Origin of the sequence: Sorangium sp. So ce381 (assembly GCF_051473845.1) — a bacterium.
Classification (GTDB): domain Bacteria; phylum Myxococcota_A; class Polyangia; order Polyangiales; family Polyangiaceae; genus Sorangium; species Sorangium atrum.
The window spans coordinates 7,193,212-7,250,882 of the sequence record NZ_CP150336.1; the positions used below are offsets into that span (position 1 = coordinate 7,193,212).

43 protein-coding genes, 1 tRNA gene and 1 pseudogene (1 of these 45 running past the window's edge) are annotated in these 57,671 nt (G+C 70.4%); 18 read left to right on the forward strand and 27 right to left on the reverse strand.

Annotation, left to right across the window (positions count from 1 at the left end; translation table 11 throughout):
- Positions 1–292 precede the first annotated feature (292 nt).
- On the forward strand, positions 293–1,951 hold the full coding sequence (locus tag WMF29_RS26780; RefSeq protein WP_437322979.1) for a hypothetical protein: 1,659 nt from the start codon (positions 293–295) through the stop codon (positions 1,949–1,951).
- A 130-nt stretch (positions 1,952–2,081) separates the two neighbouring features.
- Here the strand turns inward: WMF29_RS26780 and WMF29_RS26785 are convergent.
- From WMF29_RS26785 to WMF29_RS26795, 3 genes and pseudogenes are all read right to left on the reverse strand, one after another.
- A pseudogene (locus WMF29_RS26785) lies at positions 2,082–2,243 on the reverse strand (chlorite dismutase family protein); the annotation flags it as partial.
- A complete protein-coding gene (locus tag WMF29_RS26790; RefSeq protein ID WP_437322980.1) occupies positions 2,204–3,259 on the reverse strand; it encodes an S-adenosylmethionine:tRNA ribosyltransferase-isomerase in 1,056 nt (351 codons plus the stop codon). The pseudogene WMF29_RS26785 and the gene WMF29_RS26790, both read right to left, overlap by 40 nt.
- Positions 3,256–4,068, reverse strand: coding sequence for an SDR family NAD(P)-dependent oxidoreductase (locus tag WMF29_RS26795; protein WP_437322981.1), 813 nt, complete (start codon positions 4,066–4,068; stop codon positions 3,256–3,258). The genes WMF29_RS26790 and WMF29_RS26795 overlap by 4 nt, the downstream gene beginning before the upstream one ends.
- 90 nt (positions 4,069–4,158) lie before the next feature.
- Here WMF29_RS26795 and WMF29_RS26800 point away from each other — a divergent pair, with 90 nt between their 5' ends.
- Positions 4,159–4,719, forward strand: coding sequence for a helix-turn-helix domain-containing protein (locus WMF29_RS26800; RefSeq protein ID WP_437322982.1), 561 nt, complete (start codon positions 4,159–4,161; stop codon positions 4,717–4,719).
- Positions 4,720–4,837: 118 nt separating this feature from the next.
- Here WMF29_RS26800 and WMF29_RS26805 read toward each other — a convergent pair whose 3' ends face one another.
- From WMF29_RS26805 to WMF29_RS26875, 15 genes are all read right to left on the reverse strand, one after another.
- A complete protein-coding gene (locus WMF29_RS26805; protein WP_437322983.1) occupies positions 4,838–7,015 on the reverse strand; it encodes a family 1 glycosylhydrolase in 2,178 nt (725 codons plus the stop codon).
- Between the two features lie 92 nt (positions 7,016–7,107).
- The gene (locus WMF29_RS26810; protein ID WP_437322984.1) at positions 7,108–9,036 is read right to left on the reverse strand and encodes a glycoside hydrolase family 2 protein; all 1,929 of its coding nucleotides are present in this window, start codon (positions 9,034–9,036) and stop codon (positions 7,108–7,110) included.
- A gap of 8 nt (positions 9,037–9,044) precedes the next feature.
- On the reverse strand, positions 9,045–10,169 hold the full coding sequence (glf, locus tag WMF29_RS26815) for a UDP-galactopyranose mutase (protein ID WP_437322985.1): 1,125 nt from the start codon (positions 10,167–10,169) through the stop codon (positions 9,045–9,047).
- Entirely contained in the window at positions 10,154–11,308 is a 1,155-nt protein-coding gene (locus WMF29_RS26820) for a glycosyltransferase family 1 protein (protein WP_437322986.1), read from the reverse strand. The genes glf and WMF29_RS26820 overlap by 16 nt, the downstream gene beginning before the upstream one ends.
- Before the next feature lie 699 nt (positions 11,309–12,007).
- Positions 12,008–12,598 carry a TIGR00730 family Rossman fold protein gene (locus WMF29_RS26825; RefSeq protein WP_272093884.1) on the reverse strand — a complete coding sequence of 197 codons (591 nt, stop codon included), beginning with the start codon at positions 12,596–12,598 and terminating at the stop codon, positions 12,008–12,010.
- A gap of 154 nt (positions 12,599–12,752) precedes the next feature.
- Positions 12,753–14,237: a type VI secretion system contractile sheath large subunit gene (tssC, locus tag WMF29_RS26830; protein WP_437322987.1), complete on the reverse strand. Its 1,485-nt coding sequence runs from the start codon at positions 14,235–14,237 to the stop codon at positions 12,753–12,755.
- A gap of 3 nt (positions 14,238–14,240) precedes the next feature.
- The gene (gene tssB / locus WMF29_RS26835; RefSeq protein ID WP_012237614.1) at positions 14,241–14,732 is read right to left on the reverse strand and encodes a type VI secretion system contractile sheath small subunit; all 492 of its coding nucleotides are present in this window, start codon (positions 14,730–14,732) and stop codon (positions 14,241–14,243) included.
- Positions 14,733–14,874: 142 nt separating this feature from the next.
- Entirely contained in the window at positions 14,875–16,554 is a 1,680-nt protein-coding gene (gene tssA / locus WMF29_RS26840) for a type VI secretion system protein TssA (protein WP_437322988.1), read from the reverse strand.
- 142 nt (positions 16,555–16,696) lie between these two features.
- Positions 16,697–17,671 (reverse strand): type VI secretion system-associated protein TagF, encoded by a 975-nt coding sequence (gene tagF, locus WMF29_RS26845; RefSeq protein WP_437322989.1) that lies wholly within the window; start codon positions 17,669–17,671, stop codon positions 16,697–16,699.
- Positions 17,672–18,201: 530 nt separating this feature from the next.
- Positions 18,202–21,918, reverse strand: a complete 3,717-nt coding sequence (gene tssM, locus WMF29_RS26850; protein WP_437322990.1) for a type VI secretion system membrane subunit TssM — start codon at positions 21,916–21,918, stop codon at positions 18,202–18,204.
- Positions 21,919–21,959: 41 nt separating this feature from the next.
- The gene (locus WMF29_RS26855; protein ID WP_272093890.1) at positions 21,960–22,637 is read right to left on the reverse strand and encodes a DotU family type IV/VI secretion system protein; all 678 of its coding nucleotides are present in this window, start codon (positions 22,635–22,637) and stop codon (positions 21,960–21,962) included.
- Positions 22,638–22,671: 34 nt separating this feature from the next.
- Positions 22,672–24,033, reverse strand: coding sequence for a type VI secretion system baseplate subunit TssK (gene tssK / locus WMF29_RS26860; protein ID WP_437322991.1), 1,362 nt, complete (start codon positions 24,031–24,033; stop codon positions 22,672–22,674).
- A gap of 181 nt (positions 24,034–24,214) precedes the next feature.
- A complete protein-coding gene (tssJ, locus tag WMF29_RS26865) occupies positions 24,215–24,973 on the reverse strand; it encodes a type VI secretion system lipoprotein TssJ (protein ID WP_437322992.1) in 759 nt (252 codons plus the stop codon).
- 116 nt (positions 24,974–25,089) lie between these two features.
- Positions 25,090–27,795, reverse strand: coding sequence for a type VI secretion system ATPase TssH (tssH, locus tag WMF29_RS26870; RefSeq protein ID WP_437322993.1), 2,706 nt, complete (start codon positions 27,793–27,795; stop codon positions 25,090–25,092).
- Between the two features lie 36 nt (positions 27,796–27,831).
- Positions 27,832–29,730 (reverse strand): transglycosylase SLT domain-containing protein, encoded by a 1,899-nt coding sequence (locus WMF29_RS26875; protein WP_437322994.1) that lies wholly within the window; start codon positions 29,728–29,730, stop codon positions 27,832–27,834.
- A 211-nt stretch (positions 29,731–29,941) separates the two neighbouring features.
- Here WMF29_RS26875 and WMF29_RS26880 point away from each other — a divergent pair, with 211 nt between their 5' ends.
- The gene (locus tag WMF29_RS26880; protein ID WP_437322995.1) at positions 29,942–31,234 is read left to right on the forward strand and encodes a type VI secretion system-associated FHA domain protein; all 1,293 of its coding nucleotides are present in this window, start codon (positions 29,942–29,944) and stop codon (positions 31,232–31,234) included.
- Between the two features lie 90 nt (positions 31,235–31,324).
- On the forward strand, positions 31,325–32,017 hold the full coding sequence (locus WMF29_RS26885; RefSeq protein WP_437322996.1) for a hypothetical protein: 693 nt from the start codon (positions 31,325–31,327) through the stop codon (positions 32,015–32,017).
- Positions 32,018–32,424: 407 nt separating this feature from the next.
- On the opposite strand, the gene WMF29_RS26890 is transcribed toward WMF29_RS26885, so the two are convergent.
- Positions 32,425–33,342 (reverse strand): hypothetical protein, encoded by a 918-nt coding sequence (locus WMF29_RS26890; RefSeq protein ID WP_272093897.1) that lies wholly within the window; start codon positions 33,340–33,342, stop codon positions 32,425–32,427.
- A gap of 556 nt (positions 33,343–33,898) precedes the next feature.
- Here WMF29_RS26890 and WMF29_RS26895 point away from each other — a divergent pair.
- From WMF29_RS26895 to tssG, 5 genes are all read left to right on the forward strand, one after another.
- Positions 33,899–34,411 (forward strand): Hcp family type VI secretion system effector, encoded by a 513-nt coding sequence (locus tag WMF29_RS26895; RefSeq protein ID WP_437322997.1) that lies wholly within the window; start codon positions 33,899–33,901, stop codon positions 34,409–34,411.
- 266 nt (positions 34,412–34,677) lie between these two features.
- On the forward strand, positions 34,678–35,163 hold the full coding sequence (gene tssD, locus WMF29_RS26900; protein WP_437322998.1) for a type VI secretion system tube protein TssD: 486 nt from the start codon (positions 34,678–34,680) through the stop codon (positions 35,161–35,163).
- A 46-nt stretch (positions 35,164–35,209) separates the two neighbouring features.
- The gene (tssE, locus tag WMF29_RS26905) at positions 35,210–35,629 is read left to right on the forward strand and encodes a type VI secretion system baseplate subunit TssE (RefSeq protein WP_437322999.1); all 420 of its coding nucleotides are present in this window, start codon (positions 35,210–35,212) and stop codon (positions 35,627–35,629) included.
- Between the two features lie 73 nt (positions 35,630–35,702).
- Positions 35,703–37,472 (forward strand): type VI secretion system baseplate subunit TssF, encoded by a 1,770-nt coding sequence (gene tssF / locus WMF29_RS26910; protein ID WP_437323000.1) that lies wholly within the window; start codon positions 35,703–35,705, stop codon positions 37,470–37,472.
- On the forward strand, positions 37,436–38,569 hold the full coding sequence (tssG, locus tag WMF29_RS26915; protein WP_437323001.1) for a type VI secretion system baseplate subunit TssG: 1,134 nt from the start codon (positions 37,436–37,438) through the stop codon (positions 38,567–38,569). The genes tssF and tssG overlap by 37 nt, the downstream gene beginning before the upstream one ends.
- A gap of 74 nt (positions 38,570–38,643) precedes the next feature.
- On the opposite strand, the gene WMF29_RS26920 is transcribed toward tssG, so the two are convergent.
- Positions 38,644–39,351: a hypothetical protein gene (locus WMF29_RS26920; protein WP_437323002.1), complete on the reverse strand. Its 708-nt coding sequence runs from the start codon at positions 39,349–39,351 to the stop codon at positions 38,644–38,646.
- 146 nt (positions 39,352–39,497) lie between these two features.
- Here WMF29_RS26920 and WMF29_RS26925 point away from each other — a divergent pair, with 146 nt between their 5' ends.
- Both WMF29_RS26925 and WMF29_RS26930 read left to right on the forward strand, forming a co-directional pair.
- Positions 39,498–40,208 carry a hypothetical protein gene (locus WMF29_RS26925; protein WP_437323003.1) on the forward strand — a complete coding sequence of 237 codons (711 nt, stop codon included), beginning with the start codon at positions 39,498–39,500 and terminating at the stop codon, positions 40,206–40,208.
- 104 nt (positions 40,209–40,312) lie between these two features.
- Entirely contained in the window at positions 40,313–41,467 is a 1,155-nt protein-coding gene (locus WMF29_RS26930; protein ID WP_437323004.1) for a hypothetical protein, read from the forward strand.
- A gap of 13 nt (positions 41,468–41,480) precedes the next feature.
- Here the strand turns inward: WMF29_RS26930 and WMF29_RS26935 are convergent, their stop codons facing one another.
- Together WMF29_RS26935 and lon are read right to left on the reverse strand one after the other, a co-directional pair.
- Positions 41,481–42,689: an FHA domain-containing protein gene (locus WMF29_RS26935; RefSeq protein WP_437323005.1), complete on the reverse strand. Its 1,209-nt coding sequence runs from the start codon at positions 42,687–42,689 to the stop codon at positions 41,481–41,483.
- A 284-nt stretch (positions 42,690–42,973) separates the two neighbouring features.
- Positions 42,974–45,427 carry an endopeptidase La gene (gene lon / locus WMF29_RS26940; RefSeq protein WP_437323006.1) on the reverse strand — a complete coding sequence of 818 codons (2,454 nt, stop codon included), beginning with the start codon at positions 45,425–45,427 and terminating at the stop codon, positions 42,974–42,976.
- Positions 45,428–45,826: 399 nt separating this feature from the next.
- Here lon and WMF29_RS26945 point away from each other — a divergent pair, with 399 nt between their 5' ends.
- On the forward strand, positions 45,827–46,660 hold the full coding sequence (locus tag WMF29_RS26945; protein WP_437323007.1) for a formylglycine-generating enzyme family protein: 834 nt from the start codon (positions 45,827–45,829) through the stop codon (positions 46,658–46,660).
- Between the two features lie 78 nt (positions 46,661–46,738).
- Positions 46,739–47,674 (forward strand): methionyl-tRNA formyltransferase, encoded by a 936-nt coding sequence (fmt, locus tag WMF29_RS26950; RefSeq protein WP_437323008.1) that lies wholly within the window; start codon positions 46,739–46,741, stop codon positions 47,672–47,674.
- Between the two features lie 48 nt (positions 47,675–47,722).
- Here the strand turns inward: fmt and WMF29_RS26955 are convergent, their stop codons facing one another.
- The 3 genes from WMF29_RS26955 to deoC all read right to left on the reverse strand — a co-directional run bounded on the left by WMF29_RS26955 (position 47,723) and on the right by deoC (position 51,264).
- On the reverse strand, positions 47,723–48,562 hold the full coding sequence (locus WMF29_RS26955) for an aldehyde dehydrogenase family protein (RefSeq protein WP_437331172.1): 840 nt from the start codon (positions 48,560–48,562) through the stop codon (positions 47,723–47,725).
- Positions 48,563–48,693: 131 nt separating this feature from the next.
- On the reverse strand, positions 48,694–50,247 hold the full coding sequence (locus tag WMF29_RS26960) for an aldehyde dehydrogenase family protein (protein ID WP_437323009.1): 1,554 nt from the start codon (positions 50,245–50,247) through the stop codon (positions 48,694–48,696).
- Between the two features lie 63 nt (positions 50,248–50,310).
- The gene (deoC, locus tag WMF29_RS26965; protein WP_437323010.1) at positions 50,311–51,264 is read right to left on the reverse strand and encodes a deoxyribose-phosphate aldolase; all 954 of its coding nucleotides are present in this window, start codon (positions 51,262–51,264) and stop codon (positions 50,311–50,313) included.
- 78 nt (positions 51,265–51,342) lie between these two features.
- Between deoC and WMF29_RS26970 the strand changes: the two genes are divergently transcribed.
- The 5 genes from WMF29_RS26970 (at position 51,343) to WMF29_RS26990 (ending at position 55,467) form a co-directional block, all read left to right on the forward strand.
- The gene (locus tag WMF29_RS26970; RefSeq protein ID WP_437323011.1) at positions 51,343–52,107 is read left to right on the forward strand and encodes a peroxiredoxin; all 765 of its coding nucleotides are present in this window, start codon (positions 51,343–51,345) and stop codon (positions 52,105–52,107) included.
- A 102-nt stretch (positions 52,108–52,209) separates the two neighbouring features.
- A complete protein-coding gene (locus WMF29_RS26975; RefSeq protein WP_437323012.1) occupies positions 52,210–53,115 on the forward strand; it encodes an alpha/beta fold hydrolase in 906 nt (301 codons plus the stop codon).
- Positions 53,116–53,163: 48 nt separating this feature from the next.
- Positions 53,164–53,235 (forward strand) — tRNA-Thr (locus WMF29_RS26980).
- A 685-nt stretch (positions 53,236–53,920) separates the two neighbouring features.
- Positions 53,921–54,871, forward strand: a complete 951-nt coding sequence (locus tag WMF29_RS26985) for a nucleotidyltransferase domain-containing protein (protein ID WP_437323013.1) — start codon at positions 53,921–53,923, stop codon at positions 54,869–54,871.
- A complete protein-coding gene (locus WMF29_RS26990; protein WP_437323014.1) occupies positions 54,868–55,467 on the forward strand; it encodes a hypothetical protein in 600 nt (199 codons plus the stop codon). The genes WMF29_RS26985 and WMF29_RS26990 overlap by 4 nt, the downstream gene beginning before the upstream one ends.
- A gap of 2 nt (positions 55,468–55,469) precedes the next feature.
- Here WMF29_RS26990 and WMF29_RS26995 read toward each other — a convergent pair whose 3' ends face one another.
- On the reverse strand, positions 55,470–56,732 hold the full coding sequence (locus WMF29_RS26995) for a sigma 54-interacting transcriptional regulator (RefSeq protein ID WP_437323015.1): 1,263 nt from the start codon (positions 56,730–56,732) through the stop codon (positions 55,470–55,472).
- A gap of 3 nt (positions 56,733–56,735) precedes the next feature.
- On the reverse strand, positions 56,736–57,671 hold the end of the coding sequence (locus tag WMF29_RS27000) for a protein kinase domain-containing protein (protein ID WP_437323016.1). It continues 936 nt past the right edge of the window; only the last 936 of its 1,872 coding nucleotides appear in the window; its start codon lies beyond the right edge, outside the window; its stop codon occupies positions 56,736–56,738.

Below are 57,671 nucleotides of genomic sequence, written 5' to 3' on the forward strand. Positions count from 1 at the left end.
CGCCCGGCGCGAGCTCTTCCATCTCGGCCTCGGCGGTCGAGCCCGCGTTGGGTCCATGCCTCCCGGACGGCTGGGTCCTCTTCCGCTGTGGCCCGATGTGGGCTCGACCGGCCGCCTCCAGCACGGCGCACCGGACGCGGAGCTCGGCGCCGCGGACAACGCGCGATCGAGCGGCGAGCGGCGCCAGACTTCACCGATTCGACTCGTCAGAGAAAACCGGCGATTCCGTGGGCCTCTTGCTGTAGGCTCGGCCCCAGGTCAGGTCTGGCCCCTGGCCAGTGTGCTTGTTGGCATGAACCAGAAAACGACATTCCTCCCTGCGTTGGTGCTCGCTGCGGGCACGCTCACGATGAACCTGACAGGCTGCGAGCTCATCGTCGCCGTCGATCGCAGCCGGATCTCCGACACGGGCGGCGCTGGCGGCGCCGGCGGGACCGGTGGCTCCGGAGGCGGCACGACGACGAGCAGCAGCGCCAGTTCGTCGTCAGGCACCGGCGGCTCGGACGGCACCGGCGGCTCGGATGGCACCGGCGGCTCGGATGGCACCGGCGGCTCAGGCGGCACCGGCGGCTCGGACGGCACCGGCGGCTCGGACGGCACCGGCGGCTCGGACGGCACCGGCGGCGCAATGGCATGCCCCGGCGGCGCGACATCGTGCGACACGATCGGCGATTGCCCGGCCCCGGCCACGGAGTGCGTGAAGGCCACGTGCGAAGCGGGGTGCTGCGGCACGACCAACGTGCCCGACGGCACCGTCACGATGGCGGGCCAGGCGGCGGGTGACTGCAAGCAGCAGGTCTGCGACGGCAGAGGCGGCACGACGTCGATCCGCGACGACACCGACAAGCCGGCCGACGACGAATGCAACGTCGGCACGTGCCCGGGCGGTACTCCGGGTAGCTCACCGAAGACCGCTGGCACGAGGTGCACCACCGGCGGCAAGGTCTGCGACGGTAGCGGAGCCTGCGTCGGCTGCCTCTCGGGCACCGACTGCACCGCGCCCCAGGTCTGCGATCCGAGGGGCACGCACACGTGCGTGGACGTGTCTTGCACCGACGGCGCGCTGAACGGCAGCGAGACCGACGTCGACTGCGGCGGCATCGACGACGGCTCCGGCTGCACGCCCTGCGCCGACGACCTGGAGTGCGCGCTCGGTTCGGACTGCGCGAGCGGCTACTGCAACACGGCCGGCAGGTGCGCGACGCCCGGCTGCATGGACACCGACCAGAACGGCAACGAGACCGACGTCGACTGCGGCGGCGCCTCCTTCCAGGGCGCTCCGGCCTGCGACAAGTGCGGTGTCGGGAAGAAGTGCGGCGTCGCGGACGACTGCACCACGGGCTTCTGCAGCGGCGGCACCTGCGAGGCCAAGCCGGACGGCGCGCCCTGCGGGACCAACGCCGAGTGCTCCAGCGCGCGCTGCGTCGACTCCGTCTGCTGCGACACGGCGTGCACCGGCGCCTGCCAGGCGTGCTCCGCGGCCAAGAAGCTCCACGGCGTCGACGGCGCCTGCGGCTACATCGCGGCCGGCGGCGATCCGGACGACGAGTGCCCGGACACGGGCGCGGCGTCGTGCGGGACCAACGGGTCCTGCGACGGTACAGGCGCCTGTCAGCGCTACGCAGCGGGCACGGAGGTGCCGTCCGGGCAGACGCCGGGCGATTGCCAGCAGCGCGTGTGCAACGGCGCCGGCGGCACCACGACGGACGAAGACGTCACCGATGTCCCGGTGTCATCGACCGTCTGCTTGACGGACGCCGCGTGCACTGGAACGCCGGCCATGCCGAGCTTCGCGACGGCGCCGGCGGGCACCGACTGCACCGCCGACGGCCTGCCCGGCAAGACGGTGTGCGGCGGCGGGCTCGCGGCTGGCACGTGCGTCGAGTGCAACGACGACTCGAGCTGCACCTCGCCCGCCAGGTGCAACACGACGACGAACGCCTGCGAGTGATCGCGACAGCGTGGAGGGCGCCCGGGGCGACCTGGGCGCCTTCTTCGTTTTGTCGGCGTGCTCGGGTTCAGCAGATCTCGGGGCGAGAACGATCGCAAAGACGGGTCGGTCGGCGCGAGCCGACTCCATACTATGCGCGCGACAGGCGCGCTTCGACTTCCCGCTCCACGTAGGACCGCTCCTCCGTCTCACGCAGCCTGCCCACGAGCTCGTCGAAGCCCCCGGCGTCGCCCTCGGCGAACTCGAACCAGGTCAGGAAGTCGAACGGATCGCTGAGAGCCCGGCGGTGGAACTGAGGACAAGATAGGAGTCGCCGAACTCGTGACAGAGATACCCTGCCTGCTCCGCGTGGGCGTTCGCGCGGTGGAGCAGCGAGGCCGGCGCGAAGGCCTCGAGGAGCCGGAAGTGGCTCTCGGTCGGATCGTGCACGCCGGTCAGGAGCCCGTCGACCACCCTCGGCCGGAAGCCGTGGTGAAGGATCAGATCGGTGATCCCCGGCCCGGCCCGCAGCTCACCCCCGTGCTGGGCGGCGCAGCCCTCGAGCGCGCGCGTCACCGTCGTGCCGACCGCGATGACGCGGCGCCCGCGCGCCTTGGCCTCACGCACCGCAACCACCGTCTCTTCCGGGATGTCGAAGCGCTCCGGCAGCGGGAGCAAGGCGTCGAGCGCCGGATCGCCGGTCGACGAGATCCCTGCGGCGTGGGTGAGCGAGGCGATCCGGACGCCGCGGCGGATCAGCTCGAGCAGGAGCCCCCAGACGAGCGGCCGCCCGGCCGACGGGAGCTCGGCGCAGAGAGGCCGGCTCGCATAACGCGTCTGCGCATGCCAGATCTCGAGCGGGCCCGCGACGTACGCATACTGGATCGGGCGCCCCCTCCGGTAGAGCGCCGACCAGAGCGCGGCGCCCCGCTCCCGAAAGGCGATCTCCACGAGGCGCGCCGCGGTCCTCCGCTCGATCACGGCCGACAGATCGTCTCCGAACGTCACCGTGTCCCCCGCGTCGAGGGCGGGCGGCGCCGGGCGATCCTCGGTGCGCGTGTGCCAGTCGCCGGCGCCGAACAGCAGGGCCGAATAGCGCCCCTCGGACAGCTCGCCGATGAGGCGGACCTCCACCTCCTCACCGCGCTCGGTCGCGCCGTGGAGCGAGGCCGGCAGCGTGGCGCCGTCGTTGACGACCAGGAGATCGCCCGGCTCGAGGAGCGCGGGCAGATCCGCGATGCGCGCGTCGCGCAGGCGCCCCTCTCGCGGGTCCACGTGGAGGAGCCGCTCCTCCAGCGGGCTCTCGCGGGGCCACGTGGCGGGGCTCATGGCGCCTCCGGGAGCCGCGCGGCCTCGACGCGCGCGCCGCTCGGCACCTCGCCGGCGCGGCCGACGAGCCCGACGACGCGCCTCGCCACGTCCGCAGGATCGGCCAGCGTGCTCGGGTCGGCGTCGGGGATGGCCTCGGCGTGCATCCGCGTGTTCATCTCGCCCGGGTCCACCGCGTAGAACGAGACGCCCGTGCCCTCGAGCTCGGCGGCCCAGGTGCGGCTCAGGTGATCGAGCGCCGCCTTCGAGGCGCCGTAGGCGCCCCACCGCGGATAGGCGTTCACCGATGCGTCCGAGCTGATGTGGACGACGACCCCCCGCCGCCGCAACGCCATCGCGCCGGCGATCACCTTCGTCAGGCGGAACGGGCCGACCACGTTGACCTCGAGCACGCGCCCGAGATCCTCGCACTCGGTGTCGAGCAGGATCGGCAGCGGCGTCTTGCCGAGCGTGCTCGCGTTGTGGATGAGCAGGTCGATCGGCCCGACCAGCGCCGCCGCCGCGCCGGCGATCGCGTGCGTCTGGCCCTTGTCCCCGATGTCCGCCGCGAGCGCGTGCGCCTCCCCGCCCTGCGCGGCGATCTCGGCCGCGACGGCCTCGAGCGCCGCGCGCTCGCGCGCCACCAGGACCACCTTCGCGCCCTGCCGCGCGAGCTCCCGGGCGAGCGCGGCGCCGAGCCCGCGGCTCGCCCCGGTGACCAGCGCCGCCCGCGGCGCGAACCGCTCGCCCCGCGCGGCGCGGGGGAGCGGCGGGCGGGAGCTCGCTCCGGCCTGGATCAGCGCCTCGCTTCCGGTCGATTCGTCGTTCATGGTGCCTTCCTCCTCGACACCAGCCTAATCCGCGCCGGTCCTCTTGTTGGAGCGCTCTCCAATGTCTTGGAAGAGTGCTAATCTCCGGTCATGGACCAGGACACGGAGCTCTCGGGGCGGCTCGCGAAGAACATCAAGCAGCTGCGCGAGGCGCGCGGGCTGACGCAGCAGCAGCTGGCCAAGCTCGCCGGCGTGCCCCGGGCGACCTGGGCGCACCTCGAGTCCGGCGCGGCGAACCCGACGCTCGGCGTGCTGCACAGGGCCGCCGCCGCGCTCCAGGTCTCCATCGAGGAGATGCTCTCCGCCCCCCGCGCCACGTGCCAGCTCTACGCGCGCGACACGCTCCCCACGCGCTCTCCCGGGCAGGCGTTCGTCCGCAAGCTCCTGCCGGACCCGATCCCGGGCATGGAGATGGATCGCATCGAGATCCCCCCGGGCGGGCGGATGACGGGCGTCCCGCACACCCCGGGCACCCGCGAGTACCTGACGTGCGAGTCGGGGGGGCTGCTGCTCGTGGTCGGGGGCGAGCGGTTCACGCTCGGCGCGGGCGACGTCGCCGTGTTCCGCGGCGATCAGCGCCACTCGTACAACAACCCCGGCAAGCAGCCGGCGGTCGGCTACTCGGTCGTGGTCCTCGCGCGCGTGCTCTGACGGGGGCGCTCGACGTCGGCGCTTCTTCGCCTGGAGAGCGCCGCGCGCGCGAGCAGCGCGTACGCCGCCCCTCCGCCGCCCCTCTGCCGCCCCTCCGATTGCGCCTCGCGGGCCAGCGCTATCCGGCCGCCAGCATCGGTCCCGCCCGGTGGCGGGCATAGTGCTCGATGGCCTCGGGCAGGGACGGCAATGCGGCGCGGCGGCGGCTGTGGAGCCCTCCCTGGCGAGGCAGGTTGGCCCGGAGCCCGAGGGTGCGCGCGGGGCAGGCGTGCACCGCGCGCGACGGCAAGCCGAGCGCGTCGCACATCATCCTCGCCCAGGAGGCGAAGCTCAGGACCCCGTCGTTCGCCACGTGCCATACGCCCTCGGCCTGGTCGATCGCGAGATCCAGGCACGCGTGCGCCAGGTGCGGCAGGTAGGTGGGCGACACGAAGAGATCGTCCGCCGCGCGGAAGAGCTCCCCGCGCTGCACGATCGACAGCGCGAGCGCGGCGAAGCTGCGCGCCTCGAGCGGCCCGAACAGGCTGCCCGTGCGGACGACCAGCGCGCCCGGCAGCGCGTCGAGCGCGCCCCTCTCTCCCAGCGCCTGCGCCTCGCCGTACGCGTTGACGGGCGCGACCGGGTCATCCTCGATGTACGGCTCGGCCTTGCTCCCGTCGAACACGAAGGCCGACGAGAACATCAGCAGCCGCGCGCCGCGGCGCCGGCACGCCTCCGCCAGCAGGGTCGGCCCGACCACGTTGGCGCGGCGGCACGCCTCGATCTCGTCCTCGGCCTCGTGCACGCGCGTGTAGCCCGCCGCGTTGATCACGAGCCACGGGCCGACCTCAACGAGCGCGCGATCCACGGCCGACGCGTCGGCGATGTCGAGGTCGCTGCGCGCCATGGCCCGGACATGGATGCCGCGCTCCTCGCACGCGCGCATCAGCGCCGCGCCGCGCGCCCCGCCCGCGCCCGCGATCAGGATCGGGCGCTCGCGCGGCCTGCAGACGCCCCGCGCGGCGGAGCGCGGCACCCCGTAGAGCAGCCGCTCGTCGCGGCCCCACCAGCCCGGAGCCCCGGCGAGCGGGTGCTCGCTCCGGCCGGTGGACGCGAGCTCCTTCGCGACCACCGCGAGCGCCGTGGGGCGCGGCGCGGGCCCCCGCACATCGAAGGCCCCCGGCTCGTAATGGCCGCGCGCCTGGGTGACCAGGCTGTCCCAGTCGTACGCCCCGAAGGACGACCACAGCGTCACCGCCCGCACGTCGGCGCCCTCCGCGCGGGCCGCGTGCGCGCCCTCCCAGGCCTCGACCAGCCAGCGGATCTGCTCCTCCGGCGTGCACCCGAGGTGGACCTCGGTGATCGCGACGGGCGTCATGTACCGCTGCCACACCTCGCGCAGCGCGTCGCGGTGCCCGAGGATCCCCTCCCGCACGCGCACCGCCTCCACATCGGCGTACGCATCGCGCCCGTTCCCGCCGTGCGTCCAGGAGGGGTAAAGCTCGAGGCGGTGATCGAGGAACCGTTCGCTCGTCAGGTAATAGTTCACGCCGATCACGTCCGGCGGGCACGGCTCCGCCGCGAGCTGCGCGAGCTCCTCCTCGGTCGCGCCGCAGTCGCGGAGGTGCCGGTGGAGCGGGTGCGCGGCGCCCACGCGCCCGAACAGGAGATCGAGGCTCAGCCAGCGCCGGTGGTTCTCGAACGCGGCCTGGTACGCGAGCCTGGGCGTGCTGGCGGTCGCGCCGAAATCCTCCGTCTGCACGAGCCGCGCGTCCGGGCGCGCGCGCCGGATCGCGCGCATCGCGGCCGCGGTGGCGCGCGTCTCCACGAGCAGCGCGCGCAGGAACGAGGCCGAGTCCCGGCGGTGCGGGTACCAGTGTCCGTAGAGCGCGCTGAAGCGCGCGGTCGTGAGCGGCTCGTTGACCGGCGTGAAATCGCGCACCCACGGGTAGCGCTCCGCCACCGCGCCGGCGAACTCCGCGAGGCCGCTCGCGAAGCTGTCCTCCATCAGGCTCGTCCACGGCGGCCCGCTGCCGTGGTGCACGAGCCCGACGATCACGTCGACGCCGAGCTCCCTCAGCCGGTGGAGCCGCTCGTCTGCCCAGGAAAAATCGGCGCTCCGCAGGCCGCTCGGCGCCGTGCGCTCCCAGAGGATCGGATACCGGACGGCCCGCATGCCGAGCCCCGCGAGCAGGTCGAGATCGGCGATGCGCTCGTGGTGGCCCGTGCGCTCCAGCTGGTCGAAGTACCTGTCGCCGACGCGGTTGATCGTGCACTCGACGCCGCCCCAGAGCGCGATCCCGGCGCCATCTCTCATGAGGCGAGCCCCCCCGCCAGCACCGTCGCCCGTCGGTCCTGCGCGCGCCCCTGGGCCTCCACGACGGCCCGCCCCACCCTGCCCGCGCGCCGTCATCGCGGCGCGCCCATGTCCGCGAACCCGGGCATGTCCGCCAGCGCCGGCATGTCCGCCAGCCCCCCGTCGATCGACGCCGAGGGCGCCTCGTTCGGGCCGAGGAGCGAGATCCCCTGCGTCGCCGCCGCGATGCTGTGCAGCGGGAACTTCGGCGTGCGGTCGGCGTACAGGAGGCCATTCGCTTCCTGGTACGTGTCGGCGAACTGCGTGTAACAGAAGCCGGCTAGGAGCTCGAGGGAGTTGATCACCTTCATGAGCGCCGTGTAGCGCTCGGCGAGCTCCTCCGGGGTCCTGCACGCCGAGTACCCCCACGTGCCGCTCTCGCCGCTCACGGGCGCGACAGCGATCCCGCCGAACTCCGACAGCACGATCGCGGTCTCGTGGCTGACGGACGGATCGAGCACGAGGGCGCGGCCCCCGGGCCTCTCCCGCTTCAGCAGCTTGGGCACCACGTCGTGCGCAAAGTAGCGGCCAGCGATGCGCTCGGGCGACGGATCGTAGTCGTGGATCCCGATGATGTCGGTCGCCACGCTCTCCCACCCGTCGTTGCCGATGACCGGCCTCGTGTAGTCCATCGATCTCGTCAGGTGATAGAGCGCCTGCACGTAGTGCCTCTCGTTCGCGTTGTCGGGCAGGTTCGGGACGCCCCACGACTCGTTGATCGGCACCCACGCGACGATGCACGGGTGGCTGAGATCCCGCCGGATCGCCTCCAGCCACTGCCGCGCGAGCCGCTCGATCGACCTGCGCGTGTGGCGGTAGGCGCTCGGCATCTCCTCCCAGACGAGCAGGCCGAGCTTGTCGGCCCAGTACAGGTACCGCGGATCCTCGATCTTCTGGTGCTTCCTTGCGCCGTTGAAGCCCATCTGCTTCGTGAGCTCGACGTCGCGGCGCAGCGCCTCGTCGTCGGGGGCGGTCATCCCCGTCCCGTCCCAGTAGCCCTGGTCGAGCACCATCCGGAGCAGGTACGCCCGCCCGTTCAGGAGGAAGCGGTCGCCGCGGACGGCCACCGAGCGCAGCGCCGTGTAGCTCTTCACGCGGTCGATCGTCATGCCGGCCTGATCGTAGAGGACGATGTCGGCGTCGATCAGCGTCGGGCGCTCGGGGCACCACAGGAGCTCGTTGCGGAAGTCGTCGATGCCCGGATCGGAGAGCGTGATGCGCCGGTGAACCTCCCCGGCCACGACCGTGTACTGATCGTTCGCGATCGTCATGTCGCCGATCCGCAGCCGCACCCCGACGCGCGCGCCCTCCACCGGCGCGTTGGCCACGTGGACCTCGACCGCGATCTCCCAGCGCTCGAGGTTCGGGGTCCACCTGAGGTAATCGACGTGCATGCGCGGCACGCGCTCGAGCCACACCGTCTGCCAGATCCCCGTCGTCCGCGGGTACCAGATGGAGTGAGGCTCGAGCTTCCAGTCCTGCTTGCCGCGAGGCTTCGCGAGCTCGTTCGGATCGTCGTACGCCTGCACCACGATCGTGACGCTCTCGCGCCCCTTGGCGTGCGCGGTGATGTCGATCTCGAACGGCGTATAACCGCCCTCGTGGTCGCCGGCGAAGCTGCCGTCGATCCACACCCTGGCCAGGTAGTCCACGGCGCCGAAGTGCAGGATGAGCCGCTCGGATGCGTCCAGCTCCGGCACCTTGACCCGCCGTCGATACCAGCAAGCCTTGAAGAAGCCGGCGTTGCCGATCCCGCTCCGCGGCGTCTCCGGGGCGAACGGCACCTCGATCGTCCGGTCGAAGCGCGCGTCGGCCGGGGAGGACCACTCCGCCCGGGGGTCGAGGGCGAACTCCCACGGCCCGTTCAGCGAGGCCCAGTCTTCTCTCCGGAGCAGAGGGCGCGGGTAACCTTGGCCGCCGCTGTCGGCCGTCGGCGGCACCGAACCTGGAATACCGATCTGTGCGAGGTGCTGTCGAGACATGGGTCTGTTCAGGCAGCGACGGTCACCGCCGCGCCGTCGAGCGTGGCTTCGCGGATCTGGTCGAAGGTGGCGAGCGCCTGACCGACGACCTGGTCCATGTTGTAGTACCGGTAGGTCGCGAGCCTCCCGACGAAGCGGACGTTCGGCGTGGCCTCGGCGAGGGCCTTGTACTTCCGGTACAGCTCCCCGTTCTCGGGCCGCGGCACCGGGTAATAGGGGTCGCCCTCGCCTCTCGGGAACTCGTACACGACGCTCGTCTTCGGGTGCTCTTGCCCCGTGAGGTACTTGAACTCCGTGATGCGGGTGTAATCGTGCTCATTCGGGTAGTTGATGACCGCGTTCGGCTGGAAGACCTCCCTGTCGTGCGTATCGAACTTGAATTCGATTGATCGGTAGGGGAGCTTCCCGTAGCGGAAGTCGAAGAACGCGTCCACAGGCCCGGTATAGATCATCTCCCTGAAGCTCACCTCGTTCATGAACTCGCGATAATCGGTGTTCAGGAGCACACGGATATTCTTGTGGTCCAGCATGTTCTCGAACATCCGCGTGTAGCCGCGCAGCGGCATCGCCTGGAACTCGTCCGTGAAGTACCGGGAATCGTGGTTCGTGCGCGCCGGCACGCGCGAGGCGACCGCGGCGTCGAGCTCCGACGGGTCGAGGCCCCACTGCTTCCGCGTGTAGTTGCGAAAGAACTTCTCATAGAGCTCCCGGCCCACCTTGCTGACGACCGCGTCCTCGGAGGTGCGGCAGTGCTTGATCGGCTCGGCGACGCGCGCGAAGAACGCCTCGACCTCGGCGGGCGAGTAGCTGGTTCCGTAGAGGGCGTTGACCGTATCCACGTTGATCGGGAACGGGACGAGCTTGCCGTCGACGTGCGCGAGCACGTGGTGCTCGTACGGGCGCCAGCCGGTGAACTGCGACAGGTAGCGGAAGATGCGCGGCGACGCCGTGTGGAAGATGTGGGGACCGTACTTGTGGATGAGGATCCCGGCGTCGTCGTAGCAGTCGTACGCGTTGCCGCCGATGTGAGGCCGCTTGTCGCACAGGAGGACCGACCGGTTCATCTGCGAGGCGAGGCGCTCCGCGAGCACGCTGCCGGCAAACCCGGCGCCGACGATCAGGTAGTCGAACACGGTACGTCCCCTCCCGTCCGGGCGGCCGATGGACGCTTGGATTGGAGTGTGTCGGCGACGAGCATCGACATCGATCGCCATGTCCTGTCCCATGACGTCGCGCTCACCATCTCGTCCGCGATCGCGACGTGCTCCTCCCGGGGCCCAGCGAGCGCCGCCTCGACCGCGGCCGCGAAGGTGGAGGCGTCGGCGATGTGGACCGCCCTCTTGTCGCCATACGGCGTGACCACGTCACGGATGGCGGTGGAGACGACCGGCTTCCCCGCGGCGAGGTACTCGAGCGTCTTCGTCGGGCTGATGAACCGGGTCGCCTCGTTGAGCGCGAACGGCATGATGGCGACGTCCCAGCCGCGGAGATAGGCCGGGAGATCCTGATAGGGTCTCTGGCCGAGCCAGTGGATGTTCGGCCGCCGGGGCAGCGTGGCGGGGTCGATCTTCACGACCGGCCCGAGCATCACGAGCTGGAAGGCAGGCCGCTCCTTGGCCACGCGGGCGACGAGATCCATGTCGAGCCGCTCGTCGATGACGCCGAAGAACCCGAGGCGCGGCCTCGGGACGCCGCGCTGGTCGTCCGGCTCCGAGGTCTGCCCGCGCGCCTTCGCGAAGTGGGCCGCGTCGACGCTGCTCGGGAAGGCGTACACCGACGGGTGGTGGGCGCGCTTCGCCTCGTAGAGGCTCTGGCCGCCGGTGAACACGAGATCGGCGCGCGCGAACAGCTCGCGCTCCCGATCCCGGAGCAGCGGCGGGGCGCCCCGGAAGGCGGAAAGTTCATCCATGCAGTCGTAAACGACGAGCGATGGCTCCACGTCGGCGGCGATGGGCAGCGACATCGGCGTGTACAACCACAGGATCGGCTGCCGGATATCCTGCTCCCGCACGAGGGAGTTGAGCAGGTGTCGCTGCTGCGCGAGGGCCTCCTCCGGCTCGGCGCGGCGGCGGAGGTGGGGGACGATGACGGTGAGATTGGCCTCGACGTGCCTCGCGTCGAGCCTCGGGGGCCCGTCCTCGAACACAGGCTCTTCGACGAAATAGACCCGCCTCTCCTGCGCGAAGCGACTCATCAAGTGGTTGGGTCGCTGGAAGACGAAGTTCCAGCGCAGGTGCGAGAAACAGAGGAGATCCGGCCCGGCCTGCTTCATCTTGTCTCCGATTTCTGTGATTGGGATCGTACCGCCCCAGGTCTTAGCAAGTTACGCGCCGGCGACGGGATGGAGCCATTGATCGTCACGCGTCACGTCGCGACCGGGCGAGGTCACGGCATTGAAAACTGCGCCAATCCGCTACATGACCCGCGCGGCGCGCTGAACAGCGAGGTGCTCTGGCCGGCGTTGTGCTCGGTGAGCGCGATACGGATGAACTTGTCACGGATGAGCAAAACGCGCCGCGTTCAGGCGTTTCCTGCTGGAGCCTCGCAAAAGCCGCAACTGGGCTGCACCCTGATAGGCGCCTCAGGAGGCGAGGACGGTTGTGGATGCAGGATGCTTGCCGGGGCTCTCTCCGGCAGGGCGCTGTCCGCGCGTTCCGTGTCCGCGCGTCGGCGCACGGGGCGAGAGAAGAGGGCTCGAATCGACGGAATGCACATCGCTCCTGGTCCCCGCGGCGCCGCCGAGGCTGCGCGCCTGCCGGGGCTCAGCGGCCGGCACACGGGCCAACGGCGGCAGAGCTCGCTCCTGCTGACGCCGTGCGCTCGCAGCGAGAGCGACCGTCGGAGCAGGGCCGCTCGTGGCCCGACGGGCGCCGCAGCGTCGGTCATGGCGCGCTCCTTGCTGCTTACTCGCCGACAGGGCGCCGCCTGCTAGGGCGGGCAGGAGGGTTCAGCCGGACATCGAGCGATGGGCTTACCGTTCGCCGGGCGTCATCCACTTGGCCTCGGCGCTCGGGCGCCACGCGGCCAGCAGCTCCAGGAGGGCCGGCGCATCGTCGGCGACCTGCAGCACGGCGCGATGAGCCGGCTTCATGAACTGCTCGGCCACGACGTGATCGAGAAACGCGATCAGCGGGCGGTAATACCCCGCCACGTCGAGCAGCCCGACCGGCTTGTCCTGAGAGCCGAGCTGCGTCCAAGTCCACACCTCGAACAGCTCTTCCAGCGTCCCGACGCCCCCCGGCAGGGCGATGAACGCGTCCGCGAGGGCGGCCATCTCCGCCTTGCGCTGGTGCATCGTCTCGACCACGCGGAGCTCGGTCAGCCCGCGGTGCTCGATCTCCCGCTGGTTGAGGAACCCCGGGATGACGCCGATCACCTCACCGCCGCGCGCGAGCGCCGCGTCGGCGACCGCGCCCATGAGCCCGACGCGGCCGCCCCCGTACACGAGCCCGATCCCTCTCGCCGCCAGGAGCTCACCGAGCCGCACGGCCGCCTCGCGGTAGGCCGGCGATACGCCGGGGTTCGACCCGCAGTAAACGCAGATCCTGGAGAGCGTTCTCATGGGCGCGAGCCTACGCCGGCAGGCGAGCTCGTCCAAGCGGGGATCGGTGGGCCGGCGCGCCGTGAGAGGTAACACTCCCCCCGGCGGCGCGCCCTCGCCCCCCCCGCGCCGCGGCCTGGCACCGCCGCGTGGCGGCGGTGCCGTGGCCGGCGGCTCACTCCTTGTCGAGCTTGCCGACGAGGCTCAGCGTGAAGAACGCGCCCATGTACTTGAAGTGCGGGCGCACCTGCATGTCGACCTTGTACCAGCCGGCGTTCCCCGGCACCTCGGTCACGATGATCTTCGCCTTGCGGAGCGGCCTGCGCCCGCGCGTCGCCGCGGAGACGACGTCCTGATCGGCGACGTACTGGCCGATCCAGTCGTTGAGCTCCTTCTCGAGATCGGCGCGCTCCTTCCACGTACCGATCTGCTCGCGCTGCAGCACCTTCAGGTAGTGCGCGATGCGGCACATGATGAACATGTACGGCAGCTGCGTGCCGAGCCGGTAGTTCATCTCGGCCGCCCTGCCCTCGTCGCTCTGCCCGAAGAACTTCGCCTTCTGGGCGGAGTTGGCCGAGAAGAAGCAGGCGTTGTCCGAGTCCTTGCGGAACGTGAGCCCGATGAAGCCCTCCTCGGAGAGCTCGAACTCGCGCCGCTCGGTGAGCATGATCTCGGTCGGCACCTTCGTCTGGATCTCGCCCATCGCCTCGTACTGGTGGAGCGGCAGGTTCTCCACGGAGCCGCCCGCCTGGGGGCCGATGATGTTCGGACACCAACGGTACTTGGCGAAGCTGTCGGCGAGCCGGGTGGCGAAGGCGTACGTCGCGTTGCCCCAGCAGTACGCGTCGTGCTGGCCGACCACGTCCTCCTCGTAGTTGAACGCCTTCACCGGGACGGTGTTGGCGCCGAAGGGCAGGCGGAGCAGGAAGCGCGGCATCACGAGCCCGACGTAGCGCGCGTCCTCGGTCTCGCGGAACGCGTTCCACTTCGTGTACTGCGGCCCCTCGAAGAGCGCCTTGAGGTCCTTCAGGTTGGGCAGCCCCTGGAAGTCCTTCAGGCCGAAGAACTGCGGTCCGGCCGCCGCGATGAAGGGCGCGTGCGACATCGTCGCGACCGCGGCGCACTTCTGCAGGAGCGCGATGTCCTGGGGGCCCGGGCCGAAATCGTAGTTCGCGATGATCGCGCCGACCGGCTTGCCGCCGAACTGCCCGAACTCGGCCGAGTAGACGATCTTGTAAAGGCCGCTCTTCGGCACCTCGGGGGCGTCCTCGAAATCGGCGAGGAGGTCCTCCTTGGAGCAGTTGAGCATCTCGACCTTGACGTTCTCGCGGAAGTCACACCGGTCGATGACGAACTTGAGGCCGCGCCACGCGGACTCGAGCTTCTGGAAGCTCGGGTTGTGGAGGATCTCGTCGATCTGCCGCGACAGCTTGACGTCGATCTCCGCGATCAGCGCGTCGACGAAGGCCTTGTCGACCTTCTCCCCCTCGCGCCGCGGGGCGACGAGCTCCGAGATGAAGGCCTGCACGCCCCGCTTGGCGATCTCGTACCCCTCGTCGCCGGGCGTCATCTTCGTCTCGGCGAGGATCTCGTCGAGCAGCGACCCGCCCTCGAGGGTCTGGACGCCCGCGCTCCCCGCGGCCTGTGTCTCCGTCGCCATCGCTTACTCCCCTTCCTTGTCGAGCCCGAGCTCGCTCACGATCTTGTTGCGCTGAGCCGGGTCGCTCAGGATCTGCTGAATCTTGTTGCGGAACGCCTTCTCGTTTCCGAGCGGGCCCTTGAGGGCCGTCAGCGCGGCGCGCAGGTCGAGCAGCTTCTTGAGCTCCGGCACCTGGTTCGCGATCGCCTCGGGCTCCATGTCGCTCAGCCGGCGGAACTTGAGGTTGACCGTGAGCTCGCTGTTCTCCTGCTCGGACAGGACGTCCTTCACGTTGAAGGTGAGCGCGAGCTTCTGCTCGCTCATGACCTTCTGGAAGTTGTCCTTGTCCACGTTGATGGGCTTGCGGTCCTCGAGGGGCCGCGGATCCGGCCGCTGCGTGTAGTCGCCGAGCATCAGGAGCTTCAGCGGCAGCTCGACGTCCTCCTTCGCGTTCCCGGTGGCCGGCTTGTACGTGATGTTCACGCGCTCTTTCGGCGCGACCGATCCCTCTTTCATCGCAGGCTCCTTTCCCCGTCAGCAGCGGGCGGAGCGCCCGCAGGCCGAACGAGCATAGAACAAAACCCCCGCCCCTCGGGCAAGCTTCTCCGCGCGACGCGCGTCCGCCCTCCCCCGTTCCTCGCACCCCCGCGCATCCCGCTCACTCCCCCAGCGACAGCTTCAAGGCGAGCGCCGCGTCGAGCTGGCAGACGCGCTCGAAGCAGAGCGCTTCCTTCGCCTTGGCCTCGGGCGTGGCCTCGTACCCCTGGTTCAGGACCCGGTAGCACGTGTAGAGCGCGGCGTAGAGCTCCGCGCAGAGATCCGGCTGCCAGGTGGTGAGTCGGTGGTGGTCGACGAGGTGCTCCAGCGCCTCGAGCTGCGCCCGCGCCACGAGGAACTGGGACAGCTCGATGTTGATCTGGGCCATCGCGAGCCTCACGCGGAAGCGGTCCAGCGCCGACGGAGCCGCGGCCGCGGCCTTCTCGAGGAGCGCCATCGCGTCGATGGGCTGCTGGTTCGCGACGAGCCCTCGGGCCTCGGAGAGCGGCTTGTCGAGGTAGCTCCGCGGCCTCGCCGGGGCTGCCGCGCCGCTCGCACCCGAGCCGCCGAGCGCGGCCGCGACCTCGGACGAGAGCCAGGCCTGCGTCTCGCCGTCCGCGAACGGCGTACCGTCGCTGAACTTGAGGGTCGGCAGGAGCGGCGCGCGGAGCAGCAGGGTGCCCACCTCGACGAGCACCGCCCGCTTGGCGTCGGCGTAGTCGTCGCCGAGCTGCTCGAGCGCGTTCGCGACGTACCGGTGCGGATCGAGCCAGAGGGGGTAGCTCTGCGCGTACTCGTCGGCGACCTGCAGCAGATCGGCGAACGCCCCCTGGCTCGTGAGCGCCGGCAGCGTCTGCAGCACGTGCTCGGGCGGCGGCGGGATCGCCGTGCTGCCCGTCGGAGACGACGCGCCCGGATCGTCGAGGAGGTCGACCCAGAGCCCGACCCGCAGGACGCGGTACGCGGACGCCCGCTTCGGATCCGCCGCCCGGAGCGCGTCGCCCGCGCGCGCCATCAGGGGCGAGCACTTGCCGAGAGCGGCGAGCGCCGAGTCCTCGTCGACGATCGCCTCGAGGCTGAGCGCCGGATCGCCCGCGGCAGCCACGGCCACGGGCGCGGGCGGCGGCGCGGCGGCCGCCGGCGTGACCGCCCGCTGTGCCTCGACCTTCGGCGGCTCGACCCGCGGAGGAGGCGGAGGCGGAGGCGGCGGCGGCGGAGGCGGCGGCGGCGCCTCCGCGGGCAGGCTCGCGACGAGGCTGCGGATCGCGTTCCGCAGCGGGCCGAGCCCTCCGTAGGCGTCGCCGAGCTTGTCGGCGAGGTCGACGTCCACGGCGCGGCTCACCTGGTCGATGGCGTTCACAACGTCGCGGTCCGCGGCGGAGACGGCGAGGCCGGAGAGCGTCCCTGCCGCGAGGTCTCCGAACCAGGAGCACAGGTTGCCGCGCGCCTTGGGCCGCTTGATCGCGGGATACATGGTGTCCCAGAACGCGTTGTTCAGCTCTTGCACGAGCACGAGCCCGTCGAGCAGGCCGGGCAGCTTGTCGACCTGCGACTTCGCCGCCGCGTAGTAGAGCGCGACGCGGAAGTCCTTTGACTTCTCGCTCAGGAGCTCATCGGCGACGCTCGCGATGCGCCCCCAGTCGACCTTGCCGCCCGCGAGCGACTGCAGCTTGTCGACCTCGTTCTTGAGGCCCTCGAACGCCTCGTCGTAGGTGACGTCGGCGCCGACGCCGCCGTTGATGGGCGCGAACAGCGCCTCGATCCGCTCTTTGGATTGTTGGACGGCGTCTTCAGCGGCCATGGGGCGCGCAGGATATCAAGGCGTCCTGGGTGTGGACGGCGAATCAGACGACGATTGCATGGCGACTCCGGCGGGGAGCCGGACGGCCCACCGGAGCGGCCGCGCGCGGGGTCGAGCGGGCGCCTTCGGCTCGGCCATCGGCTCAGCCGAGGGCATCCAGGAAGCTGTCGAGCGACAGGTCGGTCCGGGCGACGAGCGCGTCGAGCTCCGGCCCGAGCGCATGTCGGGAAACGTGCTCCTCGACCCGTGGAGGTCCGCAGAGATCGGCGATGTGTTCGGCCTGGGTGGTCGGCGCGATCATCTCGCGGAACGAGCCCACGTGGGGGGGACCGAGGTGGAGGAGCAGGGTGCGCTGGGGTGTCCAGAACGCGTTCATCAGCGTGCGTCCCCATTTCGACAGGCGGCGGGTCATGTCCATCCACACGGCGGCGGCGTAGGCGTCTCCTGCGCCGAGCGGCAGCCTGAGGGCGAGCCCTGTCCTAGGGAGCTCCTGACCGCGGAATGGGATCACCGAGTCGAGGATGTTCTGCAGCACCCAGAAGCGGCTCGCGTCGGTGCCGAAGCCGGCGTCCCAGAGCGCCTTCATCGGCTGGGTCTTCAGCCATGCGCGGTAGGCGGCGTGCGCCGCGTCGGGGTCGTCGAGCGACGGCGGCGCGATCTGGGAGACGCGGTGGAGGAAGGCATCGACGGGCAGGGTCCTGCCGTTCGCCGCGGCGTCGTGGGCTGCGGCGAGGAGGGGGAAGAGGGTGATGGGGAGCGACGGCCCGGCGGAGACGAGTTGATCGTAATCGTAGGACCCGAACACCACCATCGGGTAGAGCCGCCCGGCGTTATCGCCGCTGGCGGCCCAGGCGCCCACGAGCCCGCGGGTGGGCGGCTCGTCGCCTTTCGGTTCCCCGTGGAAGACGAAGAGGCCCAGGGCGGTCTGGTAGTGCGCGTCGAAATGGGCGCCCATGGCGCGCCGGGCGAAATCGATGGACGCGCCCAGCCAGCGGTCGAAGGCCGCGAGCTCTTCTCCGCCTGCGTTCAGCCGGATGAAATCGCCCGTGGCGGGCAGCTTGCCGAAGCAGCCGATCTGCGGCGGAGCGGCAGGGCCCTTCTTGCGGCGCCAGAACATGACTGCTGGGAGTGAACCACGAACCGCTCACCGAGCGCTACCACCTTCCCGGTTGCGGCGGGAGCGTGCGGGGAGGGGGCCGGGCGCGCGGGGGCGGCGGGGGGCCCTCCCGCGAACTCGCGCCTTTTGGTGGCCATTGCCACATGCGCGGATGAGCCGAGATCATTCGCGTCCCGCTCCGGCGCGGGCCGGCGCTCGGATTCGCGGGGCCCTACCCCGCCGCCCCCGCGCGCCCGGCCCCCTCCCCCGCACGCTCCGTTCCAGTCCGCGCGACCCGTCCCCCCGACAAGGATCCGCGCAGCCTCCCCCTTTTCACAAAGAGCCAGCGGGGGAGGGGGTGTCGTGCGGGGGGCCGGCGGGGTAGGGCCCCGCGAATCCGAGCGCCGGCCCGCACCGGAGCGCCTCGCGCCCGGTCTCGGCTCCCCCGTTCTCACGGCAACGGCCCCCCAAAAGGCGCGAGTTCGCGGGAGGGGCCCCCGCCGGCCCCCCGCACGACGCCCCCTCCCCCGCTGGCTCCGTTGCTGTCTACCTCACCCTTTGCCGAAGCGATCGCCGATGCTGGCAGGGCAGTTGGTCGCCCGGAAGAAGCTCGTCGGGAACGGGTGGTTCCCGCGGGTCGGCCGGATCTCCATGGTCACGATCACAGGCGGCGCGGTCATCTGCCAGGTCACCGTGAACAGCTCGTCGTTGTCCTTCTGGGCGGTGGTCGTCCCGGCCTCGAAGAGCCGGAAGATCCCCCACGGCCCTTCGCGCACGAGCTCCTCGTCGAGCCCGCCCGCGCCGCGCACCTGGATCCTCGCGCCCTTCGCGCCTTCGCCCGGCCAGTTGAAGGTGTGCCAGAACTCCTTCTCGTTGCGATAGAGCCTCTTCTGGCCGTCGACCTCGAAGACCACCTCGCTCACGATCGGGCTGACCGTCTTCATGTTGATGTGGAAGACGACCTTCGGCTCCGCCCCGCCGCTGCTCCCGAAGAGCGCGTCGGAGATCTCGTTCGAGCGCCGGAGGCAGTTGTACAGGTTCGCGCTGAACGGCGTGAACGGCTTCGCCGCCTGCGGCTGCCCCGACAGGTGCGCCTTCGGGAAGAACTCGTGCCCGACCTGGTAGTGGAAGCCCTTGAGGTATGTCTCGTAGAAGCCCCAGAGCACCCCGTCCTTCGGCTTGAAGAAGGCCATCGCGTCCTCGAGCGACGCGTCGCGCGACGAGGCGAGGTTGAACGGGTAGCGGTCCTTGATCTTGTCGCGGTAGTGCGGCCAGACCTCGACCTCCCAGATCCCGCTCGCCGCGCCGCCTGCGCGCCGCACGACGGCCTTGTACGCCTGCCGGAGGGGGTTCATGAGGAGCGGCTCCATCAGCCGCTGCCCGTTCTGGTCCATCGAGAGCAGCAGCCCCTGGGTCTCCTTCACCGCGTCCTGGAACGCCTCCGTGGCCTTCGAGGTGTCCGCGTCCGGCGGCCCGTCCTCGACGACGCTCATCTCCCCTGCCAGCCGCTCGAGGTGGCCCACGTACTGGCCGAGCTTGGGCGGGGGCGGCGGGGGCTGCCCTTCGCCTGCCGGCGGCTGGGGCACCCCGAAGCTGGCCATCGACTCGAACTTGTCGGGCACCGGATCGTAGTGCTCGCGCTGGTTCCCCGTGAGCATCGAGTCGATCCGCACGCCGGTCCGCCGATCGACCTTCTGCGCGATCATGTCCTTGGCCCTGTCGAGCAGGCCGCCGTCCGCCGTCAGCAGGCTCGGCTTCTCGTCCTTCCCGAACTGCGTCTCGTCCGAGAGCCGCTGGAGCAGCCGCCGGTAGGGCCAGTCGGGCGTGGAGAGCACCCTGAACTCGTGGATCGCGTCCCGGTTCGTCTTCGGGACGTCGACCTGGATGTCGCGGAAGAACGCCTCCCACTGCGCGATGTACGCGTTGTCGTAGTCCTGCCGGACGCGGTCGAGCTCCTTCTGGATCTGGTCGCCCTGCCGCTTCTCGTCGTTCGACAGCGGGAGCACCCAGAGCTCGCGCTCGAGCTTCTTCCTCCCCTCCTTCAGCGACTCGAGCACCTGCGCGTGCCCCTTGGCCGTGTAGGGTCCCTGCACCTCGAACCACGTCCCGCCCCGGTTCTTCTGCGCGCTGTGGATGACGGTCAGCACCTCGGACCGATCCGCGAACATCTCGTTGAGCGACACCGGCGGGTACTTCAGGTTCTCCGGCGTGTTCGGCCCCGACTCGTCGTACTTCTGATCGATCAGGCTCGTTACAAACTGATCGTAGTAGCGCTTCGTCGGGTCGACCCGCAGCAGGTCGGCGCGCGCCCGGGCGATGAGCGGCTCGTTCAGCTCCTCGGCCTCGAGCTTCTTCCGCCGCACGAGGTCGATGTAATACGCGACGTGCGGCGTGAGCCGCTCCTTGAGCTCGCTCTCGGGCAGATCGGTGAACGGCTTCAGGGTGTCGGCCCAGACCTGGACGAGCCGCCCGGTCTGCCACCGCGCCGCCTGCTCATCCATGTGGCCCTGGTACTCCTTGCCGAGCAGGAGGTAGCTCCGCAGGGCGTTGTAGCCGTCCAGGAACTCCCCTTCGCGCACCTTCTCGAGCTTCGCCTCGAGCTGGGCCTTCGCAGGGCTGACGAAGCCCTGCTTCAAGCTCATGATGTACTGGCCCATCGTCGGCGGGAACAGCTTGTCCCCCTGGAACATGAACCAGCCGTACTCGATCGGCGTGTTCTCGACGTAACCGTCGAGCTTCCCCACGTGCTCCTGCAGCCGATCGAGCTTGTCGATGTTCGCTCGCACGTTCGGCGGCGCGCCGGCCCGCCCGGACCAGTCCACGAACGCGATCTCGTCCGAGATGCGCCGGGTCTCGGCGACGAGCGCCTTGTTGTTGAAGTACGAGATCACCGCCGGCAGCAGGAACAGCAGCGCCACGAACGCCGCGGCCGCCGCGACCAGGATCCGCTGCATCCGCCGCCGCCGGAGCTCCGCCTCGGAGCGCGCGGCCAGGTCCTGATCCGGGAAGACGACGTTGGTGAAGACGTCGTGCAGGAAGAAGCTCTTCGACTCCTTCGGGAGCGCGGCGTCCTCCTCGCCCTCGCCGAGCCCGGCGCGGAGCCCGAACGCGCGCCCCATCGCCCCGACCACGCGGTCGAGCGGCCGCCCCTCCTGGACGCCGCTCGTGAAATAGAACCCGCGCAGGATCGGCGTGGGCGCCGCGCCCGCCTTGGGCGCGAACGCCGCCGCGATGAAGTCCGAGAGGTTGCGCTTCACCGCCGCGAACTCGAGCGGGAACTGGTAGCTCTTCTCCTTCACCTCGCGGTTGCGCTCGCCGATGAGCCGCTTCGTCAGCCGCGCGTGGAGCTTCTCGACGAGCACGTCGAACTCGCGATCGAAGATCTTCCCGGGCTCGTCCTTGTTCTCGTCGAGCCGCACGGTGGCGCCCCACGCCTGGGCGCGCTCGCTCTTCTTCAGGTCGCCGAAGTACTCGGTGAAGCCCGCCACCAGGTCGCTCTTCGTGAAGAGCACGTAGACCGGCAGGACCATGTGCAGCGTCTGCTGCATCTCGTCGATGCGCGCGCGGATCTTCTTGCCGGTCTGATCGATCTGCTCGTCGCTCGCGTCGAGCAGCTCGCTCAGGCTCACCGCGACGATGACGCCGTTCAGCGGCTTCTGCTCGCGGTGCTGCAGCAGCGTCTCGAGGAACGCCATCCACTCGTCGTGGTCGTCGCTCTCGGTCGTGTACCGGCCGGCCGTGTCGAGGAGGATCGCCTCGTTCGTGAACCACCACTCGCAGTTCCTCGTGCCGCCGACGCCGCGCACGCCGGTGCGCTCGGGGTCGACGTACGGGAACACGAGCCCGGAGTGCCGGAGGGCGGTCGTCTTGCCTGCCCCGGGCGGGCCGACCATCACGTACCAGGGGAGGACGTAGAGCGCGTCGGCGCCCCGCTTGCCCCCGCCGAGCTTCGAGGCCTTGAGCGCGGCGATGCCCTCCTGCATCTGCCGGTTGAGCTCCTGGATCTCCGCGCGCCGCTCCGGCTTCGCGTTGATCACCTGCTCCTGCGCCTGCTGCGCGATCGCCTTCTCGAGCGCCCGCGCGGCGCGCGCCGCGCGGATGCGCCTATAGATCGCCAGCCCGACGAGCACCGCGAGGACGACCGCCGTCGCCACGAGCGGGATCTCGATCGGGAACGCCTCGGCCCCCTCCCCTGCCGCCGGGCGCAGCATGAACCACACTCCCCACACGGCGGTGAGGAACAGGGCGCTCAGGATCCACAGCCACATCGGAAGTCTCCCTCGGGAACAGCAGAGAACGGCGGAGTCGCCTAGGTCCCCGTGCTGATCAGCTTCTTGATCTGGTCGGCCACGCCCTCCGCGTCCGAGGCCACGACGAGCCGGAGCACGATGACCACGAGGACGGCCAGCACGAGCAGCCCGAGCGCGATGGCCAGGTAGGGCAGCTCGCGGCGCACCGCGTTCGCCCCGCCGTCCTTGCGCTCCGCGTTCGGCGCGAGGACCTCACCGCCGCCCTCGGAGACAGCGACGTGGTTGCCCACGCCCTCGATCACGGCGCCGAGGCCCTCCTGCTGGCGCAAACGATATTTCCCCTGGAAGCCGAGGGCCAAGCAGAGGAAGTAGATTTGCGCGACGTGGTTCCTGCCGCGCTGGCCGTAGAGGTTGTCGAGGTTCGTGAAGAACCCGTCGCCGGCCGTGTTCAGCTGGAAGAACTGGAACTGCAGCGGGTTCTGGAGCCACTGCGTCCTCCCCGGCCAGTTCGAGTTGAAGATCACCTCGTCGGCGAATGCCGCGAGCGCGAACTTCGCGTCGATCATGTCCTGCTCGGGGATGCGCGCCTCCCGCCCGTTCTGCATCATCGTGTCGAACAGGCCGAGGACGCGCCGCTGGAGGATGTCGGGCGCCGGGAGGTCGCGCGAGTTCCTGAGCTGCAGGATCAGCGAGAGCACGTCGGAGCACACAAAGTACATCGTCTGCGAGAGGCTCATGGGCTCCTCACCCGGAGGGGGCGGCCTGACACGTTCACTTTCCTGCCGGGACGGCGATCAGCCGGAGATCGACCTTTTGCGGTTCGATCGGCTGGTAGATAGCGATCGTGCCAGAGCCGAGGATATCGTTCCAGTAATCGCCGTTCTGGTTGACGCGGAGGTAGACGAGGCCCGGCTTGATCGGGATGGCGCCCGGCGGCCGGTACTCGATGGCGACGTTCACGCCGGGCGTCGCGGAGTGCAGGATGTGCCCGATCTGCGTCCACGAGCCGATCTTGAGCAGGCGCGGGAGCCGCTCGCGCAGCGTGGCCTCGTCCGTGCCCTTCGCCTCGAGGAACATCTCGTGGCTGCGGGGCAGCTTCGGGTCCTCGAACCTGCCGAGGTACATGCCGTCCTCGCGCTTCTCGAGCGGCACGATGACGAACTGCTCCGTGACAACCTCGTTGATGAGCCGCCAGGCCCGGTCGAACATCGGGTCGAGGACGCCATCGAGCTCGAGGTAGTTGAACTTGGGGATCGTCGTCGGATCGCTGTCGGTCGCTGCAAAGGTGCAGAGCTCTCCGATGAGCGAGCCGAGGACGACATAACACTGCTCCGGGTGCGCACCGCCGTGGTCGACGAGGTGCGACACGATCGGGATGTACGAGTTCAGGGTATGGAGCAGCCAGAACTTGGTGAGGTCGGAGGCCTGGAAGTCGACCGACGCCGCGCTCCGCATGCGCCGCCCCTCGACGAGCGACTTCTGCTTGCCGACGAGCGCCGAGAGCACGCGGCGGAGGCCGGACATGATGTGATCCGACGTGTTGATGCGGAGGACCGACGGGATGAAATTCTTCCGCAGCGCGATCGCGCCGGAGCTGTCGCGGACGAGCTGCGCGATGCGCACGGTCTGGTAGGCGTCGCGCGGCTCGGTGCCGAAGAGGAGCCGCAGGTTGGTGCGGGCCCAGGTGACCGACTGCTCGTTGCGCCCGGAGTTCACGTCCGGGACCGTCGTCTGGGCGGCCACGAACCGCTGGGCGGGGCCTACCTTCGCCGGGTCCAGGCTGATGTTCGCCGCGGTCTCGCGCAGGTTCGGGATGCCGAGGAAGACGTCGAGCGTCTTCAAGGCGGCCGGGAAGGCGCCCTCGAGCGGCCGCGCCTCGACCTGGTCTTCGCCGCGATCGCCGATGAAGAACGGCGTGCCGTCGGGGAAGACGCCGTGGCATTTGACCACCTTGAACTGCCCGGCGGAGAGCGCCCGCTCATCGAACTGGGCGGACGTGATGCCCCAGTCATAGCCCACGACGGCGTGGAGGCGCGCGTGGAGCAGCGTCTCGTGGTAGGCGTCCGTTTGCTGCAGGTGCTGAGGGGTCATGAAGAGCCCCTCGGTCCAGACCGGCTTGCGCGGGTGAATCATGTCGCCCGTCCAGTCTTATCAGATGTGCCGTGCGCGGCGTCGCGAAAGCGGGTCGGGCGCGGGGAGCGACGACGCTGCGCTGCGCGCATCGGGCCGCTCGTTGTCGACCGGGGCCGCGCGGTCACGTCGCGCACGTCGCGTGGACTGCAGCTGGGAGGACGACCTGCGCGCGCCACGGCCGTCACTTCCCCGGGCGAGCGGGCGCCTCCGGCGCGGCCACCTTCTTCGGCAGGCTGAGCCGGCGAACGGCGCTCGCGTTGGGGAACATCGACTCGTCGAACTCGACCCCGTTGTCGATCTTCGTCGAGTCGATGAAGAACGCGACCCGCGGATCGGCCACGGGCGGACCTGCGTCGGGCTCGCGGCCGCCGCACTGGGCCTCTCCGGGCGGGAGCGGGAACTCGTAGAAGGTCTTCCAGCTGTTGCCCTTCGGGCTGTGGAACAGGGCGGCGCCGACGAGGTGGCTGGCGTCGGGCAGGCGCTCGAACTTCACCTCGACGAGGTCGTTCGGGAAGACCTCGACCTCGTCGACCTTGGCGAGGTCGTCCTCGAGCGTCTCCTTGTCCTTGAGGAGGATCTGGTCGTACGTCGCGTTCTCCATGCGCGCGCTGCTCTTCAGCTGGTAGAGCCGCACGACCACGGGCCGGGGGTTCCCGTTCTCGTTGGGGTTGATGTTGTCGGACGCGTAGATCGAGAGCGTCACGATCTGGACGTCGCACGGCTCGGGGGCCGCGGGCGGCGGCGCGGCGGACGTGCAGCCCGAGACCGCGGCGGGCAGCGCGGCGCCGAGGCCGACGGCGAAGGTCGCCGCCGCGATGGCCGCCGCGACCTTCGCCGGGGCCGCCCCGCGGAGGAGCGACGCCGGCCGACGTCGAGGCCCCGGCCGGCGCGCCGAGCCCTCCCCTGCGGGGGAGGGCGAACGCGGCTCCCCGATCCACATCGAACGCTGTAGGAGCTTGGCGAACGGGACCATGCTCCGCCCAATTTATGCGGAGTCTCGCGGCCAGTACAACTTTCGGTGTGCGAGCGGCGTCGATCGGTCCGATTCAGTCCGTTTCAGTCCGAGAACGAGATCGTGAAGTTCTTTTCGGCGTCGACCCCGATCTGGAGCCGCTTCGGAAGCGGCCCCTCCGCCATCTTCTCGAGGACGGCGACCGAGAGCTGCGGCAGGAGCGACGCCCGGAGGATATGGTCGATGTTGCGCGCCCCCGTGTCGACCTCGGTGCAGCGCGCCGCGATCGTGTCGACGAGCGCGTCCGAGTACGACGCCTCGATCCGCTGGCTCTTGCGCAGGCGGTCGACGAGCGCGTCGAGCTTGAGCCGCGTGATCTCGCCGAGCGCGTCGGGCGAGATCGGCAGGTACGGCACCGTCGTCATGCGCGCGAGAAGCGCCGGCTTGAAGTGCGCGGAGAGCGTCGGCTTGATCGCCTCGACGATCTCCTTGATGAACTCGCCGTCCGCGTCGAGGCGGCGCGACGGGTCTTCTTCCCGCGCGGCGACCGTCATGTTCGTGATCTTGTCGGTCGCGAGGTTGCTCGTCAGGATGATGACCGTGTTCTTGAAGTCGACGAGCCGCCCCTCGCCGTCGCTCAGCATGCCCTTGTCGAACACCTGGTAGAACAGGTTCATCACGTCGGGGTCGGCCTTCTCGACCTCGTCGAGGAGCACCACCGTGTAGGGCCGCTGGCGCACGGCCTCGGTGAGCATGCCGCCCTCGCCATAGCCGACGTAGCCCGGGGGCGAGCCGATGAGCCGGGAGACCGTGTGCTTCTCCTGGAACTCGGACATGTTGATGACCGTCATCATCCGCTCGCCGCCGAACATGAGGTCGGCGATCCCGAGCGCGGTCTCCGTCTTGCCGACGCCGCTGGGCCCCACGAGCAGGAACACGCCCTGCGGCGTGCTCAGCGGCTTCAGGCCCGCGCGCGCGCTCCGGAGCTCCTTCGAGATGCTCACGATGCCGTGCGTCTGCCCCTTGATCCGCCGGGTCAGCCGGTCCTCCATCTCGAGGAGCGCCTTCACGTCGTCCTGGACCATCTTGCCGACGGGGATGCCCGTCCAGGCCGCGACCACGCTCGCGACCATGGCCTCGTCGACGTCCGGCCGGACCAGGGGCACCTCGCCCTGGCTCTTCTTGAGCTCGTCGAGGGCCTTGACCACCTCGCGGCGCGCGGCGTCGCGCTCCTCGTTGGTCTTGGCCTCGTCCATCTTCTTGCGGGCGTCGATGACCCGCTGCGTGCCCGCCGTCTCCTTCGCGTAGTCGGCGCGCACCGACTCGAGCTCGGCCTTCGCCTTCGCGAGCCTGTCCTTCAGCGCGCTGACCCGCTCTTCATCGATGTGCACGCCCCTGTCGCGATCGCGCTCGAGCGCCTTGAGCTCGGTCTCTGTGTTCACGATGAGGATCTCGGCGTCCTCGACCGCGGAGGGGCGCTGCTGCAGCGCGACCTTCACCCGGGCCGCGCAGGTGTCGAGCAGGTCGACCGCCTTGTCCGGCAGCTGCCTTCCGGTCAGGTAGCGCGCCGACAGCCGCACGGCCGCTGTCACCGCCTCATCCTGGATGATGACGTTGTGGGCCGCTTCGAACTTCGGCCGGAGCCCCCGGAGCATGACGACGGCCGCCGGTTCGCTCGGCTCGTCGACCTTCACCGGCTGGAAGCGCCGCTCGAGGGCCGCGTCCTTCTCGAAATATTTCTTGTACTCGCTCCACGTCGTGGCCGCGATCGTCCGGAGCTCGCCGCGGGCGAGCGCCGGCTTGAGCAGGTTGGCCGCGTCGCCGCCGCCTTGCTGGCCGCCCGCGCCGATGAGCGTGTGCGCCTCGTCGATGAAGAGGATGATCGGCTTCGACGACCCCTTCACCTCGGCGATCACCTGCTTCATCCGGTTCTCGAACTCGCCCTTCACGCCGGCCCCTGCCTGGAGCAGCCCCATGTCGAGCCCGAGGATGTCGACGCCCTGCAGGAGCGGCGGCACCTTCGGGTTCTCCGGCGTGCTCTCGACGATGAGCAGCGCGAGCCCCTCGACGAGCGCCGTCTTCCCGACGCCCGCGTCGCCGACGATGATCGGGTTGTTCTTGCGCCGCCGCGCGAGGATATCGATGACCTGCCGGATCTCCCGCTCGCGGCCGAAGATCGGATCGATCTGCCCCGCGCGCGCCTTCCCCGTGTAGTCGACGCAGAACTTCGCCAGCGCCGAATCGGGCCCGGCGCTCGCCATCCCGGCCGGCAGCTTCCCGGCCCCGGGCGCGCCCGCGCCCGCCGAGGCCGCCGCGGCCTCGGCCTCCTCCTTGGAGCCGGAGACGATCTTGGAGAGGTTGTTCTTGAGATCGTCTTTCGAGATGCCCTCGAGGTACGCGCCGATGCTGCTCACCGAGTACCGGGTCGGCTGCTGGACGAGGCGCTGGAAGAGCACGCCGCTCCGGACCCGCTGGTAGCCGTACTCCATGGATCCGACGAGATAGGCGTCCTGCATCCACTCGAGCATCGTCGGCGAGAGCACGGGCCTCCCGGCGTTGCCTTTCCTCAGCTCTTCCAGGCTGCGCTGGAGCGCGGCGCGGAGGTGCGAGGGGTCGAGATCATAGTGGGATACGAGAAACGCGATGTCGGAGTTCGCGTCGTCGAGCAGCGCGAGGAGCAGGTGCTCGAGCGTGACCTCGTAGTGGCGCGCGTTGACACACTGGCCAATCGCCGCCTCGAGGGCAGAGGTGCAGTTCTTTGTGAGTCGCTTGACGATGGCTTTTGTGTCGACGAGCTGCATGCGCGGCATGCTAACCGAGGCGCGCCCTCGTCCGAAAGCGCCTCGTCAGCCTCGCCCCTTGCGCTTCTTCTCCGCGGCCTCCGGGGCGCGGCCCTCGGCCCCGCTCGCGTCTCCGCGCTCCCTCACGGGCGGCTTGGCCCCCCCGCGGGTCGCGTCGCCGCGCGGCGCCGGCGCGGCGTCGCGGGCGCCGTCGTCCTTCTCCTGCGCGGCGAGCGGTTCGCCGGCCGCGACGCGGTCCACCATGTCGGGCCGTATCCGCAGCTTGAGCAGGGCGCCGACGCGGAGCTTTTGGTCCGGCTCAATACGGTTATCGCGCGCGACGTCCTCGACGTCTATGACGAACTGCCTCGCCACGCCGATCAGCGTATCGCCGGGCGCGACGCGGTAGAGCATCACCTCGCGCGCGGACCGCGACTGCCCGCGCGCGGCGCGCGTCCGCAGCGGGGCGCGCGAGACGTCGACCGCGTCGTCGTCGGACGAGCCCTCCGCGCCGTCGTCGAGCGACGACATCGCCACGGGATCGCGCATCGAGCGTCGCTTGCCGAGCGCAGGCCGGCCGTCGTCGTCCACGTCCGTCTCCGCCGTCTCGGCCGTCCGCTTCCGCGCGGGCTTCGGGAGGAGCGAGAGCAGGCTCTCGTCGTCCCGGCTCCCCCTCCGCGGCGCGAAGTCGCGCCCACCGAGCAGGTCGACCGGATCGAGGATCGACGCGTCGTCCGTGGAGAGCACGTCCGTGGAGAGCATCGCGGGCAGGGCGGCCTGCGCTCGCGCCAGCGTGTCCGACGGGAGCATCACGAGGAAGTCCCCCCGTCCGGGCGGCACGCGGTCCCCCAGGATGTCGGGGTTCAGCTTCCGCAGCGTCGAGGTCCCGACGCCGGCGGCCTTCGCCAGCGTCTTGAGCGGCGTCCCCGGGGACACCGCGATCTCTGCGGCGTCGATCGGCCGGCTCACCGCGACCTCATCGAACCCGAACCGCTCCAGGTTGTTCGCCACGATCGCCGCCGCCCCGATCTTCGGCACGTACGCGGCCGTCTCCGAGGGGATCGCCTCCTGGCGCGCCAGCTCGTTGAAGTCCGACGTCCCGTAGCGATCGATGCGGTCGAGCAGCTGCTCGTAGCCCATGTTGTAGGCCGCGAGCGCGAGATCCCAGCTGCCGAAGCGCAGGTAGAGATCGCGCAGGTGGTGAGCCGCCGCCTGCGTGGCGAGGCGCGGGTTCTTCCGCTGGTCGAGGTGCCGCGTCTGCTGGAGCCCGTAGACCGCGCCGGTGGCGGGCATGAACTGCCAGAGCCCGACGGCGCCGACCGGGGATTTCGCCCTCGGGTCGAAGCCGCTCTCGATCATGGCCACCCAGAGGAGATCCTCCGGAAGCCGTCGTTCCCTGAGCTCGGCCTGGATCATCTCCTGGTACCGACCGCTCCGCTTCAGCCACGTCTCGAACATCTGCCGCCCGCGGTCGGTGCGCGTGAAGAAGCGGACGTACTTGAGGGTGCGGCGCGACACGGCGAGCCGGAGGTCCGGCAGCTGCAGCTTCGAGAGCGCCTCGGCGCCGGCCGAGTCGAGGTCGTCCACGTCGTCGGCGTAGCTGCCTTCCGCCGAGAACGCGCGCGGCGGCCGCGAGAAGCTCGGCCGGTCGACCTCGCACGCGGCGCCCTCCCGCGCGTCGCGCCCCGCGGCCTCGCGCAGCCGCCACAGCTCCCGCGACTCGCCCCCCGGCGGCGCTGCCGGGCCGTCGAGCCCGCGCGCAGACGCCGCGGTCGGCGGCGGCGCCGCGGCGAGCGCCCCGACCGGCGCCGTCGCCCGCGGCGCCCCGAGCTGGTAGGTCGACACCGCCGACTGGACCGACGTGATCGCCGACTGGGGCGCCGCCATCCCGACCCCGTAGCCAAACGCCAGGGCCGAGACCAGGGGAGGGATCTTGTGGACGAGGCTCATTTGCGTGTGGTTCAACGTCGCACCATGTAGGCAAACCGGTCAACAAACCGGCCGGCCCGGGTGGGCGGGGCTTGGCGAGCCGCTGGGCGGGCCGGCCTCGGCGCCCTCTGGACGGGCCGGCCTCGGCGTGGCCTCTGGGTGGGCCGCACGCGGACTGGCGGGCCGCATGGTGCGGATGGACGTCAGGCACTCCCGTCCGGCGGAGCGGGTCTGCTAGTCTGCACCCATGCCGGCGGCGCTCTCGGCCCGCGTGTCCGACACCCAGGCCAACCAAAGCTTCGACGCTTCGTTCGAGCGCTTCCCTGTCCGGATCGGCAGGAATCAGCTGAACGACCTTCACATCGACCGGCCCTACATCTCCCAGTTCCATGCGGCGGTGGACGTCCGCGATCGCCGGATCCTCGTGCGCGACCTCGGCTCCACCAACGGGACGATGTTCGCGGGGCACCGGCTGGCGCGCGACACCTCGGTGGACGTGAGCGGCCAGCCGGAGATCACGATCGGCCCGATCCAGATCCGGCTCGCGATCATCGAGGCGCCGCTGAAGTCCGAGAGCCCGAACGACGGCACGCTGCTCGGCACGGGCGGAGACAACCTCTCCGCGCTGATCAGCCCGCAGAAGCGCGCCGCCCCCGGCGGTGAAGACCCCTACCTGCGGCAGGTGGTCCCGTACCTGGAGGCGTACCGGACCGCGTGGGCCGCGGTCTACCGGATGATCTGGGATCACCTCGCGCGCCTCCCGCCCGATGCGCGCCAGAGCTACCTGCGCCGGCTCGGCGAGGAGCACCCGAGCGTGCTCGCGGAGCGGGATTTCCAGAAGATCTCTCAGTACTACGGCGTGGACTACCGCACGCTCGGCGAGCTGGCCCCGGCGAACGCGGCGTTCGCAGCGCTCTCCGAGCTGGCGGGCGCCCTCGCGCCCGGCACGAAGCCGCCCGACGACGTCGCGGGCATCGTCAACTTCGCGCGGCGGCTCCGCGACACGATGGAGGTCTTCCTGAAGTGCTTCGTGAGCTTGCGCGACGGCTATCAGGAGTTCGAGGCCGAGGTGCTGGCGCGCGATCGCTCCGCGGAGACGGACAAGGTCGCGAACGCGCAGGACGCGAAGGAGCTCGGCACGGTCCTGCTCACGCCGGTCGGGGGCCCGGACGCCGCGCGGCACCTCCACGAGATCTTCGTGGATGTCATGAGCCACCAGATCGCGCTCTTGAACGGCGTGATGGGGGGCGTGAGGTCGCTGCTCGTCAAGCTCTCCCCGAAGACGCTCGAGGAGAAGCTCGAGCGCGCGGGCAAGAAAGGCGGGCTGTTCTCGAACAGGTACGAGGAGCTCTGGAAGCTCTACGAGCGCCGCCACGGCGACTATTCGGGGGAGGACAAGGAGACTTTTCGGGAAATATTTGGCGAGCAGTTCTCTCGGGCGTACGCTGCGACCGCCGCAGAGGACTATGGGTCGTCCGGCGAGTCGGGAGGCCGGAGCATCGTCCGCTTCCCCGGCACTGGGAATCCGAACAAACGCTAGCGCCCCAACACGGCGGGGCTTCGCGCGGCGAGCCGCGTCATGGGCTCGCCGATCTTCGCCGGAGGCGCGGCCGAACGCGAGGCGCCGTTCATGCGAATCAGGGAGAAAGTCGTAGCAGCAGGATGTCTGGCCGTCGCCGCGTGCCTCCTCGCCCCGATCGAGGCGGCCGCGCAGACGACGGTCCAACGCGATAAGAACTGGGCCACGGTCTCGGACGTGAGCCTCGTGCTGGGAAGCTCCGTCGTTTTCCTGATGCCGCGTGTGTATTACAGCGATCCCGAGGCCACCGTCGGCTGGAAGGGGCGCTGGCATTTCTCGGTCATGGCGCCCGCCATGACGATGACGGCGCTGACGCTGCTCGTGGACCTGCCGATCAAGAACGCGCTCGAGTCGACGCGCCCTGGCTGCTCGATCGACGAGACGAAGGCGGCTGTGTCCGACTCGGGCTGCGAGTCGTTCGGCGGCCCGTCGACGCACGCGTTCGCCTCCTGGGGCGCGACGGGCGCGGGGACGGGCATCTTCGTGGTCGACACGTTCCGCTACTCGTCTGGCCGCTTCAACGCCGGCGGCTTCATCGGCAATGTGGCCTTCCCCCTCACCGCCTCGGTCGTCACCACCATCGCCCGGAGCGTCGCCCCCGGCGACACGCGGCCGCACGAGAACGCCGGTCAGATCGCGATCGGCGGCGTCACCGGCTTCCTGAGCGGCCTCGCCGTCGGCACCGCCTACGCGATGCTCCAGCGCCCGAACTGCGGCTACGGCAACGCGCTGTTCTGCTGGTAGCCGCCTCTCCGGCAGGCCCCCTCCCCTCTCTCCGCCAGGCCTCCCTCCTCCCCTCGCTAGCAAGCCTCCCCCCGCTCGCTGGAGCGGCCAGGGGTCGTGGGGGAGCGCAGGGGGGCAGGCCGAGGTTCGAGCACATCACGCGCGCCGCGTCCGCGCCATGCGCGGGCAAGGCGCGCGTCCGGCGGGCCCCCCGCCCCCCCGCCCCCCCGCCCCCTCTACGACCCCCTGGCCGCGCCTGCTGTTCTCCAGCGGTTTCCGCCCCCCCTCTGCCCCATGCCGAGCAGAGCGGCGGTCACCCGCACAGGAGACGGGCCCAGATCGGCGTTTTCGGCGCGCAAGCGCACTCCCGTGCGCTGAGCACCGAAAACGTCGAGGTGGGCCCGTATCCGAAGCGGGTGACCGCCGCTCTAGTCCTGTCCGACGACGCGCTCCCAGAGCGGATCGTTCGACGAGAAGAGCGTATCTCGCTCCACCCGGAGGAATCGCTGGAACTCGACGCGGCGGAGCTCGCGGTCGCTGTCGCGGTTGCCATCGTCGTGCTTCACGATCTTCACCCGCACCTGCTCGAGCAGCTGAATGCCGTTCGGCTTGTAGGAGACGTCGGTGCGCAGCACGTAGCGAGCGTAGAGCCCGCGCTCGGTGACGGAGGGCACCACCGCCGTCCGCTCCAGGTCGACGGACGCCGCCTCGATCAGCCGTCCCCTCCGCGCGAGGTAGAAGTGGGCTCGTTGTCGGCAGTCGTCGGGATCAGGGCAGCTCTTCGTCTCGGCCACGACGAGGTTGTCGTTGCCGAGGCGCACCGGGGACAGCTTGGTCCCCTTGGCGGGCGCGCGGAAGCTGCCGACCCCGTAGACGTCCGCGCGATCGCCGGCCGCTCGCACGAGCGCCACGAGGCCGCCCTCGTCGCCGTTCTCGAACTTGAGGACGCGCACCCATACGGCGCGAAGCCCCTCCGGCCCGGAGCGGATCTCGACCTCGTCGGGATCGATCTTGCGCGGCCAGCCGGACTTGGAGATGCCGCCGCGCAGGGTCTCGTTGGCGAACACGTAGTGGCCGGTACAGTCGACGTCGGTCGGTCCGATCCCGCGTTCCTCGCTGTAGCCGGGAATGACGACGCTCAGCCACTGGTCTGGGTCGAGGGTGCGGACGGCCGCCTTGCCGCCTGCCCCGCGCTTCGCAGGCGGCAGCTGGGTCGTGCACACCGGGATCGGATTCTGCTTGCGTGTCTGGAGCTCGCCGTGTGGCTGCTCTGGGTACGATCCGCAGCCCGCGAGGGCGGCGGCGAGCCCCAGGCCGACGACGGAGCCGAAGCGAACGATGCTCACGCGCTCTTCGTATCATGCAAGGCGTCGCCAAGGCGAGTTCGCGACCCAACGCCCTGGCCGGCCAACGGGGCTGGCCGGCCAACGGCTCTGGCCGGCCAACGGCTCTGGCCGGCCAGCCCGCCTCGTTCTCGGTGTCGGCGGCCGCACGCATGCCAGATCACGCTGCCGTCCCGCGCGTCGTCACGTTCCCCACACGCCCGCAACGCGATGGACACGCCCGCGTCCTCTTATGGAAGCGATGGCTTCGCGACGGAATATTGCGCGCCCTCAGGAACCAGACACGAACCAAACCCCAACCGAAAGCGAACCGAAAGCGAACCGAATGCCAACCGAATGCCAAGAAACCCGCGCTGCCCCGGGACACAAAAGTCTTGACGCTCCCAAAGAGGGAGTTACCTTCTGGACTCCCTGAGACGAACAGGGGTAGAGATACGATGAGAGTCTTATCTCTATGTTTCTTAACTCCTAGTCCCGACGGGGCGGACCGTCTGCCAGCGCGCAATGGGGCGTAGACTGAGCCCAGGCGGCGAGTTCTTGAAGGAAGAGGCATCTGATCATGGCGTTGCAAGCTCATCTCCAGTTGAAGGGCATTACCCAGGGCCCCATCGACGGCTCGGTCACCCAGAAGGGTCGCGAGAAGACCATCGCTGTCATCGCTGTCCAGCATCAGGTCGTGAGCCCGCGTGACCCGGCGACCGGGATGCCCAGCGGGAAGCGCCAGCACAAGCCCTTCGTGATCACGAAGGAGCTCGACAAGTCAACCCCCCTTCTTTACAACGCCCTGGTCAACAACGAGAGCATCTCGGAGTGGACGCTCAAGTTCTACACGCCGGGCACCGCGGCGTCGAAGAACGTCGGCAAGGAGCAGAACCACTACACGGTCAAGCTCACGAACGCGACGGTCGCGAGCATCGACTTCCAGATGGACAACACCCGCTTGAACGACGGCAGCAAGGACAGGCCGGAGTACGAGCGGGTCTCCTTCACCTACCAGAAGATCGAGTGGTCGTACGATGACGGCGACGGCGCGCGCCAGGCGGACGACGACTGGCAGGCGCCGAACCAGTAACGCCTAGCGGTCGAGGTCTCGTCGCACCGGGCGGCCTTCGGGTCGCCCGGTTGCGTTTGTTGTCCTGACGTTGGGGCATCAGAGCGGGGCGCAGCTTCGTGCGCTACGGGCTCAGCCGCTTAGGCAGGCGAGTGAGGCGTACGAAAGTACGCCGCAGCGAGCCGAACGACGCGGATGAACCCGTAGCGCACGAAGCTGCGCCCCGCTCCAGGGGATTCCTCAAAATCAGGCATGGCCATCACGCGCAGCAAGCTCAGAATGTTGGCATGCCCCTCAGCGCCTACCTCAGACTCACTGGCGAAAGACAAGGGGAAATCAGGGGATCCGTCACCCAGAAGGGGCGAGAAGGTAGCATCCTCGTCACCGAGGTATTCCACTCGCTGGTGGGGCCGCGCGACCCGGTCACCGGGCGCCCGACGGGCAAGCGGATGCACAAGCCCTTCGTCGTCACGAAGGACCTCGATCGGTCCACCCCGCTCCTCCTCAGCATCCTCAGCCACAACGAGGGCATCCCCCGCTGGGAGCTCCAGTTCTACAGGTCGATCGCGATCGGCGTCGAGAAGCCTGTCTTCACGGTCCAGCTCACGAACGCGAACATCTCGAGCATCCAGTTCCACATGCACAACGTGAGGAACCCGGGGCAATCGCGCTTGCCCGAGCAGGAGGAGGTCGCGTTCACGTACCAGAAGGTCGTCTGGATCTGGAACGACGGGGGCGTCTCCGCGGAAGACGACTGGCTCACGCCGCGCTGAGCGGGCGGGCTTCCGCTCGAGGCGCGAGCTGATCTACGATCCCGCCGTGGCCGGTGCCTCCCTCCTCACCCGAATCGCGCACGCGGCCGACCCGCACTCGACGGAGCGGCACACCTACCGGGATCACGACCTCGAGTCGGCCATCCTGACGCACCTCGGGCACATGCTGAACACCCGCCAGGGGAGCTCGCTGACCTGCCCGGACTACGGCCTGATGGAGGTCTCGGAGGTGCTGCATGAGTTCCCCGAGGCGATCGGCCTGGTGCAGCGATCGCTCAAGAACTGCATCCAGACCTACGAGCCGCGGCTGAAGAACGTGCAGGTCCGGCACCTGCGCACGGACGCGATCCAGTCGATGGTCCTCGAGTTCGAGATCACCGCGCAGATCCACTTTCCCGATGGCCGGCGGCAAGCGCTCCGGCTCGGCGCTGCGGTGGACCAGAGCGGCAACGTCCGGGTGATGTAGCCCCCGCCCGGCAGCCTGGCTCACGGCGGTTGACAGCCTTCGGCCCCGGCGGTCGACTGGCGGTGGCGAGAGGATGTTCAACAAGTACTACCAGGACGAGCTCACCTACCTGCGGGATCTGGGGCGCGAGTTCGCCGCCGCCTACCCCGGGATCGCGCCCATGCTCGCGGAGAAAGGCGGGGACCCCGACGTCGAGCGCCTGCTCGAAGGCGTCGCGTTCCTGACGGGCAAGATCCGCCAGAAGCTCGACGACGAGCTCCCCGAGGTGATCCACTCGGTCGCATCGCTGCTCTTTCCGCACTACCTCCGCCAGATCCCGGCGACATCCATCATCGAGTTCACGCCGCTCCCGAACGTGGTGCGCGAGAAGCTCGTCGTCGCTCGGCACGCGGAGGTCGGATCGGTGCCGGTCGACGGCGTCTCGTGCCGGTTCCGCACGACCCAGGACGTCGAGCTCGTCCCGCTCGCGGTGGAGGACGTGCGCGTCGACACGGGCGCGCAGCTCGCGCAGACGCTCCGCATCGAGCTCCGTCTGACCGGCGGAGCCGCGCTGTCGGGCCTGTCGCTCTCCTCGCTGCGCTTCTACATCCACGGTGAGCGCAGGCTGCAGGACGACCTCCGCCTCTGGGTCGGGGCGCACGTCGACACCGTCGCGCTGGCCGCGGTGGACGCCGCGGGGCGCGACACGACGATCGCGTCGCTCCCGGCGCGCTCCGTGCGGCTCACCGGCTTCTCCGATGAAGAGTCGCTGATCCCGTACCCGAAGACGGTCTACCCGGGGTTCCGGCTCCTGCAGGAGTTCTTCACGCTCCCGCAGAAGTTCGCGTTCTTCGACGTGACCGGCCTGCAGGCGCTCTCGGCGGAGCGGATCTCGGACCGGTTCGCGATCCTGCTGCAGTTCAGGGACGGGCTCCCGCCGGGGACGCGGATCGGCAGGGAGAACCTCCGGCTGTTCTGCTCGCCCGTCGTGAACCTGTTCGAGCACACGAGCGATCCGATCAAGCCCGAGGCCACGAAGCACGAGTACCTCTGCCGCCCGGCGGGCGCGGCGCCCGCGGCGTTCGAGATCCACAGCATCGACAAGGTCGTCGGCATCGCCCGGCGCACGAGCCAGCGCGTCGAGATCCCCTCGTTCTTCAGCTTCCAGCACGAGCTCGATCCCGAGGCCGCCGCGCGGACGATCTTCTATCAGGCGCACCTCCGCCCGGCCGCCATCGGCGACGGCATCGACATGTACCTCTCGTTCGGCTCCCCGCAGGACGCCGGGGCCCTCCCCGAGTTCGACGTGATCAGCATCGAGGCGACGAGCACGAACCGCCGCCTGCCGGCGCAGCTGAAGCTCGGCGATCTCCGGGTGCCGACGGCGACCTCGCCCGCCGTGGCGAGCTTCACCAACCTCACCGGCGTCACCGCGCCGCTCCCGCCGCCGCTCGGGCGCGAGCTGCAGTGGCGCGTGCTGGCGCACATGGCGATGAGCTACCGCTCGATCACCGAGCTCGAGGTGCTCCGGGCGACGGTCGATCTCTACAATTTCCAGGCGATCGTCGATCGTCAGGCGGCGCGCGCGAACCAGCTCCGCCTGGCCGCGATCAAGTCGATCCGGGTGCGGCCGACGGATCGGCTGTACCGGGGGGCGCCGGTGCGCGGCGTCGCGGTCGACGTCGAGCTCGACGAGGGCGGGTTCGTCGGCGAGGGAGAGATGTACCTGTTCGCGAGCATCCTGAACGAGATGCTCGGGTCCTACGTCTCGCTGAACTCGTTCACGCAGCTGACGGTCACCGGCACGAATACACGCGTGGTGCACAAATGGGACCCGAAGAGCGGCAGCCTGACGCTGATCTGAGGCCGGCTGCGCCGAGAGGCGCCGCGAGCGCCGACCCCGTCGCGCTGGAGACGCTCCGGCGCTTCGCGGATACCGCGCCGCGCTTCTCGTACTACCGCCTCATCTACCTGCTCGAGCGGCTCTTCCCTGCCGCGCCGCCGGTGGGCCAGCTCGGGCCGGTGCAGGACGAGCGCATCCGGCTGCGCGGCGACCCGTCGCTCATCTTCGCCTCGAGCGACGTGAGCGAGCTCGCGCCGGTCAAGTCGGCTGACGGCGTGGAGCGCGCCCGCGTCTCCACCACGTTCCTCAGCCTGTACGGCTCGGTGTCGCCGATGCCGGCGTACTTCATCGAGCAGATCGCGCAGGCCGACTACCAGGGCGGCCCGCAGCCGATCCGAGAGCTCCTCGACGTCTTCCATCACCGGCTCCTGTCGCTGCTCTACCGCGCGTGGACCAAGTACCGCCTGCCCGTCACGTACCGCAAGCAGGGCGCCGATCCCTTCTCGCGCCGGATGCTCTGCGCGGTCGGCGTCGACGGCTTCCGCGGCTACGAGACGCCGCTCGATCGCTTCTTCTTCCTCCGCTACGCGTCGGTCCTCGCCTCGAAGTCGCGCTCGGCGAGGAACCTGGAGACGGTCCTGTCCGAGATGCTCGGCAACATCGGGGTGAAGATCGAGCAGTTCGTCGGCCACTGGACGAAGATCGAGAAGCCGTTCAGGAACAAGCTCGGCGTGATGAACCATCAGCTGGGCGAGAGCCTGACGCTGGGGCGCTATGTGTTCGACGGCTCCGGCCGCTACAAGGTCGTGCTCGGCCCGGTGGGCTACGACGAGTACCTCTCCTTCTTGCCCGGGGGCCGGCGGCAGGATCTGGTCCGCGGCGTCATCGAGACGTTCACGCCTGGCATCCACGACGTGATGCTCGAGATCCACGTGGACACGGAGGAGGCGCCGCGGTTCCAGCTCGGCTCGCCGCGCGCCGCGACGCTCAAGCGCACCGCGTGGATCGGCGGATCTGCGGCGGAGCGGCTCGTGATCACGATCCCCCTCGACGACAAACACCTCGCGGGCGGCGACGACGAGGACGACGACGATCGGGGCGAGCCCCCGCCGATGTGAGCGGGGCCGAGCGCCGCCGCCGCGGGCCGCCGGGAGGCGCTCGCGCCGTGGCCCCGTCTTGGCCCGCCCTGCGCTCAGTAAACGGTGAGGCTCTGCAGCGCGGCGGTGATCTCGTCGGCGTTCGCGTCGACGTTCTCGTGGTGCACGATCTGCACGAGCAGGATGCGGCGAGGGCTCCGGATCAGGATCTCGTGGGCGAAGGCATCCGAGACGGGCTTCGACGGGATCTTCGCCTTGACGAGGTAGCTGCGCCCCTGCGTGTTCGCCGTGGCCACGGGCGCGCGGCCGGAGAGGACCTCCGCGCCCTGCTCCTCGAGGTCCGCCTCGTAGCGCTTGAGCACGTCGGGCCACGGATCCTCGGGGCTGTCGATGCGCTCGTAGATCGAGAACAGGAACTGCCGCGGCGACTGGTACGTGATGAAGCGGTGCTCGGGCGTGTAGTCGGCGCCGCCGACGTTCCAGTCCATCGGGCGGCTCATGCGGACGTCGCCGTTCATGAGGCCCACGCCGATCCGGCGCGGCACCCGGTCCGTCGCCGGCGCGTCGAGCGGCGGGAAGTACACCTCGAAGCTCGAGTCCTTGCTCAGGGTGCCGGCCGCGCCGTGGAGGTAGAAGACGTCGTCCTGCTTGGGGGCGGTGGGCGAGCCGCCGCAGCCGGCGAGCAGCGCGATCGCAGCCACGGCGACGCAGGCCACGCCCGCGCGCCCCGCTCCGGCGGCGAGCGGACGGCGGGCGCGGAAGGCGGGGACGTGCGCGAGCATCGGCATTCCGAGGTGCCTCATCGGGGGAACTCTAGGCCAGCGAGGGCACGCCAGCCAAATGTTCGCCGAGGAGTTTGCCCTCGGGGTGTCCGGCATTGAATGATTGCCCGGCCCGGGCAGCGCTGCGCCCGCCGATCGAGGCGGCACCCCCGTGCCGCGAGAGAGCCATGTCCAACGAAAGCATACCGAGTCGCAAGGGCGAGCCCGCCGGAGCACAGGCGGCGAGCGCGCCGAGCCCCCCCTCCACCAGCACGCGCCAGGGCCACGAGCGTCCGGCGCCGAGCCAGCGCGCGCCGCGGCGCCCCGCGCTCGCGGCGGCCTTCGCGCTTGCGCTGGGGGCCCCGGCGTGCAGCGGCATCGACGCCGGCGTGGAGTACCCGGGCGACCTGCCCGCGATCGATCGGTACCTCTTGACTCCCGAGAACGGCCCCGACGCGCCGCTCGCGCTGGGTGAGTTCAAGATCGGCCCCGAGACGTGCAGCGGCGTCGACACGCACCCGGTCACCCAGAAGCTCTCGCCCGAGGATCTCAGCCGCTTCCTCGCGGCGCAGGGCGCCGGGAGCATCACCCCGAAGCTGGCGAGGTCGAACCTGTACTGGTTCGACTTCCCCGCGCGCGACAAGTCGTTCGTCCGGCTGCGCCTTGCGGTGCTCGAGGACGCCAAGCACGCGACGCAGGATCTCCACGACGCCGTGCTGCAGCACGGGCCAGGCTGGTGGGGCGTCCGCCGCTCGAACCTCGCCGTGCTCGCGCCGAAGGCGAACCTGAGGGAAGCGATGGCGTTCGCCATCAAGTACAAGCTCGTCTGCTGGGGGGTCTTCACGTACGCGGCCAACGACGACGCGTACGTCGTCCCCGGGCCCTACGCAGAGCTGTGAGGGGAGCAGGCGGCGCGCGGGGCGGAGGCGCACGCCGCCGGCGCGCCGTCGGCGGACCTCTGCGAAGCTGGCCCACGCTCGGGGAGAACGCGTAGACTGCGCCCATGCGCCGTTACGTCTTGCTCGCCGCCGCCGTCGCACCGATCCTCGCCGTGACCGCAGCCGTCTCCATGCCCGGCTGCGCAGAGGAATTCGATGACGTCTGCGCGTTCCTCGAAGACACGAACAACTGTTACGCAGATTTTCATTCCGATGTCGTGAATCGGTGCGGTGCGCCTGGCGCGGGGAACGGGCCCAAAGGCAAGTTCGCTGCCCGCGAGACCCTCGACATCTGTTTCCTCACGGAGGGAGGTCAGGTCGTCTTCGACCCGCCGCTCGACGTCGCAGCATTCCCTCCGAAGAGCATCGCATTCAAGCGCCTCGACGCCCGGGCAGAGGAATGCGGCTCCTTCACGTACTCGGGGGAGTTCAGCTACTCGGTGACCATCAATCCATGCGTCCAGCCCGGAAATGACACCGGTGCTGGTGGTAGTGGTGGTGGTGGCGGCGCCGGTGGCGCCACCGCCATCGCACAATGCGAGAACGCAAATGCCGGTGGTGGTAGCGCTACAGGCGGGGGCGGCGACGAGTCTGCCGGCGTGGACGGCGGTACAGTGACCGTCGTCACACCGGAAGACCGTGCAACGCTCGACGTGAGCTGCTCGGAAGGCACGCAATACCACTTCAACCGGCTCGAAGCCGAAGCGAAGTGCGGCGGCTACGACACGCTCCTTCCGAGGGCCATACTCAAAACGAGCCTAGGGAAACAGCCCCCCCCGGAGGCAGACCCCAATGATCTCGATGGATACAATGGTTTCATCTCCTTCAGCATCCACTACCCACCTATCGTTGGTTCTGAGGAGGGTGGGGGTGCTGGCGGCGGGGGCGATGGTGGAGCGGGCTCCGACGCGGCGCCCTCGGCTGAGGTGGTGGAGTATTTCAACTGCGAGATCCCGGCGCCCCTCCCCCTCTGCTTCAATGGCGTGAAGGACGGCACGGAGACCGACGTCGACTGTGGCGGCACGCTCTGCACAGCGCGGTGCGGCGATGGTCAGTCCTGTATCAAGGGCGGCAATGATTGCGCGGATGGGTTCGAGTGCGTCATCGTGGATGGCTTCTCGAAATGCGCAGCGCCCGCGGGCGGAGCCGGCGGTGGCGGCGCAGCCGGCGCTGGCGGCGCAGATGGGGCTGGCGGCTCGGGCGGCGCCGGCGGTCAGTAACCTCGCTCTCCGCTCAGGCGACCAGCACCTTCACCACGAACGTCGTGCTCCCGAGGCGCAGCCGGTCGTTGTCGCGCAGCTGCCGGCGCTCGCCCTGTCCGAGGCGCTGCTCGTTGACGAAGGTGCCGTTGCGCGAGCCGTCGTCCTCGATGAAGACCTGGCCCGTCGTCGGGTCCGCGTGGATCGACGCGTGCCGTGAAGAGGCGCTCGCATCCGCGAGCCCGATCTCCGTCGTAGCGTCCGCCCCGGCGCGCCCCACCTGCGTCCGGCCGCTGTACATCGGCCAGAAGCTGCCTCCGGGATCGTTCTGGAACGTCACGATGAAGCCGACGAGGACGCGCGCCGGCTGCGCCGACACCTGCGGCACCGCGCCCGAGACCGCGCCCTGGACGATCGGAGGCGCGACGATCGCGGGCGCCCTGGCCTGAGCGACCGCCGGCACCCCGCCCTGCACCATCGGCGGCACCCCGCCCTGCACCATCGGCGGCACCCCGCCCTGCACCATCGGCGGCGGCGCGACCGCGCCCCCCTGCACCATCGGCGGCGGCGCGACCACGCCCCCCTGCACCATCGGCGGCGGCGCGACCGCGCCCCCCTGCACCATCGGCGGCGCGACCAGCCCAGACGCCCCCGTCGGCACGACCATCGGCGGCGGCGCAACCATCTGCGGGGGCACGCCGAAGACCGGCGCGGGCGCCACGGGCTGCTGTCCCATCGCGCCCCCCATCGACGCGCCAGGCACCATGCCCGGGCCCGGCACCCCGAGCGCCGGCTGGGCCTGGACCGGCGGGACGCCCGGCGCGTTCATCGGAGGAGACGCCGGCTGCGACGTGAGCCCGGCAGAAGGTGCCGCTCGGGCCCAGGGAGAGACTGGGAAGTTCGCTTCCCCGCCCGCCGCCGAGAAGGCCACGCCTCCGCCCGGTGACGCCGGCACCGAGAGCCCGCCCCCGCCCACCCCGTACGCCTGAGGAGGAGGCGGATAGGCCCCCTGCGCGCCCCCCGCCGCGTAGCCTGGCGCCGCGCCGCCATAACCCGAGGCGGCCGGCTGCCCTGGATAGCCCGGCGGGCCAGGCGGGGCATAGGCGCCAGCCCCCGCCTGCACCGGCGGAGGCGCGACCGGAACGGAGGCTCCAGGCGCTGCGCCCGCCACGCTCGTACCGCACATCGAGCAGGCAGCGTCGGTCTCCTTGAGCATCCACGCGCAGTTCGGACACGGCCTCATGCGATCTCGAGGCTACCGATTCGCTTGACATCCGTCGAGGCGAAAGCCGGCCGCGGGCGCGAGCACCGCAGCGCAGGTCGGCCTGCGCTGCGCAGGCGACGCGATGTCGCTGCCACGCGCCCAGCGAACACGCCAAGCTCGCCGAGAGGCAGAGGCGTCCGTCGCCGCCGCGCGGGGCGCCTTGACGAAGAGAGGCACGAAGAGAGGCACGAAAAAAGGCGCCGCGCGTTCAAGCCGCGCGGCGCCTCGGAGACAGGTCGCTCAGCGATCGCTGGCGACGCTCGTCAGTTGCTGGCGATCGAGCTCTTCTCCGACTTCTCGAGCTCCTTCTTCTCGCCGTCCTTCGACTCCTCGGCCGCGGGCGCGGGCTCGGGCAGCCGCTCGAGCGCGGCCTCCAGGACCTGCTCCATCCGGCTGACGAAGAAGAACTGCAGCTCGTCCACGACCTCCTTCGGGACCTCCTCGAGATCCGCCCGGTTGCGCTCGGGTACGATGATGCGCTTGATGCCGGCGCGGTGCGCCGCCAGCACCTTCTCCTTCAGGCCGCCGATCGGGAGCACGCGACCGCGGAGCGTGATCTCGCCCGTCATCGCGACGTCGTGGCGGACCTTGATCCCGGTGAGGAGCGAGACGAGCGCCGTGAACATCGTCACGCCCGCGCTCGGCCCGTCCTTGGGCATCGCGCCGGCGGGGATGTGGATGTGCAGATCGCTCTTCTCGAGGAAGTCCTTCGCGATGCTGTACCTCGACGCGTTGCTGCGCACGAACGACAGCGCAGCCTGCGCCGATTCCTTCATCACGTCGCCGAGCTGGCCGGTCAGCTGGAGCTTGCCCGTGCCGTACATCCGCGTCGCCTCGATGAAGAGGATCTCGCCGCCGACGCTCGTCCACGCGAGGCCCGTCGCGACGCCGCTCTCGGCGGTGCGCTCCGCGACCTCGCTCGTGTACTTCGCCGGGCCGAGGAACTCGTGCAGATCGTCCTCGTTGTCGACGCGCCGCTTCTGCGTGTCGCCCTCGGCGACCTTCACCGCCACGCCGCGGATGACGCCCGCGATCTGCCGCTCGAGCGACCGGACGCCGGCCTCGCGCGTGTAGTGATCGATGATCTCCTCCAGCGCCTTGTCCGTGACCTCCAGCTGCTCGGTCGTGAGCCCGTGCTCCGACAGCTGCTTCGGGAGCAGGTGCTGCCGCGCGATCGCGAGCTTCTCCTTCCGCGTGTAGCCGGGGATCTCGAGGATCTCCATGCGGTCGCGGAGGGGCGGCGGGATCGGATCCGCCACGTTCGCTGTCGCGACGAACATCACGTGCGACAGGTCGTACGGGATCTCCAGGTAGTGATCCGCGAACGTGTTGTTCTGCTCCGGATCGAGCACCTCGAGCAGCGCCGCCGACGGGTCGCCGCGGAAGTCGTGCCCGATCTTGTCGACCTCATCCATCATGAAGACCGGGTTGATCGTCCCCGACTTCTTCATGCCCTGGATGATCTGGCCAGGGAGCGCGCCGACGTAGGTGCGCCGGTGGCCGCGGATCGCCGCCTCGTCGTGCACGCCGCCGAGCGAGACCCGGTGGAACTTGCGGCCGAGGGCGCGCGCGATGCTCCGGCCGAGCGACGTCTTGCCGACGCCGGGGGGCCCGAGCAGGCAGAGGATCGGCCCCTTCTTGTCCTGCTTCAGCTTGCGGACCGCCAGGTACTCGAGGATGCGCTTCTTGACCTTCTCCAGGCCGTAGTGGTCCTCGTCGAGCACCTTGCGGACGCTGCCGATGTCGAGGTTGTCCTGCGTCGACTGCGTCCAGGGCACGTCGAGGATCCAGTCGAGGTACGTCCGCACGACGGTGTACTCGGCCGACCCGACCTGCATCGTGCGCAGCCGCTTCAGCTGCTTCTTCGCGACGGTCTCCGCCTCGGTCGGCAGGTTCGCCTTCGCGATGCGATCCTCGAGCCCGTCGAGATCGCCCTGATCGCCGTCGTCCTCGCCCAGCTCCTCCTTGATGGCCTTGAGCTGCTGGCGCAGCACGTACTCGCGCTGGTTCTTGCCCATCTCCTCCTTGATCTGGGAGTTGATGCGCTCGCGCATCTTCAGGATCTCGAGCTGCCGCGTGAGCAGCCGCAGCACCTTGCGGATGCGCTCCTTGACGTCGATCGTCTCGATGAGCTGCGCCTTCTCCTCGACCGGCGCGTCGAGGTTCGCCGCGACGAGATCCGCGAGCGCGCCGGGCGCCTGGATGGAGTCGATAAGCGAGCCCGCCTCGCGCGGGAGCTCCGGCATCAGCTGGATGACCTGCTTCGCGATGTCGCGCAGGCTCATCGCCAGCGCCTCCGCCTCGACGTCCTCCGTCGCCGGCTCGTCCATGCGGCGGATCTTGGCGCGCAGGTACGGCGTGTGGGCCGTGACGCTGTCGAGCCTGATCCGCGTGAGGCCCTGCAAGATCAAGGAGTAGTTGCCCGAGCTGTGCTTCAGCGCCTTCAGCACGCGCGCGGCGCAGCCCATGGGGTACAGGTCCTCCGCCCCGGGATCGTCGGTCGACGGATCGCGCTGGGCGAAGATCGCGATGACCGGGCCGGGGAGGTTGTCGACATCCTCCACCAGCGCGACCGACTTCTCGCGGCCGACATCGAAGGGCGCGACGGCGCCCGGGAACAGCACCGCATTGCGGATCGGCAGAACCGGCAGCTCGTCGCCGAAGACGACCTCTTCCTCGGAGCGCGGCGGCATCGGCGGGTTCTTTTTCTCGGACATGGCGATCTCCTCTAGGCACCCGACCGGGGGAGGTAAACCCCTTCATCAACACGCAGCCGGGCCGCGCGGCCACCGCGCGCCCCGGTCATCTTGGCTTGCATCCAGACGGATGCGGATGGTGCAACGCGGAGCCCTGCTGGCAGCTCTTGGTGGAAGACAGCCCGCGAGGCTACGGGAACTCACCATAGACACGGCGCATGCCGCGTGCCACAGCCCTGGCCATTTTTTTGAATGAGGATACGCTGCGGGTCAGCTCCGACCTGCAGCGCTCGCTCGTCATCACCCTGGCTGGCGCGCGCGCGACGCGGCGCAGGATCCTCGGCGCCGTCGCTTGCCGCGCGGCGCGGCGCGGCCGAGGCTGCGCCCGGCACGGAGCGACACCCTGGCCCTCGCTGAACGATGATCGATCCCCTGCTCGGCCTCGGCGCGCTCGCGATCGCGATGCTCGGCCTGCCGGCGGCGCCGTCGCTCGATCCAGGGCCCAGCCCGGCGTGTCCGGCGGACATGCGGCTCGTCACCGGCACGCACCGCGACGAGGTGCAGCACGTCTGCGTGGAGCCGGCCAAGAGCGGCAAGGCGACCCACTGCTTCGCATACTGGGAGGACATCACCGCCGAGGAGGGGCCGGCGACCGAGATCTCCGTGTGCATGGACCAGTTCGAGGCGCCGAACCAGCGCGGGGCGAAGCCCCTCGTCATGCAGTCGTTCGAGACGGCGACCGCGTGGTGCGCCGCGCGCGGCAAGCGGGTGTGCGCCGAGCAGGAGTGGGAGCTCGCGTGCGAGGGCCCCGAGCGGCGTCCCCTCGCCTACGGCTGGCGCGTGGACAAGGCGGTCTGCAACAGCGGCAAGGCCTGGCGGCCGGTCGACGAGCGGAAGCTCGGCGCCTCCGTCGAGGTGGCGCAGCGCGAGGTCGAGCGGCTCTGGCAAGGCGCGCCGAGCGGCTCCCATCCCGGGTGCGCCTCGACCTTCGGCATCTTCGACATGATGGGCAACGTCGAAGAGTGGGTCGCCTCGCGCCGCGGCCGCCGGTGGCCAGGCGCGCTCATGGGCGGCTTCTGGGCCAAGCCGTGGACGGGCTGCCGCGGGACGAACGACGCGCACGAGCCGAAGTTCGTGTTCTACGAGACCGGCTTCCGCTGCTGCGCCGATCCGCGCTCGGCTCTCCCATCGCGCGGCGCGGCGGCGCGCGAGGAGGACGAGGAGCGCGGCGGGCGGCCAGCGTCCGGGCCCTGAGGTCGGGCCGCCGCGGCGGCGCTCGCCGCGAGCGAAGAAGGCGGCACGAGGGGCGCAGGTCCTGCTAGAAGCCAGGGCGTGCGCGCCCTGTTCTTCGGTACCCCCGCCATCGCCGTGCCGTCGCTCGAGGCGCTCGCGTCGATCGCGGACGTCGTCGGCGTCGTCTGTCAGCCGGATCGGCCGGCCGGCCGCGGGCTCGCGCTGAAGGCGCCGCCGGTGAAGGTGAAGGCGCTGGAGCTCGGCCTGCCCGTCGTGCAGCCCGAGAAGGTCCGCACGCCCGAGTTCGCCGCGTGGGTCGCGGACGCGCGAGCGGACGTCGCGCTGGTGATCGCCTACGGGCGCATCCTGCCGAAGGCGGTGCTCGAGGCGCCGCGGCGCGGCTGCATGAACCTCCACGCGTCGATCCTGCCGCGCTACCGCGGCGCCGCGCCGATCACGTGGGCCATCGTCGGGGGCGAGGCCGAGACGGGCATCTCGCTGATGCAGATGGACGAGGGCATGGACACGGGGCCCGTCTACGCGGTGCACCGGGCGCCGATCGGCCCGGACACGACCGCCGACGAGCTCGCGATCGATCTCGGGGCGCTCGCCGCGCGCGTCGTGCGCGAGGACCTCCGCCGCGCGGTGGACGGCGCGCTCGCGCTGACGCCGCAGGACCACGAGGCGGCGACGCACGCGGCGCTCCTGAAGAAGGAAGACGGGCGCATCCGGTGGGAGCGGAGCGCCCGGCAGATCCACGACCACATCCGGGGGATGACCTCGTGGCCGGGCGCCTTCACGACGATCGACGGCAAGCCGCTCAAGGTGCTGGCCGCGCGCGTCGAGAGCGAGGCCGACCAGGCCGGAGCGCCGCCGGGGACCGTGGTGATGGCCGGCCGCGGCGTCGTGATCGTCGCGTGCGGCGCGGGCGCGATCCAGATCATGCGGGCCCAGGCCGAGGGGCGGAAGCCGCTCGCGGCGGCAGACCTCGTCGCCGGGCGGACGCTCCAGACGGGGATGGTGCTCGGTCGATGAGCGCCCCGGGCGCCGTTCACGGCGCCCGGTCGATGAGCGCCGCCCGCGTCACGGCCCGGCCGGGTGCCAGATCGTCTTCATCTCGACGAACCGCTCGATCCAGCGGGGGGACGTCGCGGCCCTGTCGTCGAACCACTCCGCCTCGCCGAGCGAGCGCGCGCGCACCCGCTTGACGCTGGCCGCGGCCGCCTCCTCGAGGCGCTTCGCCAGCGCCGCGTCCACGCCGTGCAGATCGAGCGCGGCGACGTCCATGTGCGCGGCGAGGTGCGGCAGCACCTCCGTGAGCTGGCCGGTGAGGATGTTGACGACGCCGCCCGGGAGATCGCTCGTGGCGAGCGCCTCGCCGAAGACGAGCGCCGTGCGCGGATCCGCCTCGCTCGCGAGCACGACGCACGTGTTGCCGGCGGTGATCACCGGCAGGAGAGCGCCCGCGAGGCCGAGGAGCGCCGGCCGCGGCGGCGCCGCGATGACGACGACCCCCATCGGCTCGGGCACCGTGAAGGTGAAGTGCGGGCCGGACACGGGGTTCAGGCTCGCGAAGAGGCTCTGGTACTTGTCGGCCCAGCCCGCGTAGGCGACCGCGCGATCGATCGCCGAAAGGACCTCGCGCTCGGCGGCGCCGGCGCCCTGCCCGCCGCGCGCGAGCGAGGCCGCGAGCTCCGCGCGCCGCGCCTCGAGCATCTCGGCGAGGCGGTAGAGGATCTGCCCGCGGTTGTACGCGGCGCGCGCCGACCAGCCGCCGAGCGCGCCGGCCGCCGCGAGCACCGCGTCGCGCCCGTCCTTGCGCGACGCGCGCGGGATGTTCTCGACCGCGCCCGCGCCTCCGTGATCGCGCACCTGCGTGTACCTCCCGGACTCCGAGCGCACGAACGCGCCGCCCACGAACATCTTGTACGCCTTGCGCACGCCGACCCGCGCGCGCGCCTCGCCCGAAGGAGCGTCGAGCGCGGCCGCGCCGGCGCAATCGCCGATCGACGTGCACCCCTCGTCGCCGCCGCTGTCCTGGTCGCCGAGCGCCATCAGTCCACCTCCAGGTAGGCGAGCAGCCCCTGGCGTCCGCCCTCGCGGCCGAAGCCGCTCTCCTTGTAGCCGCCGAACGGCGCGCTGGGATCGAACTTGTTGAAGGTGTTCGCCCAGACGACGCCGGCGCGGAGGCGCTGCGCGACCCAGAAGCTCTTCGATCCCTTGCCGGTCCAGACGCCCGCCGACAGCCCGTACATCGTGTTGTTCGCCTTCTCGATCGCCTCCTCGGGCGTGCGGAAGGTCAAGATCGAGAGCACCGGGCCGAAGATCTCCTCGCGCGCGATCCGGTGCGACTGCGCGACGCCCGTGAAGAGCGTCGGCGCGAACCAGTAGCCCCGCTGCGGGAGCGCGCAGCTCACCGAGAAGCGCGCCGCCCCCTCGCGCTCCCCCGCCGCCACGAGCTCCTCGATCTTCGCGAGCTGCGCCCTCGAGTTGATGGCGCCCACGTCCGTGTTCTTGTCGAGCGGATCGCCGACGCGCAGGGTGGCCATGCGCTCGCGCAGCTTGAAGAGGAGCGCTTCATGCACGCTCTCCTCGACGAGGAGGCGCGAGCCCGCGCAGCAGACGTGGCCCTGGTTGAAGAAGATGCCGCCGATGATCCCCTCGACGGCCTGATCGAGCGGCGCGTCCTCGAACACGATGTTCGCGGCCTTGCCGCCGAGCTCGAGGGTGAGCCGCTTCCCGGTGCCGGCGAGCGCGCGCTGGATGCGCTTGCCGACCTCGGTCGACCCCGTGAACGCGACCTTGTCGACGCCGGGGTGGCCGACGACCGCGGCGCCCGTCGCGCCGGCGCCCGTGACCACGTTGACGACGCCGGGCGGGAGGTCCGCCTCCTCGATGATCTTCGCGAGGAGCAGCGCGGTGAGCGGCGTCGTCTCGGCGGGCTTGAGGACGCACGTGTTGCCCGCCGCGAGCGCCGGGGCGAGCTTCCACGCCGCCATGAGCAGCGGGAAGTTCCACGGGATCACCTGGCCCGCGACGCCGAGCGGCCGGGGGTCGCGCCCCGGGAAGGCGTGCTCGAGCTTGTCCGCCCAGCCCGCGTGGTAGAAGAAGTGCGCGGCCGCGAGCGGGAGATCGACGTCGCGGGACTCCTTGATGGGCTTGCCCCCGTCGAGCGACTCGACGACGGCGAGCTCGCGCGCCTTCTCCTGGAGTGCCCGGGCGATGCGGTAGATGTACTTGCCTCGATCGAGCGGGCGCATGCGCGACCAGTGCTTCTCGTACGCGGCCCGCGCCGCCTGCACGGCGAGATCGACGTCCTGCTCGGAGGCCTCGGCGAACTCGCAGAGCTTCTCCTCGGTCGACGGGCTGATGCTGTCGAGGTAGCGGCCCGAGGCCGGGGCGCGCCACGCGCCGCCGATGAAGAGGTCGTACCGCGGCGCGATCTTCACGTGATCGCGCCCCTCGGGCGCCGGCGCGTAGCGCCAGGCGTCCCCGAACACGACGGCCGCGTCGCGCGCCGCGGTCGCGTCCCGCGCGGCGCTCGCGTCTCGCACGTCTCGCGGCGAGCCCCCGTCGCCGCCTGCCGCGGCGGTGCTGTTGTCGCTCATGCCGCGCACTCTACGCCCGCCGCCGCGCGTTGAACACCGACGCGGCCCCGCGCCGCGGCGCGGTCAGTCCTTGCTGAAATGGTCCCCGCTCTGGTAGGCGCCCGTCCGCTCCTTCTCGAGCTGCATGAGTACGTCGTTGAGGAGCGTCGACGCGCCGAAGCGGAACAGGTCGCTCGTGAGCCAGGCGTCGCCGAGGGTCTCCTTGACCAGCACGAGGTAGTGGAGCGCCTGCTTCGCGGTGCGGATCCCGCCGGCCGGCTTCATCCCGACGCGCCGGCCGGTCGCCTGCGCGTGATCGCGGATCGCCTCCAGCATCACCAGCGTCACCGGGGGCGTCGCCGCCGGCGTGATCTTCCCGGTCGAGGTCTTGATGAAGTCGGCGCCCGCGAGCATCGCGATGCGGCTCGCCTTGCGGACGCGGTCGTAGGTCCCGAGCTCGCCCGTCTCCAGGATCACCTTGAGGTGCGCGCGCCCGCACGCCTGCTTGGTCGCGGCGATCTCGTCGTACACCGCGCCGTACTCGCCGGAGAGCATCGCGCCGCGGTCGATCACCATGTCGATCTCGTCGGCGCCGAGCTCGACCGCCTGGCGGACGTCGGCGAGCTTGACGGCGAGCGTGGACAGGCCGCTCGGGAAGGCGGTCGCCACACTGGCCACCTTGACGGTCGAGCCCGAGACCGCTCGCTTCGCCACGGCGACGAGCTTGGGATAGACGCACACCGCCGCACAGGAAGGGATGTCCGCGCGCTCGTGGGGCCGGAGCGCCTTCTGACAGAGCTGCTCAACTTTTCCCGGGGAGTCTTTCCCCTCGAGGGTGGTGAGGTCCATCATCGAGATGGCGAGCTTGAGGCCGGCGACCTTGGCGGGGCCTTTGATGCTCCTTTTGCCGAGCCCGGCTGCGCGCTCTTCGACCATGACCTTATCCACGGTGGGCGAAGAGAAATCGGGGTAGGTGACCTCCCTGCCCTGGCGCACCACGCCGGGCGCGGCGCCGCCGTCGTTTCCGAAGATCGCCATCGGCCTCGTCTCCTGGCGCGGGAACGTACCAGAAGCGTCGGATCGATCCTACCGAGTGCGTGCTAACGTGGCGCTCTGATGAAGAGACGCTTCCCGATTGCGGTCGTTTTTGTCGTACTTGCTGTCGTCTTTGCCTTTGCCTCGCTGCTCGGGTGTGGCGCGGCCGAGCGACCCGATGGTGGACAAGGGCTGATCCCGGTCGGCGCGACAGCGCCCGACGTGTTCGCCGCGGATCAGCACGGCGCGATCCAGCGGCTGTCCGACCAGCGAGGTCGGGCCGTGGTCGTGTACTTCTATCCGAAGGACGGGACGCCGGGCTGCACCGAGGAGGCGTGCGCGTTCCGCGACGCGTGGGATCGCTTCAAGCAGGCCAACGTGCAGGTCTTCGGCGTGTCTTCCGACACCCGCGAGTCGCACGAGGCGTTCTCGATCGAGCACAAGCTGCCGTTCCCGATCCTCGTCGACACCGATCACACCTGGGCCACCGCGTTCGGCGTGCCGATGAAGCTCGGGACGACGGCGCGCGTGACGTTCCTCGTCGATCCCGACGGCAAGATCGCGAAGGTCTATCCCGACGTGGATCCCGGGGTGCACGCGGACGAGGTGCTCAAGGACGCCGCGCAGCTCACGGGCGCCGCGCTCCCTGTCGCGCCAGCGCCGGCGGGCGGCGCAGCGCCGGCCGGGGCGGACACCGCGGCGCCGGCCGCGACCGGGGCGGCGCCCGCGGCGACGCCTGCGGGCGCTGCGGATCCGGCCGCGGCCGCTCCTGTGGCGACGGGGACCATTCTGCCTCCGGCGGCCCCCGCGGCGCCCCCGGCGAAAGGTTCGCCGGCGAAGCGGTGACGCCCGCCCGCGCACGCGGCGCAGGAGCGCCGGCGGCTCGCGCGCGGACCGCGCGGGCCGCGCGGAGGGCTGACGGGAGCATCTGCACACGGGAGCGCGCGCGTGGTGCGTAGGTCGTCGGAAATTTGGAACACCAACGGGTTGGATCTCTGCGTCCATCGCTTCCGCGACGACGGCGCGCAGCCGACGGGCCTCACGCTGCTGCTGCTCCACGGCTTCCTCGACGCCGGGAGCACGTGGGACCTCGTGGCCGAGCCGCTCGCGCGGGCGGGGCACGACGTCGTCGCGCCGGACCAGCGCGGGTTCGGTCGGAGCGCCCGCGTCGGCGCGGGGAGCTACTACTACTTCCCCGACTACATCGCCGACGTCGCGGCGCTCGTCGACGCGCTCGCGCCGGCGCGCCTCGGCGTGGTGGGCCACTCGATGGGCGGCGCGGTCGCCGTGTACTACGCGGGCGCGTTCCCTGGCCGTGTCGAGCGCCTGGCGCTGCTCGAAGGCATGGGGCCGCCGGCGAGCGGTCCCGAGGTCGCCGTCGCGCGCGTCGAGGCGTGGCTGCGCCAGATGGCGGAGCTCGATCGCGCGCCGCGGAGGCTCTCGTCGATGCAGGACGCGATCGCGCGGCTCGTGGCGAACCACCCGCGCGTGCCGCGCGACGTGCTGGCGACGCGCGCGCCGCTGCTCACGCGGGAGGAGCCGGACGGCGGGCTCGCGTGGGCGTACGATCCGATGCACCGGACGACGTCGCCGCTGCTCTTCCAGGTGGAGGCGTTCATGACGTTCCTGGACCGCATCGCGTGCCCGACGCTGCTCGTGAGCGGCGGGCCGACGGGGTGGCACCCGGAGGACGAAGCGCAGCGGGTGGCGAGGCTCAAGCGCGCGGAGCACGTCGAGCTGCCGGACGCCGGGCACATGATGCACTGGTCGGCGGCGGCGCAGCTGGCGGAGCGGCTGGGCGAGTTCTTCGCGAGCGAAACCGGGTCCCTCGAGGACGGAAATAAAAGAGCTTGACTCGGCAGGGCGAGTGGGTAATCTGCGCGCCTCCTCGACGAGAGGCGTGCCACCTTAGCTCAGTGGTAGAGCAACGGTTTCGTAAACCGTAGGTCTCGGGTTCAAATCCCGAAGGTGGCTCAAAGAGAATGCCAGCGTGTAGGCTCGCCGGTGGGTGAGCAGAAGGCCGCTGGCCCTGGGTGGTCGTGAGCAACGCGACGAGCTCTGTAGCTGGGGAGCTCGTGAACCCGAGATCTACGGTTTACGGAACCGTCGTTCTACAGGCCGGCGTTCCAGATAGTGCGCCTCTGCTGGGCGCGCTGGTGCAGTCGCTTCTTGTCGCGCGACGTCGAGCGCCCCCTGCGGACGTCGCATTCCCGGGGAGGAGAACTTCGCCACCGCTCCCGAGGCGGAGGCTCCCACGAGCTCGTCCAGAGAGCGACAGCGAGCCCAGTCAGGGCGCAACGCCGACGGAGCTCATGACGAAGCTTGCCGGGAGACCCGCTGGCCGCGCGCATGGCTGCGAGCCGCGAGGCTGGAGCTTTGCGCCCGCCATCGCGTCCCTTTCGAGGCGCCGCAGGTCTATCGCCTCGACGGGTTGCCCTCTTGCTTTCGGGCCTGCGCTGATCGCGGACAGCTCGCCGTCTGATCGCGATCCGCCCTTCGCCTGCACCCAGGCGAGCATCTCCGTGAATTTCGCCCCCGATCGGGCCGGCACGACGGGTGCTGAAGAGCCCGGCTGGGTGCGACGGGCGCCTGCCTGTGCCGAACCGATTGTCGCTCTGCATGCAGGGCAGGCCGGCGCGCACCCGCGACGGGATGAACCATGTCAAGGAACTGGGATCAGACGCTCAAGGACTGGGCCGAGACGATCGACGCCACCGACGAGGAGCGGGGCAGCCGCGCCCGCGAGGCCATCAAGGAGGCGATTCGCAGCGCGTCGAACCTGAAGCACAAGAAGATCGATGTGGCCGTCACCGGCTCCTACCGGAACAACACCAACACGCGTGCCGACAGCGACATCGACGTGGCCGTCGTGCTGCACGACGTTGCCTTCTACGCATTTCCTGCCGACGGCTCGGTGACGCAGACGATGCTCGGGATCCAGGGTTCGAGCTACTCCTTCGACTCCTTCCGCAACGACGTCGAGGCGGCGCTCCGGGCCCAGTTCGGCGCCGGCAACGTCGCCGCTGGAAACAAGGCTTTCGACGTCCGCGCTTCCGGCGCTCGGCTCGACGCCGACGTGGCGGTGTTCCAGAAACACCGCCGCTATACCGGCAGGAAGACCGCAACCGGAGAATGGGAATACTTCGATGGCGTCGAGCTGCGCCCGCGCAACGCGCCCGCGCTGCGCGTCATCAACTGGCCGGACCAGCACTACAAGCGCGGCGTCGCGAAGAACGATGCGACCAACAGGCGGTTCAAGCGCGTGGTCCGCATCTTCAAGCACCTGCGCGCCGACATGGCCGCGCAGGGCGATCTCGAGCAAAAGAGCGGCGCCGGACAGGTGAGCTCGTTCGTCCTCGAGTGCCTCGTCCACAATGTGCCGGACACGTGCTTCAACCTGGAAGATGGCGGTTATATGAAGGACACGAAGGCTGTCCTGAGCTGGCTGCTGCGCGCCACCCAGCCCGACGCCGACAGCTCTGCGCTGACGGAGGTGAGCGGGATGCAGCCGCTCTTCCACGGGCCGGCGCGGCGGACGCCAGAGCAGGCCTATGCGTTCCTGAAGGCGGCATGGCGGCGGGTTCGTGGCGCGGAGCTGCTCCCCCGATGAACCGCGCGTCGCTCACGATCCTCGTGCTCCTCGGCGCCGCCATCTGGGCGCTCTCCCTGAGCGGGCATGGCTGGGTCCTGCCGCTGTCGTTCTTCACCCCCCTGTCGGCCGTGGTGTCGGCAATGTCCGTGGTGATTCTGCTCTGGGACGTGTGGCTGTGGCGGCTCGGCCTGCTGCATCCCTGGCCCGTGAGCAGGCCTGTTCTGCGGGGCACCTGGCGAGGCGAGCTCACGCCCGCGAAGGGCGAGGCGCGCACCATCTTCCTCGTCCTCGACCAGGCGTTCTCCAGGATCGAGACCCGGACCTTCACCGCCGAGTCCCGCTCCGCGAGCATCGCCGCGCGTCTCGACAAGGTGGACGGCGAGTTCCTGCTCGCGGCCATCTACCGCAACGATCCTGACCTGCTCCTCCACGATCGCAGCCGTATTCACCGCGGGGCCGTGTGCCTCTGGGTCCACGGGCCCGACCCCACGGAGCTCAGCGGCTGGTACTGGACCGACCGGGACACGAAAGGACAGCTCCGCTTCGAGCGGGTCTCCCGGCAGCTCTCGAGCGACTTCGCGAGCGCCAGCGCCCTCGCCGCGCGCTCGGCGTAGGTTCAGGCCAGCCCCAGCAGCCTGCGCAGCTTGCCTCGCGATACGCCGAGCCGGCGCGCCGCCTCCGACTGATTGTCCCTGCACTCCGCGAGCACCTGCTCCGCCGCCTCCCGGGTCAGCGCCACCCGGGCGGCGGGCGGGCCGAGCGCCCGCTCGACCGCGTGCTGCGTGAGCGGCGCCGAGGGGCCGATCATCGCCGCGAGGCGCTCCACGTCGCGCACGTTCGCCGGCCACCTCTCCAGCATGAGCCGCTCGACCGCCTCCACCTCGGTTTGCCGCGCATCGAAGGGCGTGCCCCGCCGCTCGCGCAACGCCTGGAGCACGGCAAAGACGTCCTCCGGCCGCTCCCGCAGCGGCAGGAGATCGATCCGAACGAGGAACCGCGCCAGGAGGTCGCGACGGAACGCGCCCCGCTCCACCATGGCCTCGAGAGCCCGGTTCGTGGCGGCGATGAGCGCCACCTCGACCCGGACCGGACGGTCCTCGCCCACCGGGAGGATCTCGCGGTTCTCGAGCAGGCGCAGGATCTTCGGCTGCACCTCGAGCGGCAGCTCGCCGATCTCGTCGAGGAACACGGCGCCCCCCTGATGCGCCCGGAGCACGCCGCGGCTATCGCCCACAGCACCGGAGTAGGCGCCCCTCTTCCAGCCGAAGAGCTGGCCTTCGAAGACGCTCGCGGGGATCCCCGCGACGTTGACGGCCGCGAACGGCTTGCCCCGGCGCCCGAGGGCCTCGACGACGGCCTCGGCGAGGAGCTCTTTGCCCGTGCCGGTCTCGCCCTGGAGGAGCACGTTGACCTCGCGGCGCGCGGCCAGCGCGAGGAGCTCCGCGCGCACCGCGGTGAGACCCCATGGGCCCACGAGGCGACCGAGCGGCGGCGCCGGCGACAGGGCGCCGGTGAAGGCCTCGCGGTAGACCAGAAGCGTTTTGCCGAGGCGCACGACGTCGCCGTCATCGAGGCCCGTCCGCTGCTTCGCGCGGAGCGGAACACCGTTGAGGTACGTGCCGTTGCGCGAGCCGACGTCCTCGACCTGAAGGCGACCTCCCGTCCGGGAGAAGCTGAGGTGCCGGCCCGACACCTCGGCGTCAGGGAGGCCTGCCGACACGAGCCAGGCGCGGCCGACGACCTCGCCGGACGCGGGGATGGACAGGGCCACGACCCCGGGGAAGGCCGCGAGGAGAACGGGGTGACCGCACTCCCCGTCGCCCGCCGACGGGGGCCGGTGCTCCTCGGTCGTGGGCTGGGAACGGCTGTCGGCGCGCATGGATCAGGGCCCCTCGCTCGTCCTGGGATCGAGGTAAACGGCGAGCTTGATATCGTCCCTATCGGGGCCGTCGATGTACACGTAGAGCCCTCCGCACAGCGCCGAAACGAGCACAGGCGGGCTCTTCACGCGCCCCGGCAGGTACGCGCTGCCATCGATGGAGAACTGGATCCTCATGTCCTCGACGTCCTCGGTGGTCACTGCGAGGCGATTGACCTCGTCGCCATTCCGCGACCCGATCTTGAAGAACGGCGCACACACGGGCGGATCGCCGATGCGCATGCACACTTCGGAGTAAGGGCGGGACCTGGTCATGTCCTGTGCGTCGGGACCGAATACGCTCGACAAGCGCAACCACCACAGCGCGGCTCTGGGCAGCGGCGGAGCCGCGCCGGTGCACCGGGGGCAGCGGAGCTTCGTCGGCCCCTTGCATACCATGTGCGAGGAGCAACACGCCTCGATCTCCGGGGTGCTCGCGGCTGGCACCTGGGGTGGCTCCGGCGCCGTCGACGGGAGCGTCACTGACGCGGCGGACGGGGGCGAGAGCGGCGGGATGCTCCCTGCCATCGGCTCCTCTCGCGAGGCGACGAGGGAGACGAGGAGCTCGGTCCCGCCGCCCGCGATCCATGCCGTCGCGGCGCCGATCACCGAGATCACGACAGCGAGCGTCGCGAGCCGCCGCCCGCTTCGCCTTCCGGCCGGCGATAAGCCATGCGCAGGCGGGGCAGGCGACGGGAAGATGTCCTGCGGCTGCGTGATAATCACGCTCGCAATCGGCGGCGGCGTCATCTTCGCCGGTTGCGTCGCGGGCACGGGCGCGCCCCGCGCGGGCACGGGCGCGCCCCGCGGTGGCGTCACCTTCTCCGGTTGCGTGATGGCCACGGCCGGGACCGGCGGCGACGTCATCGGTGTCGTCGCCACCTGGTGCGGCAACGTCGG

Bases quoted from the DNA above. Each gene is read 5' to 3' on its own strand.
- tssJ (WP_437322992.1), bottom strand. From the start codon at position 24,973: ATGTGGATCGGGGAGCCGCGTTCGCCCTCCCCCGCAGGGGAGGGCTCG.
- WMF29_RS26935 (WP_437323005.1), bottom strand. From the start codon at position 42,689: ATGAGGCCGTGTCCGAACTGCGCGTGGATGCTCAAGGAGACCGACGCT.
- tagF (WP_437322989.1), bottom strand. From the start codon at position 17,671: ATGTTCTGGCGCCGCAAGAAGGGCCCTGCCGCTCCGCCGCAGATCGGC.
- tssG (WP_437323001.1), top strand. From the start codon at position 37,436: ATGGGACCCGAAGAGCGGCAGCCTGACGCTGATCTGAGGCCGGCTGCG.
- WMF29_RS26945 (WP_437323007.1), top strand. From the start codon at position 45,827: ATGATCGATCCCCTGCTCGGCCTCGGCGCGCTCGCGATCGCGATGCTC.
- WMF29_RS26780 (WP_437322979.1), top strand. From the start codon at position 293: ATGAACCAGAAAACGACATTCCTCCCTGCGTTGGTGCTCGCTGCGGGC.
- lon (WP_437323006.1), bottom strand. From the start codon at position 45,427: ATGTCCGAGAAAAAGAACCCGCCGATGCCGCCGCGCTCCGAGGAAGAG.
- WMF29_RS26855 (WP_272093890.1), bottom strand. From the start codon at position 22,637: ATGAGCCTCTCGCAGACGATGTACTTTGTGTGCTCCGACGTGCTCTCG.
- WMF29_RS26895 (WP_437322997.1), top strand. From the start codon at position 33,899: ATGGCGTTGCAAGCTCATCTCCAGTTGAAGGGCATTACCCAGGGCCCC.
- tssK (WP_437322991.1), bottom strand. From the start codon at position 24,033: ATGATTCACCCGCGCAAGCCGGTCTGGACCGAGGGGCTCTTCATGACC.
- WMF29_RS26790 (WP_437322980.1), bottom strand. From the start codon at position 3,259: ATGAGCCCCGCCACGTGGCCCCGCGAGAGCCCGCTGGAGGAGCGGCTC.
- WMF29_RS26920 (WP_437323002.1), bottom strand. From the start codon at position 39,351: ATGAGGCACCTCGGAATGCCGATGCTCGCGCACGTCCCCGCCTTCCGC.
- WMF29_RS26820 (WP_437322986.1), bottom strand. From the start codon at position 11,308: ATGAAGCAGGCCGGGCCGGATCTCCTCTGTTTCTCGCACCTGCGCTGG.
- tssA (WP_437322988.1), bottom strand. From the start codon at position 16,554: ATGGCCGCTGAAGACGCCGTCCAACAATCCAAAGAGCGGATCGAGGCG.
- tssB (WP_012237614.1), bottom strand. From the start codon at position 14,732: ATGAAAGAGGGATCGGTCGCGCCGAAAGAGCGCGTGAACATCACGTAC.
- deoC (WP_437323010.1), bottom strand. From the start codon at position 51,264: ATGGCGATCTTCGGAAACGACGGCGGCGCCGCGCCCGGCGTGGTGCGC.
- tssF (WP_437323000.1), top strand. From the start codon at position 35,703: ATGTTCAACAAGTACTACCAGGACGAGCTCACCTACCTGCGGGATCTG.
- tssH (WP_437322993.1), bottom strand. From the start codon at position 27,795: ATGCCGCGCATGCAGCTCGTCGACACAAAAGCCATCGTCAAGCGACTC.
- tssM (WP_437322990.1), bottom strand. From the start codon at position 21,918: ATGTGGCTGTGGATCCTGAGCGCCCTGTTCCTCACCGCCGTGTGGGGA.
- WMF29_RS26925 (WP_437323003.1), top strand. From the start codon at position 39,498: ATGTCCAACGAAAGCATACCGAGTCGCAAGGGCGAGCCCGCCGGAGCA.
- WMF29_RS26985 (WP_437323013.1), top strand. From the start codon at position 53,921: ATGTCAAGGAACTGGGATCAGACGCTCAAGGACTGGGCCGAGACGATC.
- tssC (WP_437322987.1), bottom strand. From the start codon at position 14,237: ATGGCGACGGAGACACAGGCCGCGGGGAGCGCGGGCGTCCAGACCCTC.
- WMF29_RS26930 (WP_437323004.1), top strand. From the start codon at position 40,313: ATGCGCCGTTACGTCTTGCTCGCCGCCGCCGTCGCACCGATCCTCGCC.
- WMF29_RS26990 (WP_437323014.1), top strand. From the start codon at position 54,868: ATGAACCGCGCGTCGCTCACGATCCTCGTGCTCCTCGGCGCCGCCATC.
- WMF29_RS26960 (WP_437323009.1), bottom strand. From the start codon at position 50,247: ATGAGCGACAACAGCACCGCCGCGGCAGGCGGCGACGGGGGCTCGCCG.
- WMF29_RS26885 (WP_437322996.1), top strand. From the start codon at position 31,325: ATGCGAATCAGGGAGAAAGTCGTAGCAGCAGGATGTCTGGCCGTCGCC.
- WMF29_RS26795 (WP_437322981.1), bottom strand. From the start codon at position 4,068: ATGAACGACGAATCGACCGGAAGCGAGGCGCTGATCCAGGCCGGAGCG.
- WMF29_RS26810 (WP_437322984.1), bottom strand. From the start codon at position 9,036: ATGTCTCGACAGCACCTCGCACAGATCGGTATTCCAGGTTCGGTGCCG.
- tssD (WP_437322998.1), top strand. From the start codon at position 34,678: ATGCCCCTCAGCGCCTACCTCAGACTCACTGGCGAAAGACAAGGGGAA.
- WMF29_RS26800 (WP_437322982.1), top strand. From the start codon at position 4,159: ATGGACCAGGACACGGAGCTCTCGGGGCGGCTCGCGAAGAACATCAAG.
- WMF29_RS26995 (WP_437323015.1), bottom strand. From the start codon at position 56,732: ATGCGCGCCGACAGCCGTTCCCAGCCCACGACCGAGGAGCACCGGCCC.
- WMF29_RS26805 (WP_437322983.1), bottom strand. From the start codon at position 7,015: ATGAGAGATGGCGCCGGGATCGCGCTCTGGGGCGGCGTCGAGTGCACG.
- WMF29_RS26955 (WP_437331172.1), bottom strand. From the start codon at position 48,562: ATGTTCGTGGGCGGCGCGTTCGTGCGCTCGGAGTCCGGGAGGTACACG.
- WMF29_RS26970 (WP_437323011.1), top strand. From the start codon at position 51,343: ATGAAGAGACGCTTCCCGATTGCGGTCGTTTTTGTCGTACTTGCTGTC.
- WMF29_RS26880 (WP_437322995.1), top strand. From the start codon at position 29,942: ATGCCGGCGGCGCTCTCGGCCCGCGTGTCCGACACCCAGGCCAACCAA.
- WMF29_RS26825 (WP_272093884.1), bottom strand. From the start codon at position 12,598: ATGAGAACGCTCTCCAGGATCTGCGTTTACTGCGGGTCGAACCCCGGC.